Origin of the sequence: Halorubrum ejinorense (genome assembly GCF_039522565.1) — an archaeon.
GTDB lineage: Archaea > Halobacteriota > Halobacteria > Halobacteriales > Haloferacaceae > Halorubrum > Halorubrum ejinorense.
Map to the genome: position 1 here is coordinate 55764 of NZ_BAAADQ010000007.1, position 48514 is coordinate 104277.

Consider the following 48514-nt stretch of genomic DNA (forward strand, 5'->3'; position numbering starts at 1 on the left):
ATTCAGCTCGGCTGTTGTAGCAAGATGACAAGCCTTATGCGCGTTTTGACAGTCCCTTGCGGTAATGAGCGATTCGAACGATCCGCCGGACGAATCGGACTCGTCCCCGTCCGATCTCCTCGCGCGGTGGTACCACGTTCCCGTCCTTCTCGGGGTGTTCGCGTTCATGCTGTGGACGCGGCTGCGCTCGTACGGGAACTTCATCCAGAACGGCGAGGTGTACTTCCGCGGCAACGACGCCTGGTATCACCTTCGCACGACGAAGTACCTCCTCAAGAACTATCCGAGCACGCTTCCGTACGACGTCTGGACCGGCTTCCCCCTCGGGACGAACGCCGGCCAGTTCGGGACGCTCTGGGACCACATCATGGCCGTCGGGATCTGGATCGCCCGGCCGATCATGGGCAGTACCGAGGAAGTCATGCTCGTCATGGCGCCGATCGTGGGCGCACTCGTCGCGATACCGACGTACTTCATCGCCCGCCGGTTCGTCGACCGCGTGCCCGCACTCGCGGGTGCGGCGACGCTGGCGCTGTTCTCCGGCACCTTCCTCCGGTACACGCTCGTCGGCTTCCCCGACCACAGCGCGGCCGAAGTCCTCTTCCAGAGTACGGCGGTCCTCGCGTTCCTCGTCGCGCTCGGCGTAGCGGAACGCGAGAAACCGGTGTGGGAGCTCATCGTCGATCAGGACTGGGACGCGCTCCGCCGACCTGTCGCTTACGCCGCCGCGGCCGGCGTCGCGCTCGGCCTCTACATGTGGACGTGGCAGCCGGGCATCCTGATGGTCGGCTTTACGGGAATCTTCCTCGCGGTCAAACTCACGAGCGATACCTACCACAGCAAAAGCCCCGAGCCGGTCGCGTTTGTAGGGGCGATCGCGATGACCGTTGCGGGATTAATGCAGATTATTCCACTCGATACCTTCTCGTTCAATCCGACTGACTACTCGCTGCTCCAGATCGTCACGCCGCTCGGCGTCGCGCTCGGCGCTGTCTTCCTCGCGTGGCTCGCCCGCCAGTGGGAGGCGCGCGACCTCGACACCGACGCCTACCCCGCGGCCGTGGGCGGCCTCATCCTCGCGTCCGCAGGCGTCGTCTGGCTGGCGATTCCGTCGCTGTGGTCGACCGTTATCAACAACCTCCTGAACACCGTCGCCTTCTCCGCGAGCGCCGGCGCCCGCACCATCGGCGAGGCCCAACCGCCCCTCCAGGAGGCCTCGTTCTCGAACTTCGTGCTCTCGCAGTACGGCCTCGCGTTCTTCCTCGCACTCGCTGCGGTCCTCTACATCCTCGCGCGCCCGCTCTACCGCTCCGACGACGTCAACCACACGCTGTACATCCCGACTGCGCTCGCCGTCATCGGCACCGTCTACGCGGTTCCGCAGGCGTACAGCGCGGTCGGCGGCCTCGTCGGCGTCGACTGGCAGGTGATCGGCCTGCTCCTCGCTGCGGCGTTCCTCGTCGGCGCAACGCTGCTCGTCGAGTACGACGCCGAGGAGCTGTATTTCGTCGTGTGGGCGGCGTTCATCGGGAGCGCCGCGTTCACGCAGGGCCGGTTCAACTACTACCTCGCCGTCGTCGTCGCAGTGGGGACAGCGTACTTCCTCCAGGTCGCGTTCGACGCGCTCGATCTCACCTCGTTCGACGCGCTCCGCGAGATCGAGGGGTGGCAGATACTCACCGTCGCCGCCGTCCTCGCGGTCCTCATCGTCCCGCTCGTCGGCGTCGCCACGCCCGTCTGGCAGGCGGGCAACTCCAGCCAGCCGGGCAGCGTGGTCCAGTGGGACGAGAGCCTCCAGTGGATGAACGACGAGACGCCCCAGCCGGGCGAGCTCGAGGGCGCGGACAACCCGATGGAGCTGTACGGGACCTACGAGCGCCCCGCTGACGGCGACTTCGAGTACCCGGAGGGCGCGTACGGCGTCCAGTCGTGGTGGGACTACGGGCACTGGATCACCACCCGAGCCGAGCGCATCCCGAACGCCAATCCGTTCCAGCAGAACGCGGGCGAAGCGGCCGATTACCTGCTCGCACCGAGCGAGGAGGAGGCCGCGGAGGTGCTCGCGAGCCAGAGTACCGAGGGCAACGACACCCGGTACGTGATGGTCGACTGGCAGATGGCGTCGGTCAACTCCAAGTTCACCGCCCCGGTCACGTTCTACGGCGGCAACGAGACGGTGCGCGACTTCACCGGCGTGCTCTACCAGCGCGTCGAGGGCCAGAACGGCCAGCAGGGCGGCCTCCAGGCCGCGCTCCGGACGCGCACCCAGCGCTACCACGAGAGCCAGATGATCCGGCTCTACCAGCACTACGGGAGCGCGGTCGAGCCGCAGCCGGTCGTCCTCGACTGGGAGCCGCAGACGGCCCAGACCGCGTCGGGCGAACAGGTCGAGATCCGCGTCCTGCCGAACGACCGGCAGCCGGTCCAACGCTTCGAGAACCTCTCGGCCGCGCGGTCGTACGTCGAGGAGGACGGCTCCGCACAGATCGGCGGCGTCATGGGCGTCCCCTCCGAGCGTCTCGACGCGCTCGAACACTACCGGCTGGTCCACTCCACGGAGGCGCCCGGCCGGTCGCCGTACGCCCAGCAGGCGCAGATCCTCGCCCAGCGGTTCGGGGTCGATCTTCAGGCGACGTTCGGCGAGTCGCTGTTCGGCGCGTTCAGCGACGACTTCGTGAAGACGTTCGAGCGGGTTCCGGGCGCGACCGTCGAGGGCTCGGGCGCCGAGCCAGGCCAAGAGGTCGAAGCGACCGTCGAACTCGAGAAGCCGAACGGGCAGACGTTCGAGTACACCCAGTACGCGACCGCCGACGAGAGCGGCGAGTTCGAACTGACGCTCCCGTACTCCACGACGGGGTACGACGAGTTCGGCCCCGAGAACGGGTACACGAACACGAGCGTCCGCGCGACCGGGCCGTACAACGTCACCACCGAGCAGACGACGGGTGACGACCTGTACACCACGCAACTGGTCGGGCAGGTCGAGGTGACGGAAGGCCAGGTCGTCGGCGCCGACGACTCGGCGGCCACCGTCGAACTCGAAGAGGAGATCGTCGACTGTCCGAGCGGCGACCCCGACTGTCCGGTCGACAGCGACGGCGGGAGCGACGGCGGTAACACGACGAACGCCGTCGACGCCTCGGACGCACTGGTCTCGGCAGAGTCGATCGTGCCGGGCGATATCGGAAGTCGAGACGCGGCCGCCTGATCCCGGGCCGTTAACTACCGCCGCCGTATTTTGCGACGTATGGGTGACCGCCGCGAGTGGCTGGCGCTGTATCTGAAAGGCGTCGCCATGGGAAGCGCGGACGCGGTTCCCGGCGTCTCCGGGGGCACCATCGCGCTCATCGTCGGCATCTACGAGCGACTGATCGCGGCGGTCACCGCGGTCGACGCCGACCGGATTCGGCGCGTGCTCGCGGGGGTCCGACCGCGGAACCTCGCGGACGCGCGGGCGGCGTTCCGCGAGGTCGACGGGGCGTTCCTGCTCGTGCTCGGCACCGGGATCGGGACGGCGGTCGTCACCGTGTTGAGCGGGGTGAACTACCTGCTCGAAACCCGACCGGTCGCGACGTACGGGTTCTTTTTCGGGCTGATCGCCGCGAGCGCGGCGGTGCTTCTCGGCGACGTCGACCTCGACACGCCGCGGCGGAAGGCGGCCGCGGTCGGCGGGTTCGCGCTCGCGTTCCTCGCCTCCGGCGTCGCCTCGAACGCGCTCGGAAGCCCGCTGCCGCTCGTGTTCGTCGCGGGCGCGGTCGCGGTCAGCGCGATGGTCCTGCCGGGCGTCTCCGGCTCGCTGTTGCTCGTGGTCCTCGGGCAGTACGAGTACATGTCCGGGGTCGTGAGCCGGTTCGTCGACGGGGTGGCCGCGCTCGCGGTGGGCGACGGTGGGGGCGTGATCGTCGAGACGCTCCCGCCCGTCGCGGCGTTCCTCCTCGGCGGCCTCGGCGGTCTCTTCACGATCGCACACGCGGTTCGATACGCCCTCGCCCGCGCCCGCGCCGCGACGCTGGCGTTCCTCGTGAGCCTGATCGTCGGCGCGCTCCGCGCGCCGCTCGTCGAGACGACGGGCATCTTGGCCGAGAGCGGCGAATCGTGGCGCGCCGCGGCGCCGCGGTTCGCGCTGGCCGCGCTCGTCGGCGCCGCGACGGTGCTTGTGCTGGACCGCTACTCCGCCGCGATCGAGTACTGAGCGCGCAACCCCTTTTCGGCTCCCAACCCTACGCACGGCTATGGTTCAGACGGAATCCGACTCGGCGCTCGACCGCGGCGACGCCGCTCCCGACTTCGAACTCCCCGGAACGGACGGCGAGACGCACCGACTCGACGAATTCGAGGCGGACGCGCTGCTCGTCGTCTTTACCTGTAACCACTGCCCGTACGCGAAAGCGAAGTTCGGACTGCTCAACGACCTCGCGGCCGAGTACGACGACCTCGCCGTCGTCGGGATCAACCCCAACGACGCCGAGGCGTACCCCGAGGACTCCTTCGAGGCGATGCGCGAGCGCGTCGCGGACGGGACGATCGCGTACGACGCGTACCTCCGCGACGAGACCGCCGAGGTCGCGGCCGCCTACGACGCGGTGTGTACCCCCGACCCGTTCCTCTTCGGCCGCGAGGACGGCGCGTGGCGGCTTCGGTACCACGGCCGACTCGACGACGCGCTCAACCCCGACGACGAGCCGACCGAGTTCTACGTCCGCGACGCGGTCGACGCCGTCCTCGCGGGTGAGGAAGTCGAGATCCTCGACCGTCCGTCTCGGGGCTGCTCGATCAAATGGCCCGAGGAGTAGGGCGGCTCCGGATCGCGGTGCCGCCGAGGACGGGTTAACAAGGATGGGGGCCGAACGAGCGGTATGAGCATGAAAGGCGGCGAGCCGGATCTCCACGAGATCGATCGGTACGACGGCGGCGTCGGGTGGATCGCGTACCCCGACGAGACGATGGAGCGCGCGAGCCACGCGTTCGCGGTCCACAACGAGGAGACGGACCAAGACGAAGTCTGGGTGGTCGACCCGGTCGACGCGCCGGGCGTCGACGACCTGCTCGACGAACTGGGCACCGTCGCCGGCGTCGTGGTCGGGCTCGACCGTCACAAGCGCGACTGCGCCGAGATCGCCGAGCGGCACGACGTGCCCGTCTATGTCCCCGAGTGGATGACCGGCGTCGCCGACGACCTCGGCCCGGCGGTCGAAATCGAGCGGTTCGGCTCGCGGCTGGCCGACACCGGCTTCGAGGCGATCCGGATCCGCGACTCGTCGATCCCGCCGTGGCAGGAGGTCGGGCTCTTCGACGGCGAGACGCTGATCGTCCCCGAGTCGCTCGGCACCGGCTCGTACTTCCGCGGGGACCGCGAGCGCCTCGGCGTTCACCCGATGTTGCGGCTCACGCCCCCGACGACTGCCCTCTCCGGACTGAACCCCGAGCGCGTCCTCGTCGGTCACGGCGTCGGCGTCCACGAGCGCGCCGCCGTCGCCGTCGAGGACGCGCTCAGCGACTCCCGGCGGAAGGCGCCCGGGCTCTACGCGAAAACGATCACCGGCGCGCTGCCGTTCTGACGGGCCAACCGAAGAGCCGGGAGGCGACGACCGCGACGGGTCCCGCGACTCGCACGTGCCCTTTTGCCGGCCCGGCCCGTAGCGGCGTGCGAACAGTGATTTACGTCACCCGCGACCTGTTGACCGTGCTCCGCGAGCGCGCGGCGAGCGAGGACCCGGACGAGGTGAACCTCCGGCTCTCCGCGACGCCGGCCGGCGACTTCGAGAGCGACACCGGCCTCGACCCCGAGACGCCGGTGTTGACGCATTTCACGCTGTCGAGCGTCGGCGGGTCCGTCAGCTCCGTCTTCGGCGTCGACCTCGGAACGCCCGCCGGCGAGGGGGGCGCTCGGTTCCTCTCGCACCCGGACGGGTTCCTCGGCGTCTCGCGGACCGACGACCTCGCGGCCGTCGTCCTCGTCGCCGTCCCGCCGTACGACGGCGATTCGGTCGCGGCGTTCGACCGGTCGGGCGAGGGGGTCGAACTCGCCGTCGTCGACGCGGCCCCGCCGACCGAGTCCGTTCCGGAGTGAGTCGAGCGCGGAGAACAGGGGTTTCAAGCCGCCGGAGGGAGTAGCGGTCGGCGATGGCAGCACGGCCACCCGGCGGCGGCGATACGAGCGAACCGGAGGCGATCGAGTTCGGCATCGCCGCGCTCGACGCCCGGCTCGACGAGGCGGACGTGTCGTTTCCCGCGACGGCCGCGGAGCTAGGCGAGGCCCTCGGCGATCAGGAGATTCCCTACGACGCACAGGGGCGCTCGCTCGCGGTCAGCGAGGCGCTCGACCGCACCCCGCAACAGCGGTTCGAGAACGAGACGGAGTTCCTCGACGCGCTGTACCCGGTGTTCGACCAGGCGCGCCGCGAGGAGCGCGGCGTGATCGCCAGTTTACGCGACGTCCTTCCCTTCTGAGCGGCCGATATCCTGATCAGAGACCGACTGAGTTCGCCGGCCGACCTACCGTGACTCTGAGCGGGCCTCGATCTCGGTCGCCTCCTCGTCCGACTCCGCGGCGTCGTATCGCTCGATGACGTCGTTGATGAGGACGACGTCGCCGACCGCGCGGACCCAGCGGTACGGGACGATGACGCCGGTCGAGCCGCTCACCTGTCCGGCGAACAGCTCGTGGTTGAGTTCCGCGAGCGCGAGGCCGGTCACGGAGCGGGCGTCCAGATCGAGCTGGATGTCTTCGATTTCGCCGACGAAGACGCCGTTGCTGGAGTACACCTCGCGGCCGACGAGCGACGTGATCTCTTCGGGGGCTGCGTTCATACACGATACGGTCACGAGCGCGCCTATTAAGCGTTCGTTGTCGAACGACGCGCGTCGGACGCAGCCGGGGCCCTGCCGCCGTGGCCGAAGGTCACTCCCGCGGCGCGATCACTTCCACCGGGTGGCTCGGCGCCGTGTCCAACAGCGCGTCGAGCTGTTCGGTACAGGAGGTGCCGGGCGCGACCACGGTGCGGTCGGTGTCGCCGAACTGCTCGCGGAGCGGCTCGCCGACGTCCATGCTCAGCTCGTAGTAGTCCGTCTTGTAGCCGAACGAGCCGGCCATGCCGCAACACTCCGTCTCGGAGACGCGCACGTCGTAGCCCAGTCGCTCGAACACCGCGGTCGCGTACTCGCCGGCCTCCACCGTGCGGGCCTGACAGTGCGGGTGGTACGCGAGCCGCCGGCCCGAGGCGACCGGACCGGTGCCCGCGACCGGCGCGCGCAGGGCCGCCGGGTCGCCGCCGTTCTCGAGCAGGCCGAACACGTACTCCATGACGTCGTAGCTCGCGTCCGCGAGCCGTTCGTGCGAGTCGGCCGGGAGGAACCGCTCGTACTCACGGCGGAACGTCGCGAGGTCGCTCGGCTCGATCACGACCACGTCGCGCCCGGCGTCGACGTGGGGCGCGAGGCCGGCGTAGAGGTCCTCGGCGGCCGACTCGGCGGTCGCGATCATCCCCTGCGAGAGCGGGGGTCGCCCGCTGCCGGGGAGGTCGGGCACCCGGACGCGAACGCCGAGCGCCTCCAGCGCGCGGACCGTCGCCTTCCCGCGCTCGACGTCGACGTAGTTCGTCGCGGTGTCCGGGTAGACGACGGCCTCGCGCACGGCGTCCTCGGGGGCGACCGCGGCGCCGCCGCGGGCCGCGAACCACTCGACGAGCGACTCGCGCGCGAACTCGGGGAGCTCGCGGCGCCGGTCGATCCCGGCCACTCGTTCGGCGAGCGCGCGGACCGGCCCCGCGTTCGCGAGGCGGTTGGCGACCGGCGCGGTCTTGTGGCCCCACTCCGCGAGCGTCGCGTAGTTGCCGACCAACCGCGTACTCAGATCGAGGCCCCCGGGCTCCTCGTCGGGGACGAGCTCCTCGAACGCCCAGTCGAGCTGGCTCGCGTCGGCCTCGCCGCGGTTGATCCGGTCCCGGACCGCGGTGTTGATCCACGGGATGTCGATGCCGACCGGACACGCGGGCACGCAGCGCGAGCAGCCGGTACAGAGGTCGTTGAACTCGGCCGCGGTGTCGAGCCCCTCGATGCCGGCCTCCCAGCCCGTGGCGATGCCGCCGGAGTACGTCTCGCCGCCGAACGCGTGGCCGCCGACGCTCTGGAAGTTCCCGCAGGCGTTCGAGCAGGCCGAACAGCGGATGCAGTACAGCGTCTCCTTCAGCGTCTCGTCGTCGCGCATCGCCAGCCGGCCGTTGTCGATCAAGACGAGGTGGAACTCGCGGTCGTCACCGGAGCCGTCCGCGAGCGGCTCGGCGTCCGCCGCGAACTCCGGGACCGGCGAGTCGACCGGCGGCGTGAGCGTCGAGATGTACGAGGTCACGTCCTGCCCGGTCCCCGAGCGGCCGATCAGCTCGACGAACGGCGAGAACTCCTCGACCGTCGGGACGAGCTTCTCGACGCCCGCGACGGCGACGTGAGTGTCCGTCGCGGTCACCGTCTTCCGGGCGTTCCCCTCGCTGGTGACTAAGAGCATGGTGCCCGAGTCGGCCGCGATGAAGTTCGCGCCGGTCAGCCCGAGGTCGGCGTCCTCGATCAGCTCTCCGAGTCGCTCGCGGGCGAACATCGTGAGCTCCTCGGCCGTCTCGGGCGGCTCGTCCGGGTCGAACCGCTCGGCGAACAGCTCCGCGATCCCCTCTCGGGACTTGTGGATCGCGGGGGCAACGATATGCGAGGGCTCCTCGTCGGCCAGCTGGAGCACCCACTCGCCGAGGTCGGTCTCGACGACCTCGACGCCGTCGGCTTCGAGCGCCTCGTTGACCTCGATCTCCTCGGAGGTCATCGACTTCGACTTCACCGCGCGCGCCGCGTCTCGCTCGGCCGCGACCTCGCGGACGTACCGGTTCGCGTCGGCGGCGTCGTCGGCGAGGTAGACGGTGCCCCCGTTCGCTTCCACCGTCTCGCGGACCTCCTCGATGAGGTCGGGGAGTCGCTCGATCGCGTCCTCCTTTATCGCCCGCGCCTCGTCTTTCAGGGCCTCGTAGTCGTCGAGGCGGCCGGTCGACTCGTAGCGGCCGGCGTTGAAGCCGCGGGTGTTCGCCGCGACCGCGTCACCCTCCGTCGCCAGCAGTTCGCGGATCCGGTCGGCCTTCGCCTCCCGCTCGGGCTCGGTCGCCGCCTCGGCGTCGGCGGCGGCGTTCGCGTCGCTACTCATGACTTCCCCCCGCGTCGGCGTCGGGACTCCGTGCGCCGCCCTCGGAGCCGTTCACGTCGTCGTCTCGTAACAGGACGACGTGGACCTCCTTCGGCCCGTGCGCGCCGTGGACGAGGCCGCCCATGTCCGCGGTGGCGCTCGGGCCGGTCGCGAACACCACGTCGACCGACTCGTCGCGCGTCCGCGGGCCGAGCCAGTCGAAGGCGTCGGGCATGTCGGGCACGAGGTCGGCCTCCCGGAGGACGACGACGTGCCGGTCGACGAAGAGGCTCACGGGCTCCGTCCCTGCGGCGTCCGACTCCAGCGCGACGCTGCCGTACGCGGCGACGCCGAGCGGCGACGCGGTGACGCCGGTGTGCGCGGCGCGCAGGTCGGCGGTGGTCGGGTCGGTGTCGATTCGGTCCGGAAGCGACGCCGGGCCGTCGGCGAGCGCGTCGGGCCCCGAACGGCCGAGCGGCACTCCGACCGCCGGGTCGCCCGCGGCGGCGTCGACCATCGCCGCGCACTCCCGCGCGGGCCCCTCGGAGAGCGCGACGCCGAGGTCGTCGAGCCGACCGGTGAACGTCGACGTGTCGATGAATGACATGGTCGACCGTTCGACGGCCGGTGTGTTGGGTGTTACGGCGGTTCTCAGCTCCTTCCGAGGTCCGTTCTCACGCCCTCGGCGGACGGAGGTGCCTTTTTGACCGTTCGACCGTGAGAGTTTCGCATGGCGACACACACCCCGGACCCGGACCCGGCTGACGGCGGGGACTTCGACTACACTGGCGGGGCGGTGGAGCGACCCGACCTCGTCGAGGAGCTCGACCGGCGCGTCGCGGGCGACGTGCGGTTCGACGACTACTCGAAGCGGCTGTACGCGACCGACGCCTCGGCGTACGAGGTGACGCCCATCGGCGTCGTGATCCCGGAGTCGACGGCGGACGTCGCGGCCGTCCACGAGTACTGCTTCGCGGAGGGGATCCCCGTCCTCCCGCGGGGCGGCGGGACCTCGCTCGCCGGCCAGACCGTCAACGAGGCGGTCGTCCTCGATCTGACCGGCGAGATGGACTCGGTGATCGAGACCGACCCGGACGCGGAGACCGCCCGCGTTCAGGCGGGCGCGTACGTCGGGGACCTCAACGCCGCGGTCGAGCCCGACGGCCTGAAGTTCGCGCCCGACCCGGCGTGGCGCGACAAGTCCGCGGTCGGCGGCGCGATCGGCAACAACTCCACCGGCGCCCATTCGCTGAAGTACGGCAAGACGGACCACTACGTCGAGGAGCTGGAGGTCGTCCTCGCTGACGGCACGATCGCCGCGTTCGGCGATGTCTCCGTCGAGGAGCTCCGCGAGTCGGCCGACCCCGACGCCGACGAGCTCCTCCCCCGAATTCACGCGGAGATCGTCCGGATCCTCGACGAGGAGGCCGGCGCGATCGACGAGCGCTTCCCGGAGCTGAAGCGGAACGTCTCCGGCTACAACCTCGACCGGTTGCTCGCCGAGTACCGCGGCGAGTACGGCGAGGAAGGGGTCGTCAACCTCGGCCGCCTCATGGCCGGCAGCGAGGGGACGCTCGCGACGGTCACCGAGGCGACCGTCTCGCTCGTCGAGATCCCCGAGACGAAGGCGGTCGCGCTGCTCACCTACGACGACCTCCTCGACGCGATGGAGGACGTGGCGGCGTGTCTCGAACACGACCCCGCCGCCGTCGAGGTGATGGACGACGTCCTCTTGGGGCTCGCCGCCGACACGCCGGAGTTCGCGGACGTCGTCGGGATGCTCCCGGACGGGACGGACTCCGTGCTGCTCGTCGAGTTCTACGCGGACGACGACGCGGCGGGCGAACAGAAGGTCGCGGACCTGATCGCGGACCGCGTCGGCGGCGAGGAGGGCGCGGACGGCCCGGCCGTCGACACCGCGACCGAACCGCGGGCCGGCGCCGCCGAGACGACGAGTCACCCCCGCCGGGCCGCCCACGCGATGGAGGCGCACGATCCCGCGAAGCGCGACCGCTTCTGGAAGATGCGCAAGGCGGGGCTCCCGATCCTCCTCTCCCGCACCACCGACGAGAAGCACATCTCCTTCATCGAGGACTGCGCCATCCCGCCGGAACACCTCCCCGAGTACACCCGCGAGTTCCAGCAGATCCTCGAGGACAACGACACGTTCGCCACCTTCTACGCCCACGCCGGACCCGGCGTGCTCCACGTCCGCCCGCTGATCAACACGAAGGAGGTCGACGACGTGGAGGCGATGCTCGACATCGCCGACCGCGTCACCGACGCCGTGGTCCGGCTCGGCGGCTCCGTTTCGGGCGAGCACGGCGACGGCCGCGCGCGGACCCAGTGGAACCGGAAGCTGTACGGCGACGACCTCTGGGAGTCGTTCCGCGAGCTGAAGACCGCGTTCGACCCCGACTGGCTGCTCAACCCCGGCAACGTCTGTGGCGAGGTGGACATGCGCGAGAACCTCCGGTTCGACAGCGACTACGAGTACGACGCCGGCTTCGACCCCGCGATGGAGTGGGCGGTCGACAACGGGATGCAGGGGATGGTCGAGCTCTGTCACGGCTGCGGCGGCTGTCGCGGGCCCCAGGACACCACCGGCGGCGTGATGTGCCCGACCTACCGCGCCGCCGACGAGGAGATCCAGTCGACCCGCGGGCGGGCGAACATGCTCCGGGGCGCCATCTCCGGCGAACTCCCCGACGACCCGACCGACGACGAGTTCGTCACCGAGGTGATGGACCTCTGTGTCGGCTGTAAGGGGTGTAAGGTCGACTGCCCGAGCGGCGTCGACATGGCGAAGCTGAAGGCGGAGGTGGAACACGCCCACCACGAGGAACACGGCGCCGACCTCCGCACGCGGCTCCTCGGCCGCTTCGAGTCGCTCGCGCCGCTCGGCTCGAAGTTCGCCCCGCTCTCGAACCTGCCGAACAAGATCCCGGGGAGCGGGCTCGTCGCTGAGAAGCTCCTCGGCGTCGCCCGCGAGCGCGACCTCCCGACGTTCCGGTCCGAGTCGCTCACCGACTGGTTCGCGGCCCGCGGCGGCGCCCAGGTCTCCCGCGAGGCGGCCGACCGCGACGTGCTGCTCTTCCCCGACGTGTACACCACCTACACGAACCCCGGCGCGGGGAAGGCCGCGGTGCGCGTGCTGGAGGCCGCGAACTGCCACGTGCGGATTCCGGACGTCGACGGGAGCGGGCGTCCGCCCCACTCGAAGGGACTCCTCGACGTGTCGCGAGCGACCGCGAGAGACGCGGTGGAGACGCTCGCGCCCGACGTCCGCGACGGCTGGGAGGTCGTCGTCGTCGAGCCCTCCGACGCCGTCATGCTCCAGTCCGATTACCACGACCTGCTCGACGGCGACGCCAGCGACGTGCCGGACGCCGACGTGGCGGCCGTCTCCGAGCACACCTACGGCGTCATGGAGTACGTCGACGCCCACCGGCTCGACGACGACCTCGCGCTCGACGCGCCCGGCGAGCGGCTCACGTACCACGGTCACTGCCACCAGAAGGCGACGAAGAAGGACCACCACGCGGTCGGCGTGCTCCGTCGCGCCGGCTACGGGGTCGACCCGCTCGACTCCTCGTGTTGCGGGATGGCGGGCTCCTTCGGCTACGAAGCGGAACACTACGCGATGAGCAAGGCGATCGGCGAGAACTTATTCGAGCAGGTCGACGCGAGCGACGGCGACGCCATCGTCGCGCCCGGCACCTCCTGCCGGACGCAGTTGGAGGAGGGCCCCGGCGAGGTTCCGGAGCCGGACCACCCGATCGAGAAGCTGGCGGCCGCCTTAGCGTAGGCGGTCGCGGGGTCGGTGAAGCGACTTGCTCACTCGACGACGCGGTACACGCGGGCCTCCCACGGGCGCAGGCGGAGGTCGCCGGCCGCGAGCGCTCGCGTCGCGGCCGCCTCGTCGACGTCGTAGTTCCCGAGGAGGTACGAGCCGCCCTCGGTCGCGACGTCGCTCGGGAGCCGGACCTCGGTCTCCTCGCCGGTGAAATTCAGCGCGACGACGAGCCGCTCGGTGCCGTCGTCCCCGTCGAGCGTTCTGGTGTACGCCCACACCTCGTCGTCGTCCGGGAACAGCGGCTCGTAGTCGCCGTAGACGACGACGTCGTGTTCCTCGCGCAGCGCGACGAGGTCGCGGTAGTACCGTAACACCGAGCCGTCGGTCGCGCGCTCGCGCTCGACGTTGATCGCGTCGTGGTTCGGGTTGACGCCGATCCACGGCTCCCCGTCGGTGAACCCGGCGTGCTCTCCCGCGGACCACTGCATCGGCGTCCGGGCGTTGTCGCGGCTGTTCGCACGGACCCCCTCCTTGACGGCCTCGAACGACGCCACCTCTCCCGCCTCGATGGCGGTTCGGAGTGGATTGAGCGTGTCGACGTCGCGGAGCTCTTCGAGCGAGTCGAACGGGTAGTTCGTCATCCCCAGCTCCTCGCCCTGGTAGACGTACGGCGTCCCGCGGAGCGTGTGGAGGAGCGTCGCGAGCAGCGTCGCCGACTCGCGCCGGTAGCGCCCGTCGTCGCCGAACCGCGAGACCATTCGCGGCTGGTCGTGGTTGTTGAGGTACAGCGCGTTCCACCCGCCCGTCTCCAGCCCCTCGTCCCAGCGGTTGAACACCGCCTTGAGCTCCGAGAGGTCCCACTCTTCTCGCTCCCAGACGTCCTCGCCGCGGTCCAGTAGCATGTGCTCGAAGTGGAACAGCATCGAGAGCCCGTCCCCGTCGGGGTCGAGGTATCGCCGAGCGTGTTCCATCGGTAGCTCCGGGCCGACCATCTCGCCGACCGTGAGGAGGTCGCGGTCGAGGACCCGGTCGTTCATCTCCGAGAGGTACTCGTGGACGCGCGGGCCGTTCGCCGCGTTCATCGTGCCGCCGAGGGGGGCGTCCGGGTCGCTCGGGAGCCCGTCGGGCTTCGACACGAGGTTGATCACGTCCATCCGGAACCCGTCGATCCCCCGGTCGAGCCACCAGTCCATGAGGTCGAACACCTCCTCGCGGACCCGCGGGTTCTCCCAGTTCAGGTCCGGCTGTTTGGGGTCGAACAGGTGGAGGTACCACTCGCCCCGCCGCTCGTCGTAGCTCCAGGCCGGCCCGCCGAAGAACGACTGCCAGGCGGTGGGCGGCGCCTCGCCGTCCGGCCCCCGGTCCGACTCCCAGTCGACGGCGTCGGCTTCGCGGCCCTCGCGCCACCAGTAGTAGTCCGCGTACTCCCCCTCCTCTCGTCGAGACCGCCGGAACCAGTCGTGTTCGTCGGAAGTGTGGTTGACCACGAGGTCCATGATAAGCCTGATGCCGCGGTCGTGGAGGGCGTCACGGAGCGCGTTCCAGTCGTCGAGGGTGCCGAACTGGTCCGTGATCGCGCGGTAGTCGCGGATGTCGTAGCCGTTGTCGGCGTTCGGCGAGTCGTAGACGGGACAGAGCCACACCACGTCGACGCCGAGGTCGTCGAGGTAGTCCACCCGGTCGACGATCCCGCGGATGTCACCGACGCCGTCGCCGTCGCTGTCGTTGAAGCTGCGAGGATAGATCTGGTACACCACCGCCTCCTTCCACCACCGACGGTCCGGATCGCTGTCGCGTCCCATGGCTGCGCTACTTTCGCTCCGGGTAAAATAGGTAGTGGCGACGGCGGGCGCGTCCCGCGGACCGCGGCGGCGACGAGGCGACTACGCGGGGCCGAAGGTGAACAGTCGGCCCTCGCAGGCCGGACACTCCAGCGTCTCGGGCGGCTCGTCGCCGGGACCGGTGTGACCGCCGCAACAGGACATGTCGGTCCCGCGCTCCAACTCGGTCCCGCAGTCCGGGCAGGCGTCGAGGAACATCCGGTTCGTCCGCGCGGCCGCGAGCCGGACCGCCTCGTCGTCGAGGAACGGCTCTGCGGCGCGGTAGCCGGCGATCTCGGCGATCGCGACGGGTCGCCTGAGCCACGTCTCCTGCATGACTGTCGCGTCGTCCGCGGCGAGCGCGACCCACTCGTCGTCGCCGTCTCGTCGCACCTGTGACGTGGTCGCCGGAGAGAGTTCGCGGGCGATCTCGGCCAACTCCTCGGTGTCGCGGTCCCGGAGGCGGTCGATCTCCGCCTGCCACCGCTCGTCGTACGCCGCGGTGGGCACGATGGCGTCGCCGTCGACCTCGAGGACGCCGCTCTCGACGAGCCGGTCGAGCAGCTCCTCGCCGCCGATCTCGGCCGGGTCGAGCGAGCCGGTCCCGCCGTCGGGCGTGGCCGCCCCGCCGCCGTCCGTCCCGTGGAAGAGCGCGTCGCTTCCCGGGATCGGCGCCACGAGCCGCGGCGCGAACCGAGGCGTCCCCGGCACGACGTACCCGCGGAGCCAGACGAGCGCGAGGCCGGCGAGCCCGAGGCCGGCGCCGACGCCGGGCCAGCCGGCTAGCGCCACCGCCGCGGCGCCGGCCGCGACCAGCACCACGTTGACCACCGTACACGGCCAACACCGGTTCGAACCGGTGTACTCCGGGCGCCGGAGCCCGATCTCGGGAGAGAGACTCATACACGACGAATGCCTCCAGCGCATCATCAAGGTTACCCTCTCGGCGCGGGCAGCGTTCATCGACGAGTGGGCCGGATACTCGCTCTCGGTCGCTCTAAAAGACGCATCTGTCGGTGTGAGGTTATTAACACCTCCTGTTGTAAAGACCATAGTTATATTAATGATTGTTCCTTATGTCCCAGCGATGCCAGACGATAGCACACCAGAGGGGGTCTCGCGGCGACAGTACCTCGCGGCGACCGGAGCGGTGGGGGCCGCTGGTCTCGCGGGCTGTTCCGGCGGGGGGGACAGCGGCGACGGCGGATCGGGCGACGAGATAGGCGGGACGGTCACGGTCTTCTCGGGGTCGGCGTTCGTCGACATCGGGATGGAAGAGGCGCTCCACGACGCCGGCGTTCCCGACTCAATCGACATCGAGATGGTCGTGCCGCCGCAGGACTCCGGAAGCAAGCAACAGCAGCTGCGGACCGCGATCAACGCTGAGGAGGCGGACCCGGACCTGGTCTTAACCGACAACGGGTGGACGATCCCGTTCATCGTCCGCGACGACCTGGTCAACCTCGAAGAGGAGATGGACGACGAGTTCATCGCCCGCGTCAGAGAGGAGGGCGTCCAGTCGATGATCGACACGGGGACCCACCCCGAGACCGGCGACCTGTACTCGGTGCCGGTGTTCCCGGACTACCCGGTCATCACCTACCGGAAAGACCTGCTCCGGGACGCCGGGTACGGCGACTCGGACTTCGAGTCGTGGCGGACCGACCCGCCGACGTGGGCCGAGTTCACCCAGATCGTCGCCGAGGCCCAGAGCGGGTCGGACGTCCAGTACGGCCACCTCTGGCAGGGGAACAACTACGTCGGGCTCGCCTGCTGTACGTTCAACGAGTTCCTCACCAGCATGGGGGGCGCCTTCTTCGGCGGCGAGGACAACCTCTTCGGGCCGGTCGGCGACCGTCCCGTCACCCTCGACACGGAGGAGTCGATCGACGGGATCGAGGCCGCGGTGGACATCATCCACGGCGAGGGGCTCTCGCCGATGGACATCGAGGGCGTCTCGCCCCAAGAAGTGGCCGGCTGGATCGAGCCCGACACGAAGAGCACCTTCGAGGCCGGCAGCGCCGTCACGCAGCGGAACTGGACCTACTCCATCGGCGGCGCTGTGAGCTCCTTCGAGGGCACGGACATGGAACTCGGCGTGATGCCGCTGCCGCAGGGCCCCAACGGGTCCGCACACGCGCAGGGCGGGTGGATCATGTCCATGAACCCGCACACGGACAACATGGCGTCCGCGAAGGAAGTGATCAAGGCGTGGTGGGAGGACCCGGTCCTCCAGCTACAGTTCGACGAGGCGAGCTACATGCCGCCGAAGCCCGAGCTGTTCAGCTACGTCCAAGAGAGCGAGGCGGTCGGTCCGTACTTCGAGGCGCTCCAGTACTCGGCGCAGAACCTGATGCCGCGGCCGACGACCTCGGTGTGGCCGAACCAGCGGAGCATCGTGGCCAACGAGGTCAACGCGGCGCTCCGGAAGGAGAAGTCGCCGGAGGAAGCGGCGAGCGCGATGCAAGAGCAGATCGCCGCCATCGAAGAGCAGTCGGGGTGAAGGCGCCCGGGTGAGCGGCTCCCCGTCCGGCGGCGTTTCAGGGGGACGGAAATCGAACGAGGGTCTCAAACAGACAATAATGATAAATATTCGCACGAAAAACAGGCGGGCGATGCTCGTACCACAACGGCGGGCAGTCACGGGGGGTGTCGAGCGCCGTGGCAGTTGAACAGGGCAGAACGGAGACGGCGAGCAGTCCCGACGGCGTCCTGGCGGGGCTCGCGACGCGGACGGAGAACCTGAGCGAGCAGGCGTACGCGTACATGCTGTTGGTGCCGGCGTTCACCGTGCTGTTGCTGTTCGCGTTCTGGCCGCTGGCGTCGGCGATCAGGATGTCGTTTTTCGCCGACGTGATCACCGGCGGGCAGCTCGGCGAGTTCACCGGGCTGACGAACTACGTCCAGCTGCTCACGAACACCAACGCGCTCGCGCCGGCGGCGTTCGTCGACCCCTCGTTCCAAACGCCGATCTTAGAACAGGCGCTTTTCATGACGATCCTGTTCGCCGTGTTGAGCGTCACCGGCGAGACGCTGCTCGGGTTCCTCTACGCCATGCTGATGAAAGCCGAGTACAGGGGCCGCCGGCTCGTTCGGCTCCTCATCATCCTGCCGTGGGCGATCCCGATCGTCATCCAGGGGATGATCTTCTTCCTCCTGTTCCGGCCCGGGTACGGGCTCTTGACCGAGCCGCTCCAGCAGCTCGGCCTCTTCTCCAGTCTCCCGCTCAACACGACGTTCGACAGCTTCGTCATCGTGACGGTGGCGGACATCTGGAAGACCTCGGCGTTCATGGCCCTGCTGATCTTGGCGGGGTTAGAGAGCGTCAATCAGGACTTGTACGAGGTGGCGGACGTGATGGGCGCCTCGCGGTGGCAGCGCTTCCGCTACATCACGTTCCCGCTGGTGTTCCCGGTGTTGATGGTCGCGATGCTGTTCCGGACGATGGGCGCGCTCCGGGTGTACGGCATCATCGAGTCGACCACGGTCGGCTGTTCGACCGTCCCGTCGATGACCTGTCTCGTGACGCAGTTCATGTTCGGGTCCGCGTCGCTGTACGGCTCCGCGGCCGCCGTGAGCGTCCTGATCGCCATCGTGGTCGGACTGTTCATCATGGTGTACCTCGGATTCATCCGACGGAGCAACCAGAGCCTGGGGTTAGCCTAACATGAGCATCGACGCACGCAACCACGACGACGCCGAAACGTTCGACGGCTCCGGCGAGGAGACCGGCGACGAGGAGAACAAGTCCCGCATCGCTCGGTGGGCCGACGACTGGATCAAAAACCCCGAGAAGGCGTACGCCGTCATGTTGGTGTTCCTCGGCGGGGTGCTGTTGACGACCTCGCTGTTCCCGCTGTACTGGCTGTTCAACGTCTCGATGGCGCCGCCCGGCCAGACCGACATCCCGCTCGTCCCGGCGACGTTCGACCTGTCGGTGTTCATTCAGGTGTTCCAGCAGGTGCCGTTCGCGCGGTTCATGTTCAACAGCCTGTTTTACGCGTTCACCGTGACGGTGTTCGTGCTCCTCGTCGGGAGCCTCGCCGGCTACGCGTTCGGGCGCCTGGAGTTCCGCGGGAAGACGCCGCTTTTATTCTCGCTTTTGGTGCTCAGCTTCTTCCCGCCGGCGACGCTGTTCATCCCGCTGTTCCGCGCGTTCAACCAACAGGTGCCGATGCTCGGGCTCTTCACCCTCCCGGTGGAGATCTACGGGACGCCCGCCGCGGTCGTCACGCCGCTCAGCGCGTTCACGATGCCGCTGGCGATCTTCATACTGACGACGTTCTACGGCCAGATCCCCGACGGCCTCGAAGACGCCGCCAGAGTCGAGGGGACGACCCGTCTCGGCGCGCTGTTCCGCGTGATCATGCCGCTCTCGGCGCCCGGCGTCGCGACCGCCGGGATTCTCACCTTCATCACGGTGTACACCGAGTTCTTCTTCTCGTTCCTGATGACCGGCAACAGCGCGGCGGAGTGGGCGCCGGTCGTCGACGGCGTCATCGCGTTCCAGACGCAGTACACCGTTCGGTACGACCTTCAGGCGGCGGCGAGCCTGATCGCCATCGTTCCGGTGGCGATCCTCGTCGTCGTCGCACAGGACAAGATCATCAGCGGGCTCACCCAAGGAGCACTCAAGGAGTGACCACACATGGCACGAGTACAACTCACTGACGTAACGAAGCAGTACGACGACGTAACGGCGGTTGACAACATGAACCTCGACCTGAAAGACGGCGAGTTCATCTGCCTCGTCGGTCCGTCCGGGTGTGGGAAGTCCACGACGCTCGAGACGATCGCCGGCCTCACCAAGCCGACGTCGGGCGAGATCCTGATCGGCGACAAGGAGGTGACGAACCTCCCGCCGAAGGACCGCGGGATCGCGATGGTGTTCCAGAACATCGCGCTGTTCCCGCACATGGACGTGTACGACAACATCTCCTTCGGCCTGCGGCTCCGCGACTTCCCGCAAGACGAGATGGACGAGCGCGTCGACGAGGCCGCCCGTGTGGTCCGCATGAAGGGGATGCTCGACCGGATGCCGAGCGAGATGTCCGGCGGGCAGCGGCAGCGCGTCGCGATCGCGCGAGCGATCGTCCGCGACCCGGACGTGTTCCTGATGGACGAGCCGCTGGCGAACCTCGACGCCAAGCTGCGCGTCAACATGCGAACGGAGCTCCAGCGGCTCCACAAGCAGTTGGACACGACGATCATCTACGTCACGCACAACCAGGCCGAGGCGATGACCATGTCGGACCGGATCGCCGTGCTCGACAAGGGCCAGCTCCAGCAGATCGCGCCGCCGCTGACCTGTTACAACGAGCCGGCCAACCGGTTCGTCGCCGGCTTCATCGGGTCGCCCTCGATGAACTTCGCCGACGCCACCGTCGGCGACGGCACCCTCGACGCGAACGGCTACTCCATCTCCTTCGACACCTCGGCGATAGACGGCGTCGGAAACGGCGACGCGGTGGAGTTCGGCATCCGGCCGGAGGACATCTACCTCGAGAGCAACAGCGCCGAGGCCAAGGACCCGAGCCGGACGTTCTCGGTCACGACGGACGTGCTCGAACCGATGGGCGACGAGATCTTCGTCTACCTGAAGCCGATCCTCGACACGTCCAGCGAGCAGGCGGACTTCGAGGAACGGCAGGGGCTGTTGATGAGCATCGATCCCTCGAGCGACATCGCCGAGGAGGAGGACGTCGAGATCGTCTTAGACCGCTCGCACCTCCACCTGTTCGACGACGCCACCGGCGACGCGATCTCGCACGGGATCGTGGCCGGCGCCGGCGTCGAGGCCGACGGCGAAAGCGCTCAGGCAGACTGAGCGGGCGGTCGCGTTTTCTCGCGGACGACGTTTCGGGGGCGCGACCGCGGGCCGTCGTTCCGACACCGGGTTCCGTGAGCCTCAGTCGGCAGTCCCCGATTCCACGCTGAGGACGGAGATCCGATGGGCCTCGACGGCCTCGACCATCGCGCCCCAGCCGCCGACCTCCACCGGTCCGTCGTCTGTCTCGACGACGAGCGCGACCTGACCGCCGAAGCTGGCGATCGCCTGGGCGTCGGCCGCGTCTTCGAATCCCGTCGTGGTGACCCCCGAGAGCCGCCCCTCGACCACTCGGTCCGCGCCGGTCTCCGTGTCCGCTCCCTCGATGCGGACCTTCACCGTCGCGCCGTCTCGGAGCAGCGGGGCGACGTCCCGGACGCAGTACCGGATGTCGACGTACTCTATGGGCGGTTCGTCGCTGAGCGACGAGTAGATCGGCTCCCACATGTCCCACTGCGTGGTCAGGAAGTACCAGTGGAACACGTAGGTGTGCGTGCGGTCGTCGACGAGCACGCCGTACTCGTTCATCGAGCCTGCGTGCGGCGCGAAACACGTCTTCGTCCGGTCGACGATCACCGCGAACGGCGAGGGGAGCCGGCGGTGCCGCGCCTCGGAGCAGACCTCGCTGAGTTCCTCTGCGTCGGGGAGGGCCTCCCGGCCGGCGTCCGGCGTGTGGATCGAGAGGTTGACCCGAATTCCGCGTCCGGTCGCCTCGCGGAGGGCCGGTCGGAGCCGTTCGAAGTGCTCGACGCCGAGCGAGACGTTCACCTGCGATTCCGCCTCGCGGATGAACTCGTCGGCGTTCTTGATCACCGTCTCGAAGCGGGTGACGATGCTCACCGTCGACCGCTCGACCGACGGCTCGTTCCAGCGGCGTTCGATCTCCTCGGTCGCGGTGGTGAACCGGTTCGCCCGCGACTGGAGGTCGTCGGTGATCTCGTCGAGGCTGTTCGCGCGGGCGTACAGCGACTCCTGGTCGTACATCTCGATGTACCCGTTGCTCTCTAGGTCCCGCAACACGTCGTAGATCCGCGGATCGGGAACCCCGCTGGCGTCCGCGATGCGGGTCACCGGTGCCGAACCCAGTTCGAGGACCGTCACGTACGCGTCCGCCTGGTACGGCGAGAGCCCGGCGTCCTCTAAGACTCCGGTGAGCTCGTCACGCTCCACCGTCACCACCCGTCACACGTCGCTTCAGGAGGGCGGCGCGCCCGACGCGGACCGTCGTCACCCGGCGCGGACCGTCCGGTCTGCCGGCGCCGCGCCCGCGCGTCGAGGCCACGCGTCTGCCGAGTCGGTTAGCCATGCTTTCGACTACCACGGAAGTGATAAAACATTTTATTTTGCGGTCACCTGTCATCCGCCGGGTCCCCCCGGTGTGAACGCGATCCGGCTAAACGGGGCCGTTCCGACTGAAAAGGCTTTATTCGGTCCGTCGTCGACAACGTTCATGAACGACTCGCCCGGCCGAGACGACCGTCCACCCCGGTCGCGGTGGACGCGAGAGCAGGCGGCGTCGGTCGAGCGTCGCCGCGGGAACGTCGCGCCGGTCGCGGGGCCGCCGACGGTCGACCCCTTCCCGGACCTCCACGTCTGGGACACGTGGCTGCTGCGCGACCGCCACGGGGAGATCGCCGAGGTGAACGGCTGGCGGCTGGCGTTCTCGCTGACCGCGCCGGCGGACCTCCTCCCCGGGACGCGCCACGACGTGGCCGAGATCCGCTGTTTCTACTCGCGTAACGGGAGCGAGTGGCGCGACGCCGGTCCGGTCTTCGGCGGCGACGCGCTCGGACAGCGGCAGTGGGCCGGCTCCGCGCTGTACGACGACGGGGACTGTTACCTCTACTACACCGCGGCCGGCCGCGACGAGGCCGACGAACTGACCTACACCCAGCGGGTCGCGGTCGCACACGGCGGAACCGTGACCGCGGACGATTCCGGCGTCGAACTCGCCGGGCCGTGGACCCACGAGACGCTCCTCGAACCCGACGGGGAGTGGTACGAGACGGAGGCGCAGTCGCGCGGGATGACCTACACCTTCCGCGACCCGTGGTTCTTCGAGGACCCCGCGACCGGCGAGACCCACCTCCTCTTCGAGGGCAACGCCCCGGCGCCCGAGCGCGAGGGCGACGGCGCCGAGACCTCGCGTCGACGGGAGTTCAACGGCTGCGTCGGCGTCGCTCGCTCCGCGTCCGGCGACCCGCTCTCGTGGGAGCTCCGGCCGCCGCTCGTCGAGGCCGTCGAGGTGAACCAAGAGCTCGAACGCCCGCACGTCGTCGTCGCCGACGGCCGGTACTACCTGTTCGTCTGCAGCCACGTCCACACGTTCGCGCCCGGCGTGAGCGGCCCCGACGGCCTGTACGGGTTCGCCGCGGACCGGTTCGACGGGCCCTACCGGCCCCTGAACGGGAGCGGGCTAGTCGCGACGAACCCGCCGGAAGCGCGGTTCCAAGCGTACTCGTGGATGGCGTTCGCTCACGACGGGGAGGTGTTACTCCAGAGCTTCCTCAACTACCACGACTTCGCGGGCGACTCGCTCGACGCGGTAGCCGAGTTCTCCGAGGCCGAACAGCGCGCGCGGTTCGGCGGCACGCTCGCGCCGACGCTCCGGCTCGGGGTCGACGGCGACGAGACCCGGCTGCTCGGAGCGCTCGACGCGTGGCGGATCCCCACGCCGGACGAGGCGCTCCCGCCGGTCGACGAGTCCGAACTGCCGGACGACGACTTCGACGGGAGGGTCCTCGAGGGCGGCGTCCGCGACGGCTACGGCGACGCGCCGTCAGAGTCGGAGTACGACGAACCGTTGCCGTAGCTCGCGAGGGGGTTTCGCGGCGTCTGCGGCGCGTGGAACCGCGGAGGGGCCGGCGGCTGGGTTCCGGGTGAGCCGGCGCGGCAGAAGAAAGACGACGATTTACGCGGGGACGGCCGCTTCCGTCCGCTCCTCGGACCGCTCTTTGACGAACGTCACCGGGCAGTCGGCCTCGAGCAGCACGCGCTGAGAGGTCGAGCCGAACAGGGCCTTGCCGGCCGCCGAGCGGGTTCGCCCGCCGACGACGACGAGGTCCGCGTCGAGGGTCTCGGCCTCCCCGAGGATGCTGTCGGCGGTCTCGCCGAGCGCGCCGCGGATCTCGTAGTCGACGCCCGCGCGTTCGAGGCGCTCGGCGACGTCGGTGACGATCCGCGACCGCTGAGAGACGTCGTCGGGCGTGACCTCCGAGTCGGGGTCGATGTTCAGCTGCGTCTCGATCGTGTCGTACCGCTGGCGGTCGAACACGTGGAGGAGGACGATGCGACCGTTCGGGTCGACGACGGACGCGGCGGTCTCTGCGAGCTCTTCGAGTCGGCTCTCGTCTTCCGATCCGATAGCCAGAAGGACGGTGTTCATGCTCATCTCGATTACACGTAGGCGACGAAGGAACTTATATCTTCGCAAAGTTAATTCGTAGTTGAGTTAATATTCATGTACATCGCGGCAGGCGCGCTTCGAGGGCGTGCTCGCTGACCGTCGGGGAAGCGCACCCGTGAGGGCGGCGTCGACGGGGCTCGGTGACGCCGCTTTCACCCTAGGGCCCGGTGACGTCGCTTTCCTCCGGCCGACGCTCCGGAAAACGGCACAGCCGTCGCTCGCGGTGAAACGAGTCCCGAGTCGGGCGGGCGACGACTCCCGGCGTCGCCTCGGTGTCCGCCGGGTCAGTCGGTCCGCGGGGTCGCCGAGTCCGGATACGCGTCTCCGAGTTCCCAGACGGTCACGTCCTCGACGTCGGCGCGGCCGCCCGACGCCGCGAACGAGATCCCCGTGCTGTCCGCCCGCGTCGGGTACACGCGGCTCGTCAGGCAGTGCCGCTCGTTGGCGAATAGCTCCACCGTGGAGCCGTCGAGGAACGCCCGGAGCGCGAGCGGTCCGTCGTACGGCGTCACGGTCATCCGCTGGTCGTCGCTCCGAACGCGGGGGTCGTCGCTCGCGGCCGAGCGGTCGACGACCAGTTCGTTCGTCGAGCTGTACCGGATCTCGGTGCGCTCTCGCCGGTCCGGCGACTCGAAGACGGAGAGCGTCACGGCGTCGGCGTCGTCGAGCGCGATCGTCGCCGACAGTTCGAGCGCCCGGCCGCCGGCGGGAGGGGTCCACCGTTCGTCGTCGAGCGAGACCGACGCCCCGTCGACCTGCGTCGTCTCCCTGAGCGCGGTCAGTTGCGGCGCCGGACGCTGCGTGAGACCCCCCGCGTCGTCCACCTCGATCCGGCGCGGTACCGACAGCGAACCGGACCACCCGGCGTCCCACTGCGCCTCCGTGTCGCGGGCCTCGGGGAGCCACCCCCACGTCAGGTAGCCGTCGTCGACGGCCATCGACTGCGGCGCGTAGAAGTCGCCGTGGTCGAGGACCCCCCGGGCGGCGACGTCGAACTCCCCGTCGCGCCGGGTGCCGATGAAGTACGGGACGGTCTCGTAGTCCGAGACGTGGAGGAGGTCCCACTCGTCGAAGCGGAGCAGCTCGGGGCACTCCCAGACGGCCCCGGCGTCCGGCCGGTCGGCGGTCAGGAGCTGGCCCTCGTAGCGCCAGTCGCGGAGGTCCTCGGAGCTGTACCGGAAGACCGTTCCGCCGACGTCGGCGAGGCCGGAGCCGATGAGCTGGTGCCACCGGCCGTCCTCGTGCCAGACGCAGTGGTCCCGGAACTCGGCCTGCCAGTGTTCGGTCTCCAGCACGTCGACGTCGTCCGGCGGCGCCTCGATGACCGGGTTCGACCGCTCTTTGGTCCACGACCGGAGCGTCGAGTCGGCGGCGGTCGCCAGGCAGGGGAGCTGCCGCCGGTCGCGCCCGCCCGTGTACAGTATCGTCGGCTCGCCGTCGAACTCGACCGCACAGCCCGACCAGCAGCCGTCGCGGTCCGGGCCGTCGGGCGAGGGCGCCAGCGCGACGGGTTCGTCTCGCCAGTGGACGAGGTCCTCGCTCGTGGCGTGGCCCCAGTGGATCGAGTTGTGGTACGGCCCGCCCGGGTTGTACTGATAGAACAGGTGGTAGGTGCCGTCGCGTTCGATCAGCCCGTTCGGGTCGTTGAGCCAGTTCGCCGGCGGCGTGACGTGGTATCGGGGGCGCTGGCGGTCGTCGTCGAGTTTCCCTCGGAGGCGCCGGAACTCCTCGCCGCTGGCGGGGCGGTCGAAGCGCGAATCCGGGCCGCTCGCCAGCGAGTCGATCAGTCCCTCCGCGAGACGGTCCCGGTTCGCGCCGTACGGCTCCCCGGCCGCCGAGGCGAACGCCAGCTCGCTGGCGCCGAGCACCGCGCCCTCGCCCGGGTGCCACCAGATCACGCTGGTCTGTTCCGGGCGGTCGTGTTCGCCCTCGACGGTCGACGCGAGGACTTCGCCCTCGGCCGGGAGCTGCTCCTCGTAGCGGGCGTACGGGACCGCCCCGCGGTCCGCGACGGGGGTCCGGAGCCCCTCGAACGCGTCGACCGCGGGGTGGTCGTCGTACACCGAGCGCCAGAGGGGCCCGGTCGGGGCCGTGACGGTCCTCGTCCCGACGGCGTCGGGAGCGACCGGCTCGACGCCGAGCGACGTCACCGCCCCCACGGCGCGGAGGCTCAAGAGGAGGCCGCCGCCGTCTCGGACGTACGCGGCGAGCGCCGACGCGGTCCGGTCGTCGAGCGCCGTCGGCGGCTCCTCGCGGTGCCACCAGAGGACGTCGTGCGGCGTCGACGGGTCGACCTGAGCCGGGTCGACCGCCTCGACGTCGTACCTGGCGTCCGCCCACTCGCGCGCCGCCTCCTGTCGGTCGCTCGGGCGCCCGTCGACGAGGAGCCCGACGCGAACCGGCGTGGCTGTCATGGGTCGGCTATCGCGTCCCGAAGTAAAAACGCGATCCATCCGGCGGCGAGTCGGCGGCGGTCGCTCGCTCACCGCCCGCCGCTCGAACCGAGTGACTGCGGGCACACGGGACCGTTCCGACAGTGCTAACAGACGCGGGACCAATGTGGACGCAGTACGCTCTGGACCGGCGGCACGTCGCGGGCGATGGCGTGTCGCGTCGGCCGGGTCCCACGCAAAAATGACAGCGCACGAATGGTGGAAGGAGGCGGTGGCGTATCAGATCTATCCGCGGAGTTTCAACGACTCGAACGGCGACGGCGTCGGCGACATCCCGGGGATCGTCGAGAAGCTCGACTACGTCGACGAGCTCGGCGTCGACGTCGTCTGGCTCAGCCCGGTGTACGAGTCGCCCCAGAACGACAACGGGTACGACGTCAGCGACTACCGCTCGATCCACTCGGAGTACGGGACGATGGACGACTGGGAGTCGCTGCTGGCCGGGCTCCACGACCGGGACATCAGGCTGGTGATGGACATGGTCGCGAACCACACCTCGTCGGAACACGACTGGTTCCGGCGGTCCCGCGCGGACCCGGACGGGGAGTACGGCGACTACTACGTGTGGCGCGAGGGCGACCCGGCCGACCCCCCGAACAACTGGAAGTCGTTCTTCGGCGGCTCCGCGTGGACGTACGACGAGGAGCGCGAGGCGTGGTATCTCAGCCTCTTCGACACGACACAGCCCGACCTCAACTGGCGCAATCCGGACGTTCGACGGGACCTGTACGACGTGATGAACTGGTGGCTCGACAAGGGGATCGACGGCTTCCGGCTCGACGTCCTCAACCTCATCTCGAAGCCGGAGGGGCTGCCCGACGGCGACCCCAGTCGAGACCTCGTCGGGAGCGAACACTTCGTCGACGGGCCGCGGATCCACGAGTACCTCGACGAGATGCGCGAGGCGGTGTTCGCCGGGAGAGACATCGTCACCGTCGGCGAGATGCCGGAGCTCACGCTCGATTCCGCCCGCGAGTACACCGGCGAGGACGGGCCGCTCGATCTGGTCTTCCCCTTCGAACACGTCCAGGTCGACTTCGGTCCGAACGGTCGCTGGGACGTCGGCGAGTGGACGCTGTCGGAGCTCAAATCCGTCCTCGACAGGTGGCAGCACGGCCTCGACGACGAGTGGTGGACGACCCTCTTCTTCGAGAACCACGACCAGCCGCGCAGCGTCTCCCGGTTCGGCGACGACGAGGCGTATCACTACGAGTCCGCGACCGCGCTCGCGACGGTCCTCCTGACGCTGCGCGGAACGCCGTTCGTCTATCAGGGACAGGAGCTCGGGATGACGAACACGACCTTCGAGACCCTCGACGACGTGGCCGACGTCGACACCGTCCGGAACGTCCGGGAGCTGCTGGCGGACGGGGCGTACGACGGGTACGAAGACGTCAGACACGTCGTCGAGGCACGGTCGCGTGACAACGCCCGGACGCCGATGCAGTGGACCGACGGGCGGCACGCGGGCTTCACCGAGGGCGATCCGTGGCTGCCGGTCAACGACGACTACGAGGCCGTCAACGCCGCTCGCGAGCGCGAGCGGACGCCGTCGGTGCTGTCGTACTACCGGACGCTGATCGACGTGCGAGGGAGCTCGGAACCGCTCCGGTACGGCTCCTACGAGCTCCACTACCCCGACGAAGAGCAGCTGTACGTCTACGAGCGGAGCCTGAACGACGAGCGGGTCGTGGTCGTGCTCAACCTCTCTTCTGAACCCCGGTCGGCCGACGTCGATCCGGTCGCCGCGTCGGCCTCCCTCCTCCTCGGAAACTACGAGTCGGTGCCGGAAGCGCCCGGCGAGCCGTTCGACCTGCGTCCGTACGAGTCCCGGCTGTACGCCGAGTCACGCTGAGGCCAAGCGTCGGGCGACGCGGGCGGACCGATCTCGGTGACGGGACGGGGTCGAGGACGACCCGTCGCCGTCCCGTGAATTTATTATCGGCACACGCGTCGGCACAGTCGAGAGATGTCCCGTCGGCAACGAGCGGCGACGACCGCGGCGCAACGGCACGGCCACCACGACGGACCCGCCGGGGCACGCCATGACGCGTGAGACGCTCGTCGCCGGCGAGGCGCTGATCGACTTCATTCCGGACAGACACGGGGCGCTGGCGGCGGTCGAGTCGTTCTCTCGACAGGCGGGCGGCGCGCCGGCCAACGTCGCGGTCGGGCTCGCCAGGCTCGGTCGGACGCCCTGGTTCTGTACGACCCTCGCGACCGACGCCTTCGGCGACCACCTCGCGAGCGTGCTCGACCGCGAGGGGATCCCGGACCGGTTCGTGAGCCGCGAGCCGGACGCTCAGACCGCGCTGGCGTTCGTCTCGCACAGCCGGGACGCGGACCGGGAGTTCACGTTCTACCGCCAGGGGACGGCCGACAGGCGGTTCGATGCGAGCGGCGTCCCGGACGACGTCCTCGAGTCGGTCGACGTCGTGGTCGTCGGCGGGGTGACGCTGACCGTCGAGCCGGCCCGCTCGGCGACGTTCGACCTCGTCGAGCGCGCACGGGCTGCGGGCTGTCGGGTCCTCTTCGACCCGAACGTCCGGCCGGAGCTCTGGGAGGTCGACCCCGCGCCGACGATGCGTCGGATGCTCTCGATGACGGACGTTCTCAAGGGCTCCCGGGAGGACCTCGGCGGCGACACGCTCCCGACGGAGCCCGACGAGTTGCTCGACGCCGGACCGGACGCGGTGTTCCTGACGGAGGGCGACGCCGGGGCGCGCCTGATCGCCGCCGAGGGCTCCCCCTGGGGACGCGGCGAGTGGCACCACGGCGGCTACCGCGTCGACGACGTCGCCGACACGACGGGCGCGGGCGACGCCTTCACCGCGGGCGTCGTCGCGGGACTGGTCGACGGCACCGCGCCCGAGGAGCTCCTCGGGTTCGCGAACGCCGTCGCCGCGGCGTCGACCCGCTTCGAGGGCGCGATGACCGCGCTTCCGGACAGGGAGGCGGTCGAGCGGGTCCGCGACGGTCGCTGACGGGGTCTCCGGTCCGGGCGCCTCCCGTGGGGACTCACTCCGCGTTCGAGCGGACGTTCGCGACGGCGACGGCGATCAGGTACGAGAACGCCGGGAAGGTCACCGCGACCACGACGAGGAACGCCGGGTCGAGGCCGGCGGGACCGTCGGAGAGCCAGCCGGTGTACTGGAGGACGGCCAGCGTGAGGACCACGAGCGCCGTGTTGATCGCGTACTCGGAGAGCGGGGGAGTGGGGAACCGCATACGGACGGGAGACACCGCCGCTCACTCAACGCTTTCGACGCGGTCTCGCTCGCGGTCCCGCCGCCGAGCCAACACCCGTTTGAGCCCCTTTCCCGGCCCGCCCTCGATGGGCCACCCCTTCGTCCGCCACTGCGGGGGTTCCGGCGAGAACTCGGAACAGGAGCCCGAACACTCGCGCGCGGTGGGGACCTGCTCTTTCGCGGCGCAGTAGGGAACGAGCGCCCGGCCCTCGCGCCGGAGTTCGAAGTGGCGGCAGTCGGGACGCATCGTGTCGTGGAACGAGCGCCACCCCTTGCCGTAGGCGCGCTCGGCGATCTCCAGCCGCAGCGTCTCGGTCTCCGGGTCGCGGCGCTCGCCGTCCGCGGGCGAGAGATCGCTCGGGTGCCACGCCACGTCGGCCGCGTCGGCGTCGACCCCGTCCGCGAAGTCGGTGGCGAGGATCCCGGCCTCGACCGGCATCTCGCGGAGCAGCGCCGGTTCGACGCGCTCGCCGGTCGTCTCGGTCGCCAGCCACACCTCGTCGGCGAGCCCGGCGTCGACGTCGTGTTCCAGCTGGTCCGCCAGCCGGTCGGCGGCCGAACGGTCCAAGTCCGGCTTGTTCTCGACCGCGACGATCCGCTCGACCCAGTCGGGGTACGGTCGCTTCCGGCGGATCTGGATACGGTTGCCGTCGCGGCGCTCCTCAATCAGGTCGCGGCCCGCCGCGCGGTGGACCGCCTGGCGCACGTAGCGCCACGGGTAGCCGGGATCGGGCAGCGCGTCGCGGTACCACGTCCACTCGGCGGGCGCGCCGCGGACGACGTGGAGCTGGTCCGAGCCGATGGTCCGGTCGCCGAGGGCGCGGCGCCGTTCGAACGCCGTCGGGTCGACCTCGATCACGACCGTGTCCCAGCGCCGCCGCTGGGTGCCGAGCTGTCGGGAGACGAGGGCGGGACGCGGCCCCTCGCTCGGGTGCCACGCCAGCTCGGCGTACCGGCAGACGAGCAGCTCGTAACCGAACTCGGCGTCGGGCGTCACTGCTCGAACGGTCGGCGGCGGCGGACAAAAGCGGACCGCTCGGCTCGCGGCCGAGCCGCGGGTCCGCCGTCGGGCCCGCGTCCGCGACAGGTCTTAACCGGTGGGGACCCGTCTCCGTGGTATGGAATCGCACTCCGGATTTCACTCCCTCCACGAGGAGACCGCGGTCTCGCTCCCCGTGACCGGTGCCCTCCCGGACTGGCTCCGCGGGAGCCTCGTGCGGAACGGGCCCGGGGCGTTCTCGTTCCCAGACGGGAGCGCCGTCGACCACTGGTTCGACGGGCTGGCGATGCTGTACCGGTTCACCTTCGACCCGGACGACGGCGCGGGGCGCTCCGACGGCGGCGCGGTCCACTACCGGAATCGCTTCCTCCGGTCGGCGGCCCACGAGGCGGCCCGAGCGGGCGAGTTCGAGGGCGGGTTCGCGACCGGCGAGACCACGCTCCGCTCGCGGCTGGCGGGGTTCCTCACGGCGCCGTACGACAACGCGAACATCGTCGCCGAGCGGGTCGGCGACCGGTACGTCGCGCTGACCGAGTCGCCGCGGGGCGTCTCGTTCGACCCGGACACGCTGGCGACGACCGGCCACGTCGACCGCGAGGGCGACGCCCCGAGCGGGCAGCTGTCGTGTGCGCACTTCAAGCGCGACCCGGCGACCGGCGCGCTCCTCACGGTGGACACGGAGTTCGGTCGGACCAGCCGGTACCACGTCACGGCGTGGACGCCCGACGGGGACCGCCGGCACGTCGCCACCGTCCCCACGGAGAAGCCGGCGTACATGCACAGCTTCGCGCTCACGCCCCGATACGTCGTCCTGACCGAGTTCCCGCTCCGGCTCGACCCGCTCCGGTTCCTCAGGCCGGGGCGGCAGTCGGCGTTCATCGAGCAGTTCGACTGGGAGCCCGATCGGGGCACGCGGATCGTCGTCGTCGACCGGACCACCGGGTCGGTGGTCGCCGAGCCGGAGACCGACGCGGTGTTCGGCTTTCACCACGTGAACGCCTTCGAGCGGGACGGCGGAACCGAGATCGTCTTCGACCTCGAGACGGTCCCGGACGCGACGACGATCGACTCGCTGTACCTGGAGAACGTCCGGGCCGGCGAGATGGGCGCGATCGTCGGCCGGGTGGACCGGTTCACCGTCGATCTCGGGGGCTCCGGCGGCGCCGGCCGTTACGGCGGCGGGAAGGGATCGGTGTCGCGGGAGACGCTCTTCGACGGCGGCACGGCCCTCCCGACGTCGTCGCCGGCCCGGTGGTGCCGGCGCCACCGGTACGTGTACGCGATGGGGATGGACACTCCCGTCACGGAGTGGGCCCGTCGGGTCGTGAAGATCGACGCGACGACCGGTTCCGCCGAAACGTTCGACGACGGCGGGGACTACTTCGGAGAGCCGCTGTTCGTCCCCGACCCCGACGGTGACGCCGAAGACGACGGCGTCGTCCTCACCGTCGCGCTCGACGTCGACGAGGAGCGGTCGCGGCTGCTCGTAATCGACGGGGAGACGTTCACCGAGCGGGCGCGGGTGACGCTGCCGCACGCGACCCCCTTCGACTTCCACGGTCGGTACTTCCCGGAGCTACGAGCCGCCGCGGGGGAGTGAGTCCGGTCGGACGCGTCTCAGACGTACTTCCCTTCCTCCTCGTCTTTCCGCTCGTCGAGGTACTCGTGGGCCTCCTCCAGTATCTCGCGGGGACCGTCCTGGGTGATCGTGTTGATCGCCTGATCGTAGTCGCGCCACTGGAGGTCGCGGTGTTCCGTCGAGATCTCGGCGCTCGCCTCGAACGAACGGGCGATGAACAGGTGGACCGTCTTGTGGATGGTCTTGCCGTTCGCCTCGAACACGTAGTCGTACTCCTCTCGGAACCCGTCTATCAGCCGGAAATCCTCGATCCCGGCCTCCTCACCGACTTCTCGTATCGCCGTCTGCTGGAGCTCCTCGTCCCCCTCGACCCCGCCTTTGGGGAACTCCCAGTCCCCCGGCCGGCTCTTCAGGAGTAAGTACTCCCGTTCGCCGCGGGTATCGCGGAAGAGGATGGCTCCGGAGCTGGTCGCTTCGACCGTCATTAGCCGAAGGTAAGCGATCACCCCTAAAGAGCGTGTCGGACTCCCGAACAGATCGGGCCCACCGGGGGAATCGGCCGACCGGGCGGATCTGATGCCCGTCTCACGCGTAGCCCGCAGGTAGATGCGTTTTTACCGCTCGGGAGGCCATTCACGCACGACCCCCAGCCATGACCTTCGTCACGAAACTCGAGTTCACGTCCGGCGACCGCGACGTGCTCGTCGAGACGGTTCAAGAGCTCAAAGAGACGCTCGAACGCAAAGGCGCCGAGTGTAAGGGCCCACACGCCACGCCGTCGGAGAGCGTCACCGTCCCGCTGTACAAGGACCTCGCGCCCGGCGACGAGTTCCCGCCGTGGCGTTACGACGTGTACCGACGCTCGATGGAGATCCACGGCGCCGACGACATCGCCCGCGGCGTCGTCGCGCGCGACTTCCCCGACTCGATCCACGTCGAGGTCGAGGTCGATCAGAAGAAGCCGCTCGGACACCGTCGCGACTGAGCGCCCGACACCCGGGCGGCAGTCGATCCGGTCACGGCTGCGGTTTCTGCGGTTCGCCGACGCGACCTGTCGCGTCAGAACGCTTCGTTAGCGGAGGCGCTTCTCAGCGGAGATTCCGCAGGTCTTCCGTCTCGACGCGGTCCGGCAACCGGTCGAGGGCGGACTCGGCCCACGCGTCGTGCCCGAGCGTGAGTTCCGTCTCCGGGTTGGCCGCCGCGAGCGCGGCAACCCCCCTCGCGGCCGCGAGTTCGGCGGCCTCGTCGGTTCGCTCCGGCACCTCCGCGGTGAGTGGATACGTCTCCGAGAGCGCGGGCGGGTACGGACCGAGCGGCGGCTTCACCCGCCATACGGCGTCGTACGCGTGATCCGAGGGGGCTTTCGACTCGGTGAGCAGGAGGCGGTCTGGCGCCGCGAGCCGCGCGAGGCGGTCGTGATGCCGCTGTACCTCCGGGCGACGGGCGGCCTCGTGTGAGGTGTAGAAGAACGCGTCCTTGGATCCGGGGTCGGTCCGCTCCAGTTCGTCGGCGTGGTCGAGGAGCGCCCGGTACCCGTCGAGCATCGCCGGGTGACCGCGGGCGCGGCGGTCGACCAGTTCGAGCAGCGAGCCCGACCGGATCGCCTCCTTGACCCGGCGGAGCTCCTCGAAGGTGACGTGGAGGTTGTGCTCGGCGAGCAGCCGCTCCGAGTCGTCGTCGTCGAGGCCGCGGAGGTCCGCCGGCGTGTGGTCCGCACAGACCGGACACGAACAGGGGAAGTAGTCCAGGTCTTCGAGGTGTTCCGTGCCCGAGACCGTCAGGTAGCGACCGTCGCGCGCCATCAGGGCGTACGCGGCCGAGTCGAACAGGTCGCAGCCGGCCGCCACCGCGAGCGCTAACATCATCGGGTGGCCGGCGCCGAACAGGTGGACCGGCGCGCCCGGGCCGAGCCCGCGCTTCGCGGCGCGGACGGCCTCGACCACCTCGGCGTAGCGGTAGGAGTTGAGCAGCGGCACCATCGCACCGACCGGGAAGATGTCGAGGTCGGTCGCCGCCGCGTGGCTCCCCGCTTCCTCCCGGAGGTCGCCGAAGGTCGACCCCTGAACCGGGGCGTTGATCAGCATCTCGCCCGTCTCGGCCGACTCGGCGTCGGCGAGCGCCTGCCGCGTCGTCGCCAGGTCGCGTTCGGCGCGCTCGCGGTCGGCGTCCGGCGGGGTCGGCACGTCGACGGGCGTCGCCACGTCGCTGCCGATCTCGCGCTGGAACTCGATTATCTCCTCGGTGGTCACGTCGATGTCGCCGTACTCGGCCAGTTGGAACGAGCCGGAGTCGGTCATGATCGCCCCGTCGAACCCGAGGAAGTCGTGGAGCCCCCGCTCGACCACGCGGTCGCGGATGCGGTCCGTGCTCCGGATGATGTAGGAGTTCGTGATCAGCATCTCCGCGCCGAACTCCTCGCGGAGCCGCTCCGGCTCGATCGTGAGGACGTTGGGGTTGACGACGGGCAGGAGCGCCGGCGTCTCGACCGTGACGTCGGCGCGGGGGACCTCCAGCCGACCGATCCGACCGGCCGCGTCGTGGTCCCGGATCTCGAAGTGATCGCGCATACCTCGACTGTGCGGACGCGAGCGGTAAGCGTTGCGTTCGGTGACGAGCGAGGCGTGGGGCGAGGCCCGGGCGACCCGGCTCAGAGCCCGGTCGGGTGCGAGACGTACGTCGTCTCGACGCCCCACTCGGCCGACAGCGACTCCAGCGCCCGGACGCCGAACGTCTCCGTAGCGTAGTGGCCGCCGAGGAAGACGGTGACGCCCGCCTCCCGAGCGTCGTGGTACACCTGCTGTTTCCCCTCGCCGGTGATCAACGCGTCCGCGCCGGCCGCGACCGCCTCGTCGAGCCAGTCGACCCCGGAGCCGGTGACGACCGCGACGCGCTCGATCCGGTCCGGACCGAACTCGAGCACCCGGGTCGGGGCCGTCTCGCCGTCGGGTTGCCCCTCGAACCCGTCGAGCGTCTCCCGGACCGCGTCCGCCGACAGCGGCGACGCCGCCTCGCCGATCGTCCCGATCGTCACCGGACCGATCTCGCCGAACGGCTCCCGGTCGGAGAGTCCGACCGCGTCGGCGACGCCGGCCGCGTTGCCCAGTTCCCGATGCCCGTCGAGCGGGAGGTGCGAGACGTACAGCGCGAGGTCGTTCTCGACGAGCGCCGCGATCCGGTCGTGCGTCCGGCCGGTGACGCGCTCGATCCCGCCCCACGAGAGGCCGTGGTGGACGACGAGGGCGTCCGCCCCCGCGTCCGCCGCGGCGTCGATCGTCTCGACCGCAGCGTCGACCGCGAACGCGACGCGGTCGATCTCGGGGTCTTCGGCGGTGGTATCGGCCGACGCCGTCTCGCCGCCCGGGCCCACTTGGAGCCCGTTCGCGCTCGCGTCCACGTCGGCGTACGCGGCCGTGTCGAGTCGGTCGTCGAGTCGGTCGACGTACTCGGAGAGTTTCACACCGGTCCGTACGCGCGTCGGAAAGTAAAGGACGCGGAGGCGGTCTCGGTCGACCGCGCCGCTCAGTCGTCCAGCTCTTCGGCGACGGAGTCCGGGACCGCGTCCGGCCGGCCGGTGCCGGCGCCTGCGGGGTCGGCGTTCTCAGGGGCATCCGTCTTGGGTGTGAAATCGGGGTCGAACAGCCGGAGCGCCGTCCGGATGGTCTCCCAGTCGTCCTCGCCGGCCGCGTCCCGGAGCGAGCGCGTCGGCGCCGCGAGCAGCTGTCCGACCAGCGCGTCCGCCAAGTCCTCGACCGTCTCGCGCTGCTCGTCGTTGAGGTCGCCTTGCGCCTCCAGCTTCGACATCGCGCGGTCGAGCTCTCGCGCCTTCACCCGGTCCGCGCCGGCGTACATCGCGGAGATGGCGTCGTCGGCCCGCTTGCGCTTGTACGCCTCGAGGATGCGGTCGAGCTCGTCGTCGATGATCGACTCGACCTCGCGCGCCTCCTCGGCGCGGCTCTCTCTGGTCCGCTGGGTCACGTCTTCGAGGTCGTCGATGTCGTAGACCGTTACGCCCTCGCGGGCGCCGGCCGCCGGGTCGATGTCGCGGGGCTGTGCGATGTCGATACAGACGACCCGGCCGGCGGCGTCGACGTAGGAGGGGTGGACGACGAAGTCGGGGCTGCCGGTCGCGGTGACCACGAGGTCGGCGTCCGGGATCACCGCGGGCAGGTCCGCGAGCGGGACCGCCTCGGCCGGGGTGTCCACCTCCTCGGTGACGAACTCCGCGTGCGGGACGGTGCGGTTCGCGACGATTATCTCCGAGACCGGGGTGTCGTCGAGCGTGCGGGCCGCCAGCGTGCCCATCTCGCCGGCGCCGACGACGACCGCCGACCCGTCGGTCAGGTCGATCTCGCTCGCCGCGAGCCGGACCGCCGCGGAGCCGAGCGAGACGACGCCCTCGTTGATCTCAGTCTCCGTCCGGGCGCGCTCGCCGACGTGGAGCGCCTTCGTCACCGCGTCTTTCAACACCGGACCGATCCCGCCGGCGGACTTCGACTCCTCGTAGGCCTCCCGCAGCTGCCCGATGATCTGGTCTTCGCCGAGGACGAGCGACTCCAGTCCCGACGCGACGCGCATCAGGTGTTCCAAGCTCTCCTCGTGGCCGAGGCGGCGGACCGCGCCGCCGCGGACGTCGGGGGCGAACGTCGCGAGCGCCGTGGTCCCGTCGACGGTCCGGTCGGTGACGACGTACGCCTCGGACCGGTTACACGTCTGAATCGCGAACGCCTCCTCGACCCCTTCGCGTGCGAGCAGGTCAGAGACGGTCGCGCGGACGCCGTCGCCGCCGGCGGCCTCGATCTCGTCGACCGTCGCGCCGGAGTGGGCGACGCTCACGCCGGCGATCGCACCCGTCTCTCTCATCGGTTGAGTACCTCCTCGATCACGGTGTCAGCCTCTTGCCGTCCGTAAGATCTCCCCTTTTGTAAACCCTTCCAAACCCCCCGGGATCTGACAACGCGCCGGACCGCTTCCCGGCGTTTCTCCGGAGCGACGCCGTCGGCTTTCAGCTCCTCGCGGATCTCCCCTGAGAGCCTCGCCATCTCGCCCGCACCGTCGATCTCGGCTTCGATCCGCTCGCGCAGCGCCTTCGCGAGCGCGGGGCTGGTTCCCCCCGTCGAGAGCGCCACGGCCACCGGGTCGTCCTCGATCGTCGCGGGGACCACGACGCTCCCCGGGTCGCGGTCGCCGGAGACGTCGGTCCGGTTGACGAGGAGCCCCCGATCGAGGGCGGCGGCCTCGACCGCGGCGTTGACCGCCGCGTCGTCCGTCGCCGCGACCGCCAGCGCCGGGTCGATCCGTTCGACCCAGCCGGCGACCGCGTCGGGGTCCGGCGCCGCTCGGACGAGTTCGACCCGCTCGTCGTCGGCCGCGAGCGACACCACGCGGTCGGTGAACTGCGGGCTGACGACGACGATGCGCGCCGCGTCGTCGAACCCGCCGGCTTTCCGCGAGCCGACGGCGCCCCCGCCGAAGACGAGGACCGTCTCGCCCGCGAAGTCGTGGTACAGCGGCGTCACGTCGGACCTCCGAAGTCGGTCGTGCGGCGGGTCACGCCGTGTTGCTGTCCGCGCGGTCGGCGATACGGATGCCGGTCTTCTTCAGGATTCGCGTCGAGAACAGCGTGTCCCAATCGTCGCTGCCGACGTCCCAGAACTCCGACATCAGGTCCCGGACCTCCGCGATCCGGCGCTCGCTTTCGGCCTCGGTGCGCCCGTGGGTCATCGCGAAGAAGTTGTACTCCCAGACGCCCTCGTGGCGCGGACGCTCGTAACAGTGCGTGACGAAGCCGAGGTCCGCCACGGCGGGGCCCACCTCGTCGAGTGCACTCTCCGGCACGTTCCACACCGTCATCCCGTTCTCCGTGTAGCCGAGCGCGTAGTGGTTCGGGATGACGCCGACGCGCCGCACCTTCCCCTCGGCGTCGAACCGCTTGATCGTCTCGATCACCCACTCCACGTCGGCGCCGAGCGCCGCCGCCACGTCGGCGTACGGCGTCTCCGTCACGGGCAACCCGCCCTGAATCTCGACGACGAGGTCGCGCTCGTCGGGGGTGAGCGTCCCCCGGTCGCTCGGCGTGACCGCCGGACCGAGGTGCGATAAGTCGACGTCGCCGTCGGGGACCGGCCCGTCGACGAGGAACTTCGCGCCCACGTGGAACTCGCGGAGCTTCGGGAGGTTGTACGTCTCCTGGCCCGTCGCCGCCTCGATGTCGGCGAGCACCTCCTCGACCCGGTCGTTGCCGTCCTTGTCCGGGTCCGAGTGGTCGGCGACGCTCACCACGAACCACATGTTGAGGTGCGGGTGTTCGCGTTCGTAGTTGTGCGCGACGGCGGTGAACTCGTTGACCACGTCCGCGATCTCCTCGTAGCGCTCCTCGGGCGCGTGCATCGCCACGAGCGACGCGGCGCCGCCGATCTCCTCGGCGTTGACGAGGGCGCCGAACCGCGAGAGCGTGCCCGCCTCGTCGAGTTCGCGGACGCGCTCGCACAGTTCCGGCCCCGTGACGTCGACGCCGCGCTCCCGGAGCGCGGCCGCCGCCGCGTCGAAAGGCCGTTCCGTCACCGGGAACCCCCCTTGGAACGCGTTGATGATCGCGCGGTCGAGCGTCGTCAGGTCCGCGTCGACCTCCTGCATGATACTTCGTCGGGGCCGAGCGAGAATAAGCGATCCGACCTGCCGCCGGAACGGCGGACCGTAGCCGTCGTCTCGGCGGTCGGCCTTCGCGGCGCGGTCAGCCGTCCACGTCGCGGGCGATGTCCGCGAGCGACGACCGAGGCTCCCGGTTGGCGTCGTAGACGGTCCGTTCGCCCGGAACCCGCAGCCCGTACAGTTCGCCGGGGACGACCACGTCGAGGACGACGCTGTCGCCCGGCTCTCGACCGTTCGCGTCGAGCCACTCGACCAGCCGGTTCTCGCCCTCGCCGGGGTCGCGCGCGAGCCGGCGGTTGTCGAAGGCCCCGCGGAGGAGGCGGCCCTCGGAGTCGCCGGCGACCCGCGCGTGGTACTCTTCGCGGTCGAACGCGACGCGGACGACGTCGCCCGCGCTCACGCCGAGCGCGTCACAGTCGCCTGACTCGACGCGGCCGTCGAGCGCGTCGTCGTCGGGGAGTCTGACGCAGGGGCGGCGAGTGCCGCCGCTCCGCGCGAGCGAGACGCGAACGGAGGAAACGTCCTCGCCGTCGGAGGGGACGCGAGGCATCGGCCCGGCTTACTCGTCGTCTTCGGCGTCGCCCTCGCCGAACGCGTCCGCCACGTCGCCGTCGCCGTCGACGACGCTCACGTTGATCTGTGCGATGTCGTCGTCGATTTCGCGGCCGCGGACGGTGATCCGCTTGCGCTCGCCCTCGCGGGACGGCTTGAACCCGACGCCGCCTTCGAGGAGCAGCTCCTTCAGGCGGGTGCCGGAGACGTCCTCGCGCATCGGACGACCGGTCTCGTCCGAGCCGCCGGTGAGTTCGATCGTGTAGTCGGACAGCCCGACGGCGTCGCCGCCGATCTCGTCGCCGAGTTCGCGACCGAGGAACCGGTTGGCGTCCTGTCCGTCGACCTCTCGCTGGAACGTCTCGCCGGTCTCGGGGTCGGCGACGACGACTTTGAATTCGGCCATGCGCGAACCAAAACTCCCGCGCATAAAAAGCACGTCGAAACGTCGGAACCGCGAGCCGCGACGCGCTCAGGCGTCTGTCCCGTCGACGCGGACGATCCGCCGCTCGCCGTCGCCCCAGGGACCGTCGACGAACGCGTCCTCGACCGCGCGGGCAACGGCGTCCGGGTCGCCCGGGCCGCCGGCGTCGGCGACGCTCCCGACCGACTCCGGGTCGAACGGGACCCCGAGCGCCTCGTAGACGGGCTCCGTCACCCTCGCGATCGGGTCCGGATCGGCCGCCGAGACGACGAGGACTCCGGCGACGAGCGCCGCGTCCGCCCTGACCCGCTGGGCGAGGCCCGCGACCTTACCGCCCCCCGCGGCCCGCAGGGAGTGGTCGCCGGGACAGAACGCGGCCGGCGGCTCGCCGCGGACCACGTCGGCGCCGAGGTCGCGGAGCGCCTCCCGGAGGGTCGCGGTCGCGGCGTCGTACCGCGACTCGATCGACCCGCGACCCTCGCCGGTCGGCACCGCGACCCCGAACGAGAGGGTCGAGCCGGTGTACGCGACCGCGCGGCCGCCGACGTCGCGCTCGACGACCGGGAAGTCGGCGCCTCGGGCCGCGCGCTTCGCCCGATCGAACCCGTCCTCGCGGGCGTCGCGGCGACCGAACGCCACCTGCCGCGGCGGCGGGGTGACGCGAACGGCCGGCACGCCGTCCGCGGCCGACGCGAGCAGGTCGGCCGTCGGGCTCCGGTCGGCGGCCGGCGTCTCGAGTTCTCCCCTGTACACGCGCATACGACGCAACTGACGGGCGGACCGCACAAGCCCCTTGCGCTCGGTCGGGTCGCGCGAGGGCGCCGCCCTCACGCGTCGCGAGCGTCGTCGCGTGACACAACAGTTTTGTCGGCCCTGAGAGTGGTACCGATATCGATGAGCGACCTCGGCGCCCTGCCGGTCCAAGCGTACCTCACCGCCTGCCTGCTGGCGGGGGGTATCGGACTCTGGCTCGGCCGGGTCGCGTGGCGGGACCGAGACGAACCCGGGGGGCTCGAGGTCTCGCTCTATCTCCTCTGTGGCGGGGCCGTCTCCGTCCTGTACGCCCTCCGCGTCGCCGCACCGGGAGAGGTCGCGATGACGGTCGCGCTCAACCTGTCGACGCCGCTCCTGGGCGCGCTCCCGGTCCTCTGGATGGCGTTCGCGCTGGCGTTCACCGGCCACGACAACTGGCGGACGGAAAACCGGATCGTCGCGCTCGTGACGCCGGCGTTCGTCTGGGTGCTACTCGCGTGGTCGAGCGGGACGCACGGGCTGGCTCGGCGCTCGGTGACCCCCGTCGTCGACGGGCCGTTCACGCTGCTCGGATACGGGCTGGGTCCCGCCGGCGGCGTGTTCGTCCTCTTCTCGTACGCCCTCTGTATCGCCGGCGCGCTCCTCGTCGTCGACCTCTACGAGCGGACGGGGAACCGATACCGGCTCCAGACGTTCGTCATCCTCCTCGGCACGCTGTTCCCGTTCCTCGCGGGGGGCGCGACGGTGGTAGACGTCGGGAGCTACGCGCACCTCTCGTGGCTCCCGACGGCGTTCGTGATCCACGGCGTCTTCCTGTACGGCACCGTCTTCTGGCTCGGGACCCTCGACGCCGCCGTCGTCGCCCGTGACACCGCCGTCGAAGTGATCCAAGACCCCGTGATCGTCGCGGGTTCGGACGGACAGATCCGGGACCTGAACCCCGCCGCGGAGTCGATCCTCCCGCCCGACGCGGTCGGTTCCGAACTGGGCGAGGCGTTCCCGCGGCTGGAGACCGGCGTCGAGCACCCGATAACCATCGGCGACCGCCAGTTCGACATTCAGGAGGACCCGATAACCGACCCGCGCGGGACCGACCGCGGCCACGTCTTCCTCCTCCGCGACGTGACCGCGCGGGAGCGGCGACAGGCGGAACTCGAACAGCGCGAAGCCGAACTCGAACGCCAGAACGAACGGTTAGAGGAGTTCGCCGGCGTCGTCTCTCACGACCTGCGGAACCCACTCGCGGCCGCCTCGGCGGCGGTCGAACTGGCGCGACAGCGCGCCGACGACCCCGACGGCTCGCTGGACCGGGCGGCGAACGCCCACGAGCGGATGGACGACATGATCGAGGGGCTGCTCGCGCTGGCGACGGCTGGCGAGACGGTCGACGAACTCGACCGCGTCTCGCTCGACGCGACGGTCAGGCGCGTCTGGTCCCGGCTGGAGACCGCGGACGCGACGCTCGCCGTCGAGGGCGACGCGACCGTGTCGGCCGACGGCGACCGCCTCGAACAGCTGGTCTCGAACCTGTTTCGCAACGCCGTCGACCACGCCGGCGAAGACGTGGCGATCACCGTCTCGGTCGCGTCCGACGGCGACGAGGTGACGCTCGCGGTCGGGGACGACGGCCAGGGAATCCCCCCGGAAGACCGAGAGCGCGTCACCGAGCGGGGCGTGTCGCTCGGCGGGGGGACGGGACTGGGGCTCGCGATCGTCGGCGACATCGTCGAGGCCCACGGCTGGACGCTCTCGGTGTCGGCCTCCGACGCCGGCGGCGCCCGGTTCGTGATCGAGGGGATGGAGGCCGCGGACTGATGCCGGGAGCGCCCACCGACGGCGAGCCGGTCGAGGAAGCGGTCCGGATCCCCCCCGGGGTGATCGAGCGCTACCGACGTTTCTCGCGGTTCAACTCCCCGTATCCCGCCCACGACCGCGGCCGCGCCGTCGACCTGTATCCCGGCGACGGCGTCGGCCGATCGCCGGTCGCGGGCGTCGTCCGCGACGTTCGGACCGTCGGCTGTCCGGACCGCTCGTACGCGGCCGCCGAGGACCACCTGATCGTCGTCGATCTGACCGACGACTGGTGTGCGCGCGCCGGGGCCCCGCCCGGCACCGCCGCGCGCATCCTCCACGTGATCCCCGAGGTCTCACCCGGCGACCGGGTGGCCGTCGGCGACGCGCTCGGCCCGACGACCCGGTCGGGGTTCTTCGGGCAGTGGGTCGCCGACCACGTCCACCTCGGCTTCCGACCGCCGGACGCGGACCCGCTCCGGGCGAGCGGATCGCTTCCGGTCAGGGCGGACGTGCCCGTCGAGCCGGTCGAGTGGGACGGAACCGGTCCCGTCGTCGAGCGCGGGCCGACCCACGTCGTCGTCGCGGGGCCTCGGCGCGCGAAGTCGGGTCCGGACTTCGCGGCGCTCGCGAGCGACGAGGGAGCCCCGCTGGACGGCGGCCTCACGCACTACGCCGGCGGCGGGACGTTCGCGGCGCCGGACCCGACCGGCGAGGCGGCCCGTCACGACCGCGCGGCGGACGGCGCGTGCGTGTCGCTGTTCGGGACGACGGTCGGAACCCGGATCGAGCGCCCCGGCGAGCCGGAGGTCGGCCGCGTCGAGTGGGCGCCCGTCGACGTGCGCGCGAACGGCGAGCGGGTGGTCGGCCTCTCGCTTTTCGCCGACCGCGGCGAGCGGTTCGGGGTGAAGGTCGTCTGTCCCGACCGGGAGTTCGCGGTCGGCGAGTCCGTGACGCTCGACGTCGTCCCCAGCGACGACCCGATCCGGCTCGGGGTCGGGTGACCCGCCGCGGGGCCGGCCGGTCCAATTGACGGCCCGTTGTCTCGCGTTTCCGGGGGCTACAAGCCGCCCGAGAGCGACCCGGGAACATGGACCGCACGGACGTCGCGGAGATGGACCCGCTCCCTGACGAGGCGAAGTCGTTCGTCCAGCGGAAGCTAGAGGACGAACACGGCTACCTCTCGTGGCTGAACACGTCGGTCGAGGTCATCGAGCGCGGCCGCGTCGTGCTCTCGATCCCGTTCGACGACAAGCTCACGAACGCCGACGGACGGACGATACACGGCGGCGTCGCGGCGACGCTCATCGACACGGCCGGCGGCGTGGTACAGCGCACGGCGTTCGAGGACCCGCTCGCGGGCGGCGTGGCGACAGTGAACCTCAACGCGAACTACCTCCGGCCCGCGACCGGCGACCTGCGCGCCGAGGCCGAGATCGTTCGAGCCGGCGGGTCGATCGGCGTCAGCGACATGACCGTCACCGCTGCGACCAACGGGGACAGCTCCGAGGTCGTCACCGGTCAGGGGTCGTTCCGGCTGTTCCGCGAGTAGCCGGGGAGGGAGTCGAGGATCGCGTCGAGGTCGGGACGCTCGGCCGTGGCTTCACCAGAGCCCTCGCCCGACAGCTCCGCCGCCAGCGCCGCGACCGGATCGCGGTCGGCCCGGTCCGGAGCGGCGCGGACGACCACGGACTGCTCGCCGAGCGGAACGAACTCGCAGCCGAGTCGCGTCGCCGTCTCGCGGAGCCCGAGCCCGGCGTCCGCGTCGCCGGCGGCGACCGCCCGGACCGGGCTCTCGAACGCTTTCACCGTCCGCTCGTACCCGTCGATCCGCTCGGCGAGTTCGCGGCGGTCGGCGTCGCGCCCGCTCGCGAGGGCGTCGAGCGCCGCGTCGAGGCTCCGCCGGAGCCCGGAGACCGTCGGCCGGTTCCGGAACCGCAGGTCGCGGTCGATCAGGTCCGCGATCCCGGTCACGTCGTCGGGGTTGCCGTCGGGGACGACGAGGCCCCACTCGCGGGTCCAGCCCCCGAGGTCGACGCCGTCGACCTCGCGGTCGGTCGGCCCCGCGGTCACGGCCACGTCGGGGACGCCGTCGCGGAGGCGTCGGAGGCCCTCGCGGGAGCCGACGGCGAGGTAGCGCGGGCTCGCGAGCCGGTCGAGCAGCCGGTTGAGCGCGGGGTCGTCCTCGCCGACGCCGAGGAGCGTCGGCGGCCGCACGTCGGGCGAGAACAGGTCGACCGAAACGGACTCGCCGACGTCGAGGTACTCGGTGTCCGGGTCGACCGCGACGACGCCGTCCGCCTCGACGAGGCTCGTCGTCGCGCCGGAGCCCTTGTCGACCGGGTAGACGAGCGGGCGGTCGTCCGCGTCGCCGACGGCGCCGCCGTCGCTCAGGTCGAGCAGGCCGACCGGCATCAGACGCAGGCGTCCCTCGCCGTAGCGCTCGCTCACGCCCATCCGGCCCTCGACCGTCGCCGTCGCGGGCTCGGGCTGGCCGGCGGCCTCTCGGATCGCCGGCGCGACGAACGTCCGGAAGATGGTAAGCGCGGACACCGGGTAACCGGGGAGGCCGACGTATGCGGACTCGCTGCCGCGCGAGTCGTCCGCCTCGTCGGTTCGGTCCAGCCGCCCGACGAGCATCGGCTTGCCGGGCTTGACCGCGACGCCGTGGAGGAGGAGCTCGCCGCGCGCCTCGATCACGCGGTAGATGACGTCGACCGCGCTCGCAGAGGTCGACCCGGAAGAGAGCACGAGGTCGCACTCGTCTGCCGCCCGCCGCAGGAGTCGCTCCATCTCCTCGTAGTCGTCGCCGGCGTGCGGATAGAGGACAGGTTCGCCGCCCGCCTCCTCGACGCCCGCGGCGATCGTCGTCGAGTTCACGTCGTATATCTCGCCGCGGCCGGGGTCCAGTTCCTCGCCCGGCCGGACGAGCTCGTCGCCGGTCGAGACGATCCCGACCCGCGGGCGGCCGCGGACCGGAACCTCGTCGACGCCGAGCGCCGACAGCAGCCCGATCTCTCGCGGCGTCAGCCGAGTGCCCGGGCCGAGCGCGCGCGCTCCCGCCGCGATGTCCGTCCCCGCCGTCATCACGTGATCGCCGGGCGCGACCGAGGTTCGGACCGCGATCCGCGAGGGTTCGTCGGCGGCTTCGGCGCCCCCGCTGGCCCCGTCGCTCTCGCCCACCTCGTCCGTCCGCTCGACCATCACGACCGCGTCGGCGCCGTCGGGCATCACCGCGCCCGTGGATATCTCGGCGCAGGTACCGGGCTCGACTGTCACGTCGGGAGCGGCGCCCGCGTGGACCGTGCCGACGAGGTCGAGCGTCGCGGGGTCGGCCTCGTCCGCGCCGAAGGTGTCGCGCGCTCGCACGGCGTAGCCGTCCATCGAGGCGCGGTCGAATCCCGGCACGTCGATAGCGGCGTCGACCCGCTCGGCCAGCACGCGGCCGCGGGCCTCCCGCAGCGGGACCGCCTCCGGCGCCGGCGACAGGTCGAGCGACGCGACGGCGTCGCGGGCGGCCTGCGGGGTGGCGAGGTCGCGGAACTCCTTGCGGTCGCTCATTGGGTCACCTCCCACAGTTCGACGTCGACCGGCTCGCCCGCGTCGAGCCCCTCGCGGGGCTCCGGCACGACGACCCAGCCGTCCGCGAGCGCGACGCTGGAGAGGATCCCGGAACCGCTGGCGCGCGTCGGCGTCGCGGTCGGGAGCGCGTCGGCGGGTCCGTCGCCGTTGGCGGCAGCGTCGTCGCCGTTGCTAGCAGCGTCGTCGCCGTTGGCGGCAGCGTCGTCGCCGTCGGCGGCGTCCGGCTCAGAGAGCGACACCCGCGCGAACGTCCGCACGCCGGGCTCGCTCGCGACCTTCCGACCGAGCGTCGCCCGCCGCGTGGGGAACGGGTCGGCGGTCGCTCCGGCCGACCGCTTCATCGCGGGCCGGAGGAACTGGGCCGCGTTGACGATACACGCCACCGGGTACCCGGGCAGCGAGACGACCGGCGTCCCCTCCGCGCGGCCGAGACACACCGGGTGGCCGGGCTTCAGGGCGACGCCGTGGACCAGCACCTCGCCGATACCGTCGACGACCTCCGGGATCAGGTCCCGCTCGCCCACCGAGGAGCCGCCGGTGGTGACCACCACGTCGGCGTCGAGGTCGGCCGCGACCGCCTCGCGGAGCGCGTCCGGGTCGTCGGTGACGACGTCGCGGTAGCGCGCCTCGCCGCCCCACCGCTCGACGAGCCGCGAGACCGTGAGCCCGTTCGTCTCGATCACTTCGCCGGGGCCGGGGTCGGACTCGACCAGTTCCTCGCCGGTCGGGATCACGGCGACCTCGGGCGGCTCCCGGACCGCGACCTCGTCGAGGCCCACGGAGCGCAGCAGGCCGATGTCGGAGGGGCGGAGGGCGTGCCCGGGCTCGTACAGGCGCTGTCCGGCCGCCACGTCCTCGCCGGCCTCGCCGACGTTCTCGCCGGTCGCGACCGCGTCGAACACTTCGAGGTCGTCGCCGACCGCCTCGACCCGTTCGATCATCACGACCGCGTCGGCGCCCTCCGGGACCGCGCTGCCGGTGTGGACGCGGACGGCCTCGCCGGGCGCGACGCGCTCCGACTCGACCGGCTTGGCGGCGAGGACCGCGGGGGAGCGGTCGCCGGCGCCGAAGGTGTCGCTCGCGCGGACCGCGTAGCCGTCCATCGCGGCCCGGTCGTACCCCGGCACCGGCGCCGGCGCGTCGATCGGCTCGGCGACGACGCGGCCGTCGGCGGCCCCGACCGGGACCGTCTCCCGCCGGTCGTGCGGCGTGACCGCGTCGAGCAGCGTCGCCCTCGCGTCCGCGACCCGGGTCCGCCGCTTGAATCCGGACTCGCGTCTGTCGTGGCTCATGGATGTCCATTTCGCGGCCGCGGGCAAAAACCCCGTTCTCCGCGGGCGGCGTCGCCGGAATCAACGGGTTCCGGCGCGCTCGCCGAGACGGCCCGTCAAGCGAACCAGGAGAGGATCCGACGGGTGCGGTGGATCGATTGGAGGGTCGCGACCTTCGCGGCCGAGAGCCCGTCGGCGGCGGTCCGCTTGGTGGCCCGCGCGCCGCGGGCGGCGCCGGTCCGCGCGTAGTACGCCGACCGCCGACTCGCGGCGCCCACGTAGTGTTTCGCCGCCATCCGGATGGGGGCGCGGCGGCCGCTGACGGTCGTCGTCCCGCGGCGGATCGCCGACAGCACGTCGTCCGCGGTGACCCCGTGAACCGACTCGCACCCCTCGATCGTCAGTTCGGTGAACGCCCGGCCGACGTACTGGAGGTGGTGCGCGTCGCTGGCGGCGACGCCGGGGTAGCCGTGCGTCGCCGCGAACCGCCGGGCGCGACGGTTGCGGTACCCCGTGAACAGCCACGCGTTGAACACCTCGATCGCGTCGACCTCGTGGACCGGTGCGGACTCGCGAGCCGGCGCGGGCTCGTTGACGACGTCGATGTCGGCGGCCGCGACGGGCGAGCCGCCGTCCCCGGTGACCGACGCGGCGGGCTCCGCGTCCGACTCCAGCACGGCGCCCTCCGCGGGCGCTTCCTCGGCCGCTTCGGGGGTCGGGATGTGACGCTGGCGGACCCCGTGTCGCGAGCGCTGGAACGGGTGCGGAACGATCGCGACGCCGCCGCGCTCGTGGATCCACTCCACCGTCTCGGCGTACGGGCGCCCGCGCGGCGGCATCCGCTCGACGCCGATCGCGAGGAGGTGGCCGTGCGCGGTCGACACCTCCACGCCGGGGATGCCGATCAGGCCGAACTCGGCGGCGATCTCGGCGGCTCGCTTCGACTCGCGGATCACGTCGTGGTCGGTGATGACGACCGCGTCGAGCCCGATCTCGGCCGCGTGCTCGAGTATCAGGTCCACGGGCTCGTGGCCGTCGTAACTGCCCTCCGAGTGGACGTGGGGATCGATGCTGACGGTGACGCGAGACACGTCCCGACTACGCGGCGGCTCGTATATAAATGCGCGAGGGACGCGGACGGCGTCGCGTTAAGTTAGAGGATGAGGCGCTCGACTTCAGAGTGTCTATGGCCGAAACCGAGCGCCTC

The 48514-nt window shown here is 70.7% G+C and carries 42 protein-coding genes; 19 read left to right on the top strand and 23 right to left on the bottom strand.

The genetic code is table 11. The features are described 5' to 3' along the window. Positions 1 to 64 precede the first annotated feature (64 nt). The 6 genes from ABDZ89_RS08290 (at position 65) to ABDZ89_RS08315 (ending at position 6450) form a co-directional block, all read left to right on the top strand. Positions 65 to 3208 (top strand): oligosaccharyl transferase, archaeosortase A system-associated, encoded by a 3144-nt coding sequence (locus ABDZ89_RS08290; RefSeq protein WP_343778192.1) that lies wholly within the window; start codon positions 65 to 67, stop codon positions 3206 to 3208. Positions 3209 to 3247: 39 nt separating this feature from the next. After that, positions 3248 to 4192, top strand: coding sequence for a DUF368 domain-containing protein (locus tag ABDZ89_RS08295; RefSeq protein ID WP_343778194.1), 945 nt, complete (start codon positions 3248 to 3250; stop codon positions 4190 to 4192). A gap of 40 nt (positions 4193 to 4232) precedes the next feature. After that, on the top strand, positions 4233 to 4793 hold the full coding sequence (locus ABDZ89_RS08300) for a thioredoxin family protein (protein WP_343778195.1): 561 nt from the start codon (positions 4233 to 4235) through the stop codon (positions 4791 to 4793). Positions 4794 to 4862: 69 nt separating this feature from the next. Then, the gene (locus tag ABDZ89_RS08305) at positions 4863 to 5558 is read left to right on the top strand and encodes a hypothetical protein (RefSeq protein WP_343778261.1); all 696 of its coding nucleotides are present in this window, start codon (positions 4863 to 4865) and stop codon (positions 5556 to 5558) included. Positions 5559 to 5653: 95 nt separating this feature from the next. Continuing rightward, the gene (locus ABDZ89_RS08310; protein ID WP_343778262.1) at positions 5654 to 6070 is read left to right on the top strand and encodes a JAB/MPN domain protein-containing protein; all 417 of its coding nucleotides are present in this window, start codon (positions 5654 to 5656) and stop codon (positions 6068 to 6070) included. Between the two features lie 53 nt (positions 6071 to 6123). After that, entirely contained in the window at positions 6124 to 6450 is a 327-nt protein-coding gene (locus ABDZ89_RS08315) for a DUF5789 family protein (protein WP_343778197.1), read from the top strand. 45 nt (positions 6451 to 6495) lie between these two features. On the opposite strand, the gene ABDZ89_RS08320 is transcribed toward ABDZ89_RS08315, so the two are convergent. The 3 genes from ABDZ89_RS08320 to ABDZ89_RS08330 all read right to left on the bottom strand — a co-directional run bounded on the left by ABDZ89_RS08320 (position 6496) and on the right by ABDZ89_RS08330 (position 9764). Then, on the bottom strand, positions 6496 to 6810 hold the full coding sequence (locus tag ABDZ89_RS08320; protein ID WP_343778199.1) for a PRC-barrel domain-containing protein: 315 nt from the start codon (positions 6808 to 6810) through the stop codon (positions 6496 to 6498). Between the two features lie 91 nt (positions 6811 to 6901). Then, entirely contained in the window at positions 6902 to 9178 is a 2277-nt protein-coding gene (locus tag ABDZ89_RS08325) for an LUD domain-containing protein (RefSeq protein WP_343778201.1), read from the bottom strand. Beyond that, positions 9171 to 9764: an LUD domain-containing protein gene (locus ABDZ89_RS08330; protein WP_343778203.1), complete on the bottom strand. Its 594-nt coding sequence runs from the start codon at positions 9762 to 9764 to the stop codon at positions 9171 to 9173. Before ABDZ89_RS08330 ends, ABDZ89_RS08325 begins: the two co-directional genes overlap by 8 nt. A gap of 123 nt (positions 9765 to 9887) precedes the next feature. Here ABDZ89_RS08330 and ABDZ89_RS08335 point away from each other — a divergent pair, with 123 nt between their 5' ends. After that, positions 9888 to 12965, top strand: coding sequence for an FAD-binding and (Fe-S)-binding domain-containing protein (locus ABDZ89_RS08335; RefSeq protein WP_343778205.1), 3078 nt, complete (start codon positions 9888 to 9890; stop codon positions 12963 to 12965). Positions 12966 to 12994: 29 nt separating this feature from the next. Here the strand turns inward: ABDZ89_RS08335 and ABDZ89_RS08340 are convergent, their stop codons facing one another. Both ABDZ89_RS08340 and ABDZ89_RS08345 read right to left on the bottom strand, forming a co-directional pair. Further along, positions 12995 to 14755, bottom strand: a complete 1761-nt coding sequence (locus ABDZ89_RS08340; protein ID WP_343778207.1) for a glycoside hydrolase family 13 protein — start codon at positions 14753 to 14755, stop codon at positions 12995 to 12997. Positions 14756 to 14836: 81 nt separating this feature from the next. Next, positions 14837 to 15676 carry a DUF8054 domain-containing protein gene (locus tag ABDZ89_RS08345; RefSeq protein WP_343778209.1) on the bottom strand — a complete coding sequence of 280 codons (840 nt, stop codon included), beginning with the start codon at positions 15674 to 15676 and terminating at the stop codon, positions 14837 to 14839. A 184-nt stretch (positions 15677 to 15860) separates the two neighbouring features. Between ABDZ89_RS08345 and ABDZ89_RS08350 the strand changes: the two genes are divergently transcribed. The 4 genes from ABDZ89_RS08350 (at position 15861) to ABDZ89_RS08365 (ending at position 20600) form a co-directional block, all read left to right on the top strand. Next, complete coding sequence (locus tag ABDZ89_RS08350) at positions 15861 to 17276, top strand: extracellular solute-binding protein (RefSeq protein ID WP_343778211.1); 1416 nt, start codon at positions 15861 to 15863, stop codon at positions 17274 to 17276. Positions 17277 to 17434: 158 nt separating this feature from the next. Continuing rightward, a complete protein-coding gene (locus ABDZ89_RS08355) occupies positions 17435 to 18439 on the top strand; it encodes a carbohydrate ABC transporter permease (RefSeq protein WP_343778213.1) in 1005 nt (334 codons plus the stop codon). A gap of 1 nt (position 18440) precedes the next feature. After that, positions 18441 to 19415, top strand: coding sequence for a carbohydrate ABC transporter permease (locus ABDZ89_RS08360; protein ID WP_343778215.1), 975 nt, complete (start codon positions 18441 to 18443; stop codon positions 19413 to 19415). A 6-nt stretch (positions 19416 to 19421) separates the two neighbouring features. Continuing rightward, positions 19422 to 20600, top strand: a complete 1179-nt coding sequence (locus ABDZ89_RS08365; protein ID WP_343778216.1) for an ABC transporter ATP-binding protein — start codon at positions 19422 to 19424, stop codon at positions 20598 to 20600. An 81-nt stretch (positions 20601 to 20681) separates the two neighbouring features. Here the strand turns inward: ABDZ89_RS08365 and ABDZ89_RS08370 are convergent, their stop codons facing one another. Further along, positions 20682 to 21776, bottom strand: coding sequence for a TrmB family transcriptional regulator (locus tag ABDZ89_RS08370; RefSeq protein ID WP_343778218.1), 1095 nt, complete (start codon positions 21774 to 21776; stop codon positions 20682 to 20684). Continuing rightward, positions 21760 to 21906 (bottom strand): hypothetical protein, encoded by a 147-nt coding sequence (locus ABDZ89_RS08375; protein WP_343778220.1) that lies wholly within the window; start codon positions 21904 to 21906, stop codon positions 21760 to 21762. Before ABDZ89_RS08375 ends, ABDZ89_RS08370 begins: the two co-directional genes overlap by 17 nt. 144 nt (positions 21907 to 22050) lie before the next feature. On the opposite strand from ABDZ89_RS08375, the gene ABDZ89_RS08380 reads away from it, so the two are divergent. After that, entirely contained in the window at positions 22051 to 23412 is a 1362-nt protein-coding gene (locus tag ABDZ89_RS08380) for a glycoside hydrolase family 68 protein (RefSeq protein ID WP_343778221.1), read from the top strand. 99 nt (positions 23413 to 23511) lie between these two features. Here the strand turns inward: ABDZ89_RS08380 and ABDZ89_RS08385 are convergent, their stop codons facing one another. After that, positions 23512 to 23991, bottom strand: a complete 480-nt coding sequence (locus tag ABDZ89_RS08385; RefSeq protein ID WP_343778222.1) for a universal stress protein — start codon at positions 23989 to 23991, stop codon at positions 23512 to 23514. A 299-nt stretch (positions 23992 to 24290) separates the two neighbouring features. Next, positions 24291 to 26420, bottom strand: a complete 2130-nt coding sequence (locus ABDZ89_RS08390; protein WP_343778224.1) for a glycoside hydrolase family 32 protein — start codon at positions 26418 to 26420, stop codon at positions 24291 to 24293. A 220-nt stretch (positions 26421 to 26640) separates the two neighbouring features. On the opposite strand from ABDZ89_RS08390, the gene ABDZ89_RS08395 reads away from it, so the two are divergent. Both ABDZ89_RS08395 and ABDZ89_RS08400 read left to right on the top strand, forming a co-directional pair. Continuing rightward, positions 26641 to 28314 (top strand): glycoside hydrolase family 13 protein, encoded by a 1674-nt coding sequence (locus ABDZ89_RS08395; RefSeq protein ID WP_343778226.1) that lies wholly within the window; start codon positions 26641 to 26643, stop codon positions 28312 to 28314. 190 nt (positions 28315 to 28504) lie between these two features. After that, complete coding sequence (locus ABDZ89_RS08400) at positions 28505 to 29443, top strand: carbohydrate kinase family protein (protein ID WP_343778228.1); 939 nt, start codon at positions 28505 to 28507, stop codon at positions 29441 to 29443. A 34-nt stretch (positions 29444 to 29477) separates the two neighbouring features. Here the strand turns inward: ABDZ89_RS08400 and ABDZ89_RS08405 are convergent, their stop codons facing one another. Continuing rightward, positions 29478 to 29687: a hypothetical protein gene (locus tag ABDZ89_RS08405; protein ID WP_343778230.1), complete on the bottom strand. Its 210-nt coding sequence runs from the start codon at positions 29685 to 29687 to the stop codon at positions 29478 to 29480. 21 nt (positions 29688 to 29708) lie between these two features. Then, positions 29709 to 30704 carry a DUF5787 family protein gene (locus ABDZ89_RS08410; RefSeq protein ID WP_343778231.1) on the bottom strand — a complete coding sequence of 332 codons (996 nt, stop codon included), beginning with the start codon at positions 30702 to 30704 and terminating at the stop codon, positions 29709 to 29711. A 121-nt stretch (positions 30705 to 30825) separates the two neighbouring features. Between ABDZ89_RS08410 and ABDZ89_RS08415 the strand changes: the two genes are divergently transcribed. Beyond that, the gene (locus ABDZ89_RS08415; RefSeq protein ID WP_343778233.1) at positions 30826 to 32307 is read left to right on the top strand and encodes a carotenoid oxygenase family protein; all 1482 of its coding nucleotides are present in this window, start codon (positions 30826 to 30828) and stop codon (positions 32305 to 32307) included. A gap of 17 nt (positions 32308 to 32324) precedes the next feature. Here ABDZ89_RS08415 and ABDZ89_RS08420 read toward each other — a convergent pair whose 3' ends face one another. After that, a complete protein-coding gene (locus ABDZ89_RS08420) occupies positions 32325 to 32771 on the bottom strand; it encodes a bis(5'-nucleosyl)-tetraphosphatase (protein ID WP_343778235.1) in 447 nt (148 codons plus the stop codon). A gap of 167 nt (positions 32772 to 32938) precedes the next feature. Here ABDZ89_RS08420 and ABDZ89_RS08425 point away from each other — a divergent pair, with 167 nt between their 5' ends. Next, on the top strand, positions 32939 to 33271 hold the full coding sequence (locus tag ABDZ89_RS08425; protein WP_343778236.1) for a 30S ribosomal protein S10: 333 nt from the start codon (positions 32939 to 32941) through the stop codon (positions 33269 to 33271). 103 nt (positions 33272 to 33374) lie between these two features. Here the strand turns inward: ABDZ89_RS08425 and tgtA are convergent, their stop codons facing one another. The 8 genes from tgtA to ABDZ89_RS08465 form a co-directional block, all read right to left on the bottom strand. Continuing rightward, positions 33375 to 34853: a tRNA guanosine(15) transglycosylase TgtA gene (tgtA, locus tag ABDZ89_RS08430; RefSeq protein ID WP_343778238.1), complete on the bottom strand. Its 1479-nt coding sequence runs from the start codon at positions 34851 to 34853 to the stop codon at positions 33375 to 33377. Between the two features lie 80 nt (positions 34854 to 34933). Next, a complete protein-coding gene (locus ABDZ89_RS08435; protein ID WP_343778240.1) occupies positions 34934 to 35743 on the bottom strand; it encodes a Nif3-like dinuclear metal center hexameric protein in 810 nt (269 codons plus the stop codon). 62 nt (positions 35744 to 35805) lie between these two features. After that, positions 35806 to 37146, bottom strand: a complete 1341-nt coding sequence (gene hemA / locus ABDZ89_RS08440; protein WP_343778242.1) for a glutamyl-tRNA reductase — start codon at positions 37144 to 37146, stop codon at positions 35806 to 35808. Continuing rightward, positions 37143 to 37802: a precorrin-2 dehydrogenase/sirohydrochlorin ferrochelatase family protein gene (locus tag ABDZ89_RS08445; protein WP_343778244.1), complete on the bottom strand. Its 660-nt coding sequence runs from the start codon at positions 37800 to 37802 to the stop codon at positions 37143 to 37145. Before ABDZ89_RS08445 ends, hemA begins: the two co-directional genes overlap by 4 nt. A gap of 31 nt (positions 37803 to 37833) precedes the next feature. Beyond that, positions 37834 to 38919, bottom strand: a complete 1086-nt coding sequence (gene ahbB, locus ABDZ89_RS08450; protein ID WP_343778246.1) for a siroheme decarboxylase subunit beta — start codon at positions 38917 to 38919, stop codon at positions 37834 to 37836. Between the two features lie 97 nt (positions 38920 to 39016). Beyond that, on the bottom strand, positions 39017 to 39484 hold the full coding sequence (locus ABDZ89_RS08455) for a DUF7112 family protein (RefSeq protein WP_343778248.1): 468 nt from the start codon (positions 39482 to 39484) through the stop codon (positions 39017 to 39019). A 9-nt stretch (positions 39485 to 39493) separates the two neighbouring features. Further along, positions 39494 to 39892, bottom strand: coding sequence for a 30S ribosomal protein S6e (locus ABDZ89_RS08460; protein ID WP_343778250.1), 399 nt, complete (start codon positions 39890 to 39892; stop codon positions 39494 to 39496). 66 nt (positions 39893 to 39958) lie between these two features. Next, complete coding sequence (locus ABDZ89_RS08465) at positions 39959 to 40669, bottom strand: lipoate--protein ligase family protein (RefSeq protein WP_343778251.1); 711 nt, start codon at positions 40667 to 40669, stop codon at positions 39959 to 39961. 135 nt (positions 40670 to 40804) lie between these two features. Between ABDZ89_RS08465 and ABDZ89_RS08470 the strand changes: the two genes are divergently transcribed. From ABDZ89_RS08470 to ABDZ89_RS08480, 3 genes are all read left to right on the top strand, one after another. Then, positions 40805 to 42478 (top strand): sensor histidine kinase, encoded by a 1674-nt coding sequence (locus ABDZ89_RS08470; protein ID WP_343778252.1) that lies wholly within the window; start codon positions 40805 to 40807, stop codon positions 42476 to 42478. Next, positions 42478 to 43458, top strand: a complete 981-nt coding sequence (locus ABDZ89_RS08475) for a DUF8155 domain-containing protein (RefSeq protein WP_343778253.1) — start codon at positions 42478 to 42480, stop codon at positions 43456 to 43458. Before ABDZ89_RS08470 ends, ABDZ89_RS08475 begins: the two co-directional genes overlap by 1 nt. A gap of 86 nt (positions 43459 to 43544) precedes the next feature. Beyond that, the gene (locus tag ABDZ89_RS08480) at positions 43545 to 44006 is read left to right on the top strand and encodes a PaaI family thioesterase (protein ID WP_343778254.1); all 462 of its coding nucleotides are present in this window, start codon (positions 43545 to 43547) and stop codon (positions 44004 to 44006) included. Here the strand turns inward: ABDZ89_RS08480 and ABDZ89_RS08485 are convergent. From ABDZ89_RS08485 to ABDZ89_RS08495, 3 genes are all read right to left on the bottom strand, one after another. Beyond that, entirely contained in the window at positions 43976 to 46015 is a 2040-nt protein-coding gene (locus tag ABDZ89_RS08485) for a molybdopterin biosynthesis protein (protein WP_343778255.1), read from the bottom strand. The two genes, ABDZ89_RS08480 and ABDZ89_RS08485, sit on opposite strands and share 31 nt — an antisense overlap. Continuing rightward, positions 46012 to 47328 carry a molybdopterin molybdotransferase MoeA gene (locus ABDZ89_RS08490; RefSeq protein ID WP_343778256.1) on the bottom strand — a complete coding sequence of 439 codons (1317 nt, stop codon included), beginning with the start codon at positions 47326 to 47328 and terminating at the stop codon, positions 46012 to 46014. The genes ABDZ89_RS08485 and ABDZ89_RS08490 overlap by 4 nt, the downstream gene beginning before the upstream one ends. A 95-nt stretch (positions 47329 to 47423) precedes the next feature. Then, complete coding sequence (locus ABDZ89_RS08495; RefSeq protein ID WP_343778257.1) at positions 47424 to 48398, bottom strand: CehA/McbA family metallohydrolase; 975 nt, start codon at positions 48396 to 48398, stop codon at positions 47424 to 47426. Positions 48399 to 48514: the final 116 nt, after the last annotated feature.

Coding starts and splice junctions, on each gene's coding strand:
- ABDZ89_RS08290 (WP_343778192.1), top strand. CDS start 65: ATGAGCGATTCGAACGATCCGCCGGACGAATCGGACTCGTCCCCGTCC.
- ABDZ89_RS08295 (WP_343778194.1), top strand. CDS start 3,248: ATGGGTGACCGCCGCGAGTGGCTGGCGCTGTATCTGAAAGGCGTCGCC.
- ABDZ89_RS08300 (WP_343778195.1), top strand. CDS start 4,233: ATGGTTCAGACGGAATCCGACTCGGCGCTCGACCGCGGCGACGCCGCT.
- ABDZ89_RS08305 (WP_343778261.1), top strand. CDS start 4,863: ATGAAAGGCGGCGAGCCGGATCTCCACGAGATCGATCGGTACGACGGC.
- ABDZ89_RS08315 (WP_343778197.1), top strand. CDS start 6,124: ATGGCAGCACGGCCACCCGGCGGCGGCGATACGAGCGAACCGGAGGCG.
- ABDZ89_RS08320 (WP_343778199.1), bottom strand. CDS start 6,810: ATGAACGCAGCCCCCGAAGAGATCACGTCGCTCGTCGGCCGCGAGGTG.
- ABDZ89_RS08325 (WP_343778201.1), bottom strand. CDS start 9,178: ATGAGTAGCGACGCGAACGCCGCCGCCGACGCCGAGGCGGCGACCGAG.
- ABDZ89_RS08330 (WP_343778203.1), bottom strand. CDS start 9,764: ATGTCATTCATCGACACGTCGACGTTCACCGGTCGGCTCGACGACCTC.
- ABDZ89_RS08335 (WP_343778205.1), top strand. CDS start 9,888: ATGGCGACACACACCCCGGACCCGGACCCGGCTGACGGCGGGGACTTC.
- ABDZ89_RS08340 (WP_343778207.1), bottom strand. CDS start 14,755: ATGGGACGCGACAGCGATCCGGACCGTCGGTGGTGGAAGGAGGCGGTG.
- ABDZ89_RS08345 (WP_343778209.1), bottom strand. CDS start 15,676: ATGAGTCTCTCTCCCGAGATCGGGCTCCGGCGCCCGGAGTACACCGGT.
- ABDZ89_RS08350 (WP_343778211.1), top strand. CDS start 15,861: ATGCCAGACGATAGCACACCAGAGGGGGTCTCGCGGCGACAGTACCTC.
- ABDZ89_RS08360 (WP_343778215.1), top strand. CDS start 18,441: ATGAGCATCGACGCACGCAACCACGACGACGCCGAAACGTTCGACGGC.
- ABDZ89_RS08365 (WP_343778216.1), top strand. CDS start 19,422: ATGGCACGAGTACAACTCACTGACGTAACGAAGCAGTACGACGACGTA.
- ABDZ89_RS08375 (WP_343778220.1), bottom strand. CDS start 21,906: ATGGCTAACCGACTCGGCAGACGCGTGGCCTCGACGCGCGGGCGCGGC.
- ABDZ89_RS08380 (WP_343778221.1), top strand. CDS start 22,051: ATGAACGACTCGCCCGGCCGAGACGACCGTCCACCCCGGTCGCGGTGG.
- ABDZ89_RS08385 (WP_343778222.1), bottom strand. CDS start 23,991: ATGAGCATGAACACCGTCCTTCTGGCTATCGGATCGGAAGACGAGAGC.
- ABDZ89_RS08390 (WP_343778224.1), bottom strand. CDS start 26,420: ATGACAGCCACGCCGGTTCGCGTCGGGCTCCTCGTCGACGGGCGCCCG.
- ABDZ89_RS08395 (WP_343778226.1), top strand. CDS start 26,641: ATGACAGCGCACGAATGGTGGAAGGAGGCGGTGGCGTATCAGATCTAT.
- ABDZ89_RS08400 (WP_343778228.1), top strand. CDS start 28,505: ATGACGCGTGAGACGCTCGTCGCCGGCGAGGCGCTGATCGACTTCATT.
- ABDZ89_RS08405 (WP_343778230.1), bottom strand. CDS start 29,687: ATGCGGTTCCCCACTCCCCCGCTCTCCGAGTACGCGATCAACACGGCG.
- ABDZ89_RS08415 (WP_343778233.1), top strand. CDS start 30,826: ATGGAATCGCACTCCGGATTTCACTCCCTCCACGAGGAGACCGCGGTC.
- ABDZ89_RS08420 (WP_343778235.1), bottom strand. CDS start 32,771: ATGACGGTCGAAGCGACCAGCTCCGGAGCCATCCTCTTCCGCGATACC.
- ABDZ89_RS08425 (WP_343778236.1), top strand. CDS start 32,939: ATGACCTTCGTCACGAAACTCGAGTTCACGTCCGGCGACCGCGACGTG.
- tgtA (WP_343778238.1), bottom strand. CDS start 34,853: ATGCGCGATCACTTCGAGATCCGGGACCACGACGCGGCCGGTCGGATC.
- hemA (WP_343778242.1), bottom strand. CDS start 37,146: ATGAGAGAGACGGGTGCGATCGCCGGCGTGAGCGTCGCCCACTCCGGC.
- ahbB (WP_343778246.1), bottom strand. CDS start 38,919: ATGCAGGAGGTCGACGCGGACCTGACGACGCTCGACCGCGCGATCATC.
- ABDZ89_RS08455 (WP_343778248.1), bottom strand. CDS start 39,484: ATGCCTCGCGTCCCCTCCGACGGCGAGGACGTTTCCTCCGTTCGCGTC.
- ABDZ89_RS08460 (WP_343778250.1), bottom strand. CDS start 39,892: ATGGCCGAATTCAAAGTCGTCGTCGCCGACCCCGAGACCGGCGAGACG.
- ABDZ89_RS08465 (WP_343778251.1), bottom strand. CDS start 40,669: ATGCGCGTGTACAGGGGAGAACTCGAGACGCCGGCCGCCGACCGGAGC.
- ABDZ89_RS08470 (WP_343778252.1), top strand. CDS start 40,805: ATGAGCGACCTCGGCGCCCTGCCGGTCCAAGCGTACCTCACCGCCTGC.
- ABDZ89_RS08475 (WP_343778253.1), top strand. CDS start 42,478: ATGCCGGGAGCGCCCACCGACGGCGAGCCGGTCGAGGAAGCGGTCCGG.
- ABDZ89_RS08480 (WP_343778254.1), top strand. CDS start 43,545: ATGGACCGCACGGACGTCGCGGAGATGGACCCGCTCCCTGACGAGGCG.
- ABDZ89_RS08485 (WP_343778255.1), bottom strand. CDS start 46,015: ATGAGCGACCGCAAGGAGTTCCGCGACCTCGCCACCCCGCAGGCCGCC.
- ABDZ89_RS08490 (WP_343778256.1), bottom strand. CDS start 47,328: ATGAGCCACGACAGACGCGAGTCCGGATTCAAGCGGCGGACCCGGGTC.